Here is a 51,493-nt window from a genome sequence, read left to right as displayed (position 1 = left end):
TAATCCCTGAAGTATGAAGCAACACCAAGAACACCAGAATCGGCGCAACATACCGGAGCATAAACAACCAAACGCGGAACCAACCTGCCTTAAGCCCAGCCGCTTCTGCTGCCCCTTTCCAGAAATAACCGGCAAAGATGGTAACTAACAAACCGCCTAGTGGCAACATAATGTTAGAAGTTACAAAATCCACCCAATCGAACAACGCTTTGCCGCCAAACGATAGCTCAGGGACCATTCCCAGTGACATCGCCGAAGGAATGCTGAGGAGGAAACATACTAATGACAAAATCCAAACTGAACGTTTCCGGCTCCAATTCCAGCGCTCCATCGCGAAAGATACAGGCACTTCAAGCAGAGATACGGCAGAAGTTAAAGCGGCAATCGCCAGCAAGATAAAGAACAAACCACCAAAGAATGCACCAAATGGCATTGCTGAGAAAGCTGCTGGCAAAGCAATGAAAATTAGCGAAGGACCTTGATCAGGAGCAATGCCAAATGAGAATGTCGTCGGAAAAATAATCAGCCCTGCGATAAACGCATATAACAAATCTCCTGCCCCGACTGCGAGTGCAGCAGTTCCTAGCGATTGTTTTTTATCCACATAAGAGCCGTAAGTCAGGAGAATCCCCATCCCAAGCGAAAGTGAAAAGAAGGCGTGTCCCAATGCGACTAGCGCAGATTCCGCCGTCAGCACCGAAAAGTCTGGTTTTAGGAAAAAGGCTACTCCTTCGTTTGCACCTGGTAAGGTAACAGCACGAACCATTAATACAATTAGGAGAACGACAAGACCAGGAATCAATACCTTATTAAATTTCTCGATCCCGCCTGATACTCCAAGAATAACAACACCCGCCGTTATAAGGATTGCTATCCCCTGCCAAACAATCGGCATAGGTCCAGAGATAAAGGAGCTGAATTCACCTGCATAATTACTGGAACTAAACAATTGTCCATTGAAGGCAATCATTGCGTAGTTCAACGTCCATCCTGCAACAATGATATAAAAGGAAAGAATTAAAAATGGTGCAAGGACTTGCAGAAATCCGACCGCCATCCAGTTCTTCCCGCCTCCGGCTCGTACAAATGCAGTAGCCGCGCTTCCACGTCCGCTGCGACCGATGGCCAACTCTGCCAACAATACCGGTAAACCGATCAACACTAAACATACAATGAAGAGAAGGAAGAAAGCCGCTCCCCCATTTTCCCCAGTGATATACGGAAATTTCCACATGTTCCCTAGTCCTACTGAGCTCCCGATCGCTGCGAAAATAAAGCCGGCGGAAGAGAAACGCTCCTTCTTCTCTGAGAGAAGATTTTTTTCACCTTTAAATTGATTCATTCTTATGCCCCGTTTTCTTTTTTTCTTTTTTAGACCTCATTATAGCCTATGTTAGCTTGATCGTCATATGAAAATTTTCTGAATATTTTTATTGTTTTCAATAATTATCCAGTTTAGCCATGAAATCCATCTAAATAAAAAAAGAGCTACATGTTCTAGTCTTGGACTAGAACCGTAGCTCCTTCTTCAAACTCTTTTTCAAAAAAGAGATTATTCTTTTACAGCACCTACTACAATCCCAGTTACAAAGAAACGTTGCAGGAAAGGATAAACCAATAGAATTGGCAAAGCACTTATGAAGATCTGCGAGGCCCGGATGGTTCGTTGTGATAAATTAGCAACGGCTGCCGGATCAAGCTTAGACATATCTGCCTGAACGATAATTGTCTGCATAAACGTTGCTAACGGAAGCTTATCAGCATCTCTGATATAAATAATACCATCAAAATAAGCGTTCCAGTGTCCTACCATAAGGAATAGAGACACGGTTGCAATAACAGGTAAGGAGACCGGTAAATATATTTTCACAAAGGTCTGAAAGTGCCCTGCCCCATCAATAAAAGCTGCTTCCTCAAGGTCTTTAGGTACGGTACGGAAGAAATTCAGAAGCAAGATGATGTTAAATACAGCAACTAATCCAGGAAGAATAAGTGCCATCAATGAATTCATAAGACCAAGCTTCAGAATTAGAATGTAACCCGGTATTAGACCACCGCTGAACAGCATGGTGACAACAAAATACCAGAGATAGACGTTTCTTGCACGAAAGACTCTTGTTTCCTTAGACAGAGCATAAGCTGCAACCGTATTTACTACCAGCGCTAGTCCTGTTCCGAGTACTGTCCGTTCCACAGACACCCATAAGGAGTTAAGGAAATTGACATTATTAAACGTCTTTGCATAGGCTTCAAAGGTAAAACCAATCGGCCAGAATGTGACTAATCCAGCATTAGCAGGTGCGGATGCACTAAGAGATACCATGAGTAAGTGGTACAAAGGTAGCAGGCAGAGCACGGAAAGGATTGTCAAACACACATTATTGATTATACTGAATATTCGATATGGAATTGTTTTATGGTACATCAGTTGTCATCCTTTCTAGAAAATTCTGTACCCTGCAAATCTATAAGCAAGTCGGTAAGAGACTACGATTAAGATTAAGCTAATAAACGATTTAAATAGATTAACTGCGGTTGCGAAACTGAACTGTCCGCTTAGTAGACCTTCTCTATACACGAAGGTATCAATGATATCTCCCTGTTGATAGATCAATGGACTGTACAAGTTAAAGATTTGGTCAAAGTTTGCGTTGAGCACATTACCCAGTGCCAAGGTGGCGATTACGATAGCGATTGGGATTAACGCAGGAATTGTGATATACATCGTTTGTTTCCAACGCCCCGCCCCATCCACTTCAGCAGCTTCATAAAGTGATGGATTGATACCCGAAAGTGCCGCTAAAAAGATAATCGTATTGAAACCAAACTCTTTCCAAACATCACTAGCAATGATAGTGAACCTGAACCAGTTGCCGTCTCCTAGGAAGAAAATCGGCTTGATGCCGAATACAGATGTGAGGAATTGATTGACAATACCTGTCTGAGCAAGGATATCAATGAGAATCCCTGAAAGTGTAACCCAAGACAGAAAGTGCGGAAGATAAACGAGTGTTTGAATCGTTCTTTTAAGGCCCATTCTTCTTACCTCATTAAGCAATAAGGCGAAAATAAACGGAATTATCAAGTTCAAAACAATTTTGGAGCAAGCAAAAAATAACGTATTCCACGTAATGGACAAGAAATAATCATTCTCCCACATGTACCTGAAATGCTTAAGTCCGACCCACTCGGAATCAAAAAAACCTAGTGCAGGTTTATAGTCTTGAAATGCCATAAGAATTCCGGACATCGGAATATAAGAAAAAATAAAAACCATGATTGCCGCTGGCAACACCATAAAATGGAGAATCCATGGTTGATTAAAGCCTTTTTTTCTTTTTTTACTCGGCTGACTTTCTAGGCTCGCCTGTGGTATCGAGTTAACCTCCATATTAGCCTCCATAGCTCTCTCCTGTTCCCAAAAAAAATATTTTGTGTGTGATGGGGATCTCTGCTATAAATAGTATCAGGCGTTTCTCAGGTTTGACTATATAACATTGTTAGGCTTGATAGGGTTTTATTAGGACAACATCTGGAGGGGCATTTATGAATTTATGGAAGCGCTTTACAATACTTAGAGGAAACTTACAATCTCGATTTAGTCTGTTTGCCAAAATAAACAGCTTGATCATACTCCTATTCATTCCCATCATTATCATGTATACCTTTTCAAATAACGTCACCTTCGAGGTTGTAGGTAAAGAGTTGCAGACGTCCAATGCGAAACAACTCACTTTTTTATCCAATCAGATCGATTCTCGAATTAATCAGATGATGGACTTCACCCTTATTCTTTCAAGAGATCCCAACGTTAGGGCATTCAATGGACTAAATGTATGGGAAGATCGATATGATCAGATGCAGACCAGATATATTCTCCAGGAAAAGATGGTGCTTCAAGCTGGGGTTACAGATATTTGGCCGACCAGATACGCCGTTCATTCACAGCAGAATAAAGATGTCATCGCCAATTACGACAGACCCATCGGGTATGATGAAGATTATTTAAAAGCAAATATGAGCGGAAGATGGACGTATGGTGATCATGGTGTGGAATCTCAAGACGATTTAAAATCCTTTTACTGGTTCTTAACGGATTCCTTAGCTCAGCCAGGGACATTAACAGGAAGTAGCCTAGTCATTGAAGCCAGTTTCAGTTATACGAACATTCAGAACATGCTCGATTCGTACAAAGCAGGCGGGCAAGGCGATCCGTTCTTCTATCACAAAGGGGAGAAACCGATCCTCAACCGTAGCGCGGACAAGCAGCTATCCGACGAACTAGTTAATTACCTGGATAATCACTCTCCGGAGAATACATCTCAAGATGTAGTGAAGCTAAATGGGAAGAACTATTTGGTCAGTTCTGTGAAATCAGCCTCTTTGGATTGGCATTTAGTAGATGTTGTCCCCCTGTATCAAATTCTCAAACCGATTTCTCTTAGTCGAGATTTATTCTATATCACAATGATTCTGCTGTTTGTTGTGGGAGTATCCTCTTCCATTCTGCTATATAGAAACGTTCAATATCCGATTAAAAAACTAGTCAGTGGTTTACAGCGCGTACAGCAAGGAGATTACTCCGTACGGCTTCATAGCAATGAGCAAAATGAGTTTTCGTTTCTGTTCCGTCGTTTTAATGATATGTCCCATCAAATTCAAGACCTGATAGAAAATGTATTTAATGAAAAGATCCGTGCTCGAGAAGCTACCCTGAAACAGCTTCAAGCACAAATTAATCCACATTTTCTCTATAATTGTCTTGGTTATATTATCAATATGGCCCAGATGAAAGATGAAGACGCTGTCGTCTCCATGGCTTATAATTTAAGTGCTTACTATCGTTATACCACCCGGATGGAACGGGAAACGGCTTCTTTGGAGGAAGAAATCAAGCTCTTGGTCAATTATTTAGATATCCAGAAACTACGCAATGGCAGAATTGATTATCATATTGATATTCCTGAGGATATGCTTAGCCAGTCTGTACCTCGTCTAATGCTCCAACCTATGGTGGAGAATTCTGTGATTCATGGCGTAGCGAAGTCCTATTCATCAGGTGAGATCAAGATTAGTGGTGAAAAGTCAAACGGTTTCTGTAGAATTTATATCGATGACGATGGTCCTGGCTTGAATCCCGATCAGCTAGAAGCATTAAACCGTAAAATGCAGGAGCCTTTGCAGGAGGAAATGGGTTGTGGTCTTTGGAATACAAATCAGCGGATCATTCACCTGTTCGGCAATCATTCGAGTCTTACCTTCAAGCCATCCCCTCTCGGTGGATTCCGAACAGAAATTATCTGGGAAATCCCAACTGAGGATGATAGTTATAAATTAAAGGAACATCAAGGAGACTAACAACATGCAGATGATCATAGTAGACGACGAAGCACACTGGGTAGATAATCTTTCCATGACTAAACCCTGGCATACGCTAGGAATTGAACATGTGCATAAAGCTTATTCCGCACGTGAAGCGCTACAAATTATTGATACGCATCCCATTGATATAGTAATCTCAGATATTCAAATGCCAGAAATGACGGGAATCGAATTGATAGAGCGGATAAGAAAACATAACAAAAAAATTAAATGTATTATTTTATCCGGCCATTCAGAATTCGATTATGCCAAAAAAGCACTTCAGAACAAGACCGTGGATTACTTGCTTAAACCGCCGACTGATGATGAATTGCTTGGAGCCGTCAAAAATGCGATCAATCAATTGAATGCTGAATGGGAGCTCATAAGTTCTCTTAAACGAACCCAGTTTACACTCCGGGAGAACCTCCCTGTTTTACGGGGGCGATTGCTACTGGATGCCTTACAAGGTCATCGTTTTCAAGCCGGTGAATGGGAACGGAAGCTCGTGAGTTACGATCTGCCCTTCCAATCCGGAGAATCCGCATTGATGCTGGTACGAATGGAAGAAGAATTCAGAGAATTTGATAATACCGATCAAACCTTGATTGAATATGCGATTATTAATATGGCTGAAGAGATTATGGGAGAATTTATGGAAGTCTGGGGCGTTAAAGAGGAACATGGATATCTCGTGTTTCTGCTCCAGCTTAAAGAACAAGGAACTGACCTTGGAAAAGAATCCATATTAGAGAAGCTTTCTCTACAACTTCAATATAAGGTTAAGCAATTTCTGAAAGGCTCACTATCCATTGTAATCACAGAGTGGTTCAAGTTTCCTGAACAGCTGTCGAATCGTTTTCATCAGGCTTCCTCCTCTTTCCGCCAAATTGTCGGAGATGAGCGAGAATTCATTATGCGGGTCAGTGACTTGGAGCTTCCCTCAGCACTAGGGCCTTTAGACGCTCTTTATACCCCACCCTCTTTGATTCATTTACTGGAGAGTGGACATTGGGATGCGGCCGAAGAGAAATTGCTTGCCGTCTGTGCCGAACTGGATGAGAAATGGTCTGAATCGTGGGAGCATTGCATGGAGGCTGGCTTTTTAATTACTGCTTCTTTCACGAATCTTGCACATCGTAATGGTCATACGCTAGCAAACTTAATGGGGACCGATATAGAAGCGTTGCAAAGTGGGGATGCTTTTACCAGCATTAGTAAACTAAGAAAATGGTCGCTAAGTGTTCTAGCCAATCTAAAAGAAGGCACATCCAACGAAATCAAAGACATACGTTCCGAGTATGTAAAGAAAATTCAAGATTATACGGATAAGAACCTGCATGATGATGTATCATTACGTGTTCTGGCTGACCATGTAAATCTCCATCCGACCCATTTATCAAAAATTTATAAGATTGAAACAGGTGAAGGCATTAGCGATTATATATCGCGCTTGCGGATGGATCGTGCCTGTCATAAGCTGAAGACCACCAATAAAAAAGTCTATGAAATCAGCATGGAGATTGGATATATGGACCCTGCTTATTTTATCAAAGTATTCAAACGGCAGTTTGGGGTAACGCCGCAGGAATATAGAGATACTAACAAATAACATGATAGAGTCCTATCGAAACTAAAAATCTCATATAGATGACATCCCCGACAAGTTGTTAAAGTTACACTTGTAAAGATCATACACAGTAGGGGGAATTGAAGAATGATCAAGTTCAAGAAAATGTGGTCGCTTCTCACGGTCACAGCACTTATCACTCTCACAGCATGTGGCAGTAGCGGCACATCGAATGAGAATGCCAAAAATGGTAACGCTACCAAAAATACCCAATCCGAGGCAGATGCTGCTTTCGCAAAAGGCAAATACGATCCACCGATCGAGTTCAGTGCCGTATTGATGCCTAAGAAGTATGTTCAAGGTGATACCAAAGAAAACAACGTTCACGATCGCTGGATGCTTGAAACATTGGGTATGAAGCATAAAGATACTTGGTATCCTGCAAATGACGATCAATACAGACAAAAGCTTCAACTTGCCATTGCTTCCGGCGAAAAGCTTCCTGATTTCGTTTTTGCACCAACTAACGCAGTATTAACCAATCAGCTTATTGACTCCGGTCAGTTCATCGCTATCGATGAGTTGTTTGATAAGTATGCAAACAAAATTCTGAAAGATCACGTTACAGCACATCCAGAACTTTGGTACCCCTTCACTAAAGACGGTAAGAAATATAATCTGCCGATCCTTGAATATACCGACAATGATGATACGCTCTTGTGGTTACGTGAAGATTGGATGGAAAAGCTGAAGCTGGAAGCGCCTAAGACTATCGCCGATCTTGAGAACATCATGGACAAATTTAAGAACGAAAATCCTGATGGCTTAGCGCCTAAAGATGTGTACCCGCTTGCAATTTCTTTGAAAAACAATACAAATACCTGGATGGGCCAATTAGACTGGTTATTCGGGGCATACGGTACAATTGAAGAACAATGGAACAAAGATAATGATGGCAATCTTGAATATGGTTCCATTAACCCAGGTGCTAAGCAAGCACTCGCAAAGCTTAGCGAATGGATGGATAAAGGATATATTCACACGGACTCCGCCCTTTGGGATGAAGGTAAATCCGCTGAGAGCTTCACGAAAGGTGCAGCTGGTATTCTGCCAGGAGCCAACTGGGTTCCAGACTGGCCCGCTCCCGATCTTATGAAGAATGTACCTGGAGCGAAGCTTAAAGGTTATCCGGTTCCAGCAGGACCAGATGGTTTGATTGGAACCAAATGGCAGAATTCCGGTGTAAATGCTAGTATCATGATTAACAAGGATGCTAAGCATCCAGAAGCAATTTTCTTGTACTATAACTACTTGCTTGATAACTTAGCTAACCCAGCTGCAGGCAGTCAATATGAACATGGCTTTGCTAAAGGTTATGATTGGGACATGATTGATGGACAACCTACAAGTGATAAAGCGAAGATTAAAGACTTCTCCAATGAATTCCCATTCTTAACAGGTCCGGCCCGTATTCCTGATCTGTTTATGAAGACTTTGGTTAAACTTGCTGACGGCGAGACACCTGTAACACCTTATGAAAAGCAAATGGCAGAGTTCCGTAAACCAGAAAACTGGGCAGCAGGAAAAGTGGTTATGTCACAACTAGACGTTCGTAAACAAAACTACTTTACTGGTGCTGCTACACCAACGATGGTTTCCAAATGGAACCTGCTTCGTCAGTCTGAAATGGAAACTTTCAATAAAATTATTTATGGTAAACTGCCAGTAGACTCCTTTGACCAATTCGTTGCTAATTGGAAATCCAATGGCGGTGATCAAATCACCAAAGAAGTTAACGAATGGTTCAAGTCTGTATCCGCGAAATAAGCTTTAACAAACATAGAAACAAGCCGGAGCGTTATTCATTCGCTCCGGCTTGTTTTTTTATATAAACCGTATTAACTTTCAATCTCTAATCTAAAATTCTATTCCTTCAGTATAATCTTATAATCCTTTGCCAGATATTTATGAATTCGCTCAAAATCAGCAGGAGTTAGATCTGCTAATCGCTTACTCTCCTTACCAAGGATAATCCCGATGGACTGCGCCGCCAGAGCTGTCGTTGGCATGATACGGGCGCTACCGTAAGCCTTAATATTAGCTCCTACATTTTTCCCTACTACTAGAACATTGTCATACGATTTCAATTCAAATGAGCGTAAAGGCAATCCGTAACGGTCCGGTTTACCAAAGCCAATTCCGGTAGGAATCGTTTTAGTTCCTTGAAGATCGATGGAATAACCGCCAATACTGACATTATCCCAGAACATCGTGCCATTCATTAGATCAGAATATTCAAGCACATAATTAGTCTCATGACGGTTGTAATCGCGAATATAAAGATACTCAGGAAATCCATTAAGCTCTGCTTTGGAGAATCCAGGTATATTGCTGCGCAAAAAAGCTAATATACTAGGGGCTGCGGTTCTAGCTTTTGTAATCGCAGATTGAACAGACTTCGGATCAGCAGGATTCACGTTATAAATAAGAAGGCCGTTTATAATAACCTGTCCATTCTTCTGGTATGTAGCATTAAGTCCACGAAGCTTAAGATCACTGTTATCCGCTTTGAACTTATTGGTAATATTACTGAACCCTGTGGCGAAATTCCAATCGACGTAGGTGTTAGGGCCATACTTGTTACGAACATTCGTTAATGGATAATCTTCCAGAATGGCTTGATGCAGCCGGTTCCAGTCTACATTTTTGAAATTCAACATATAGGTAGCCGCCATATAATCCGCTTGTTTACCCTTATAAATGCTTTCCATACCTGGAATTCGTTTAACCTGCAGGTGGCTGCTAAGCGCATTAAAATCTGTATTTTCAACCCAGTATTTAGACTGTATAGTAGTTTGGGTGCCATCCTTAGTATGATATGTAAGAGTCTTTAGTGCCTTATCTTTATTTGATGGAACAGTAGCAACGGCATCAATGACAATTCCACTTTTTAAAGGAATCCCTTTAATTACTTTGTTGAAATAGTTCTCGAAATCCTTCTTTTTACGTATAGATCCAGCCTTATAAGCTGTGAACAGATTTTTAATTTCCCCTTGCACGAGACTTCGCTTCTTATTGTCGTTCACATCATCCAGAAAAAACATCTGCCCTTGAATCAATTCACCGCCTGGCTTATTTCGAGGATCTAAGATCATCACTTTTAAGCCCAAGTTCTTGGCCTCTCTGGCCAGTAAAACACCTTGAATCTCGCTGCCAATGACAACAACATCATAACTCGCTGTTGGAGTTGGGACGCTTGTCTGAGCTACCGCTACTTGCGGATCTAAGCATCCAAAAGCCATAATTAATGCCGTAATCAAAAGACCAAATACAAAATAACCTTTTTTTCTCACTTTTAGCATCTTATAATAATTCTCCCTATTTTTTATTAAAGCATCCTATTATTTATCGGCTTCTTCATTGGATTTATTGAGCTTACTCGGTGTTTTAAAAAAGTAGATAATCGAAAGCATATGCATAATCCCTCTGATACAATAGAATTAAAATGAGGTCATTAACAAAGGTAGGGTTGCAGGTGAAACTTGTGCCTAACTATATTTCGCTTGGCAGAATCATCTTGGCAATGTTGTTATTATTCCTCAAGCCGCTAAGTTTGATTTTCCTAGTAACTTATGTCCTTTGCGGAGTCACCGATCTGATCGATGGACCTATTGCTAGAATGACGAACACAACAAGTAGCCTTGGAGCAAAACTGGATTCCGCAGCCGATACGATACTGATAGCGGTCTCTTTATTTACATTGTATCCGTTCCTCGGACTTACGCATGTAATCATCTTCTGGATCTTCTTGATTGGGGTCATCCGTATAGCATCGTTAGGAATTGCACTCCGCAGATTCAAGACATACGCAAGCATTCACACCTACGGCAATAAACTGACCGGACTCCTCTTATTTATTACTCCTCTATGGCTTCTCCACATCGATCACACCATTTGGAATGTCTTTGTATGTATCATTGCTACCATATCCGCCGTGGAGGAATTCATCATCCAATTTACTTCAAAAGAGTTACAGTTGGACCGAAAAGGATTGTTCATTAAAAATTAATCCATTAGAAGCGGCTTTCCCCCTTCGATTCCGACAAACTCAAATAGTCGAATTTCACTGAACAGCCTTCACCTTGGGGAGATTGTGCGACAACACCTGCTACGCATTCAGCACCTTCCTTCATTCCAAAATATCGGATCAGCATCCAATTCGCTCCGTCCTCTGAATAGGAGAAGGTAACACAATGATTTTGTTTGGTAATACGCAAATACGGATTGTCTACAGCAACTTGTACGGAGTTACAATCATCTGACATTCCTTCTCTGGTTACCACAGACACGATTATGGGATACTGTCCGTCAAACTCAAAGCAAATCTTGGCCCAGTTATAATGGTCCATCATAAACATGAGGCAGCCTGAATCATATTTATGCCGCATATTGACACTAATTCTGGTCGTCATTTCAAAGGAAGTACCCACAGGGGTAGATAAAAATGGCGCTGAGCTTGCGAAATGTTTACCTGCCGGGTCTTGGAAAAAGTCTGATTTGGGAGGTGCTATTAATGTCAGTTCATCTAAATCTGTAAATTCCCAGGTTTCGGGACGATTCATCCAGCTCAGTTGTTCTCTTGTCTCGTTTACAAATAAGTTATTAGTCATTCTAATTCTCCTATCATGAATGATTTTTTGATTACAAATTTTCCTTTCTCTGTAATAATGGCAGGTAGCTTTTATTTTTACAATCAATGATGCAACAATAGTTAAATATTCACATAAATCCCTAAAGAAAACACCAAAAAGGGATAACTCCAAGGAGTTACCCCTTGACCGCAATCAACCCTGATCAGGAATGATAAATGACACCGTAGTTCCCAAACCAGGGATACTTTGAATGTTCAAGCCCTGTCCATATAATTGTGTCAGTCTTCTATCTGTATTAAGCAGCCCTATTCCTTGATTCTTATAGCCTTTTGGATTTAACAGCTTGCTGACTTGAGCTTCGTCCATTCCCAACCCTGTGTCTACAATGTTAAAATGGACAGCATCTGTACGTGTCTCAATGTGAATGCGCAGTATTCCACCTTTAGCCCGACTTAAAACGCCATGTCGAACAGCATTCTCAACTAGTGGTTGAATCGTAAGCGGAGGCATCAACATTTCAAGATTCGCATCTACTTTCCATTCCACATGGAGTCTTTCCTCAAAACGCTGCTGCTGGATATATATATAATTCTCCACCAGTTCAAGCTCCTGTGACAGCGTAACGAGCTTGCCTGCATTTAAGAAGTCAAAACTTATGCGCAGATAAGTTGTGAACGCATCTGACAGCTCTCTCATTTTGGCAGTATCAAAGTCACTTAAGGACATGATCGAATTCAGTGTATTGAAGAGAAAGTGTGGATGGATCTGCGCTTGTAAATAAGCACCTTCCATCCTCAACCTGTCATTGACCGCTCGCTTCATAGATGAAAGGGACAAGGCACGATACTTCAACTCCATTGCATCTACAGGCTTGGTAACATAGTCGTTTGCTCCAGCCAAGAAGCCTGCATAGACATCTTCCCGCTCACTGCGTGCAGTCAGTAGAATAATAGGCAATTCATACATCGTAAACCGTTCGCGGACTAATCTTGTCATTTCATAACCAGACATACCCGGCATCATCACATCAGCGATGATCAGATCGAATCGATCATGGTTTAACTTATCCAGCGCTTCACGTGCAGAAGTCGTAGTCACCATCTGATAGGTTCCATCTGACAAAATATTTTGCAAAACTTTTAAATTGACCGAATCATCGTCAACCGCCAGAACACGAATAATATCAGCGTCTGTATCCGAGAGTGGCTCTACTTCCTTCGTGGAGTATGTGGCGGCCACCAAAGTAGATGCCTCAGCAGTGATCCATTCACTGAAAGGTGACAGTAGGTCCGTATCTTTTTCTATATGAATATCAGAAATGGAAGGCTGTAAACGCTCATTGACTTCAGGTAATTTGAAGCTGAACTTACTTCCTTTGCCCGGCTGGGATTGCAATAATAATTCACTACCGTGCAGCTCAACCAACTCTTTACAAATACTAAGACCCAGACCGATACCACCTTCACCGTAAGCTCCTTGTTCATAACGCATAAATACACGCTTTCTCAGTGCCTCATCCATACCAATTCCTGTATCCGTAACATGGATCCATACCTGACCATCCACTTGTTCTGCTGACAGTACAACACTTCCCTGTTCGGTGAACTTAAGCGCATTATGAACTAAATTAATCAGAATCTGTACCAATCGCTCCTCATCAGCATATACACGCGGCAAATCCTCATTAATGTCCATGCGAAGCTCCACCTTAGTCCCACCGGTCAGGAAGCGTAACATATCCAACACGCCCTCAGCTAAGGACCTCACTTGCACCTTCTTGATGTTCATCACAATCCGTTTATCCTGCAATCGCACTACATCTAGCAAATCATTCAGCATGAGCGACATCCGCCGACTGACCATGATTAGCAGTTCCATGTCGCGTTGACTCTCTTCATCCAGTACATGTTTCTTTCTTGTTAGCACACTTTGAGCAATATTCATAATCCCATGCAAGGGAGTCCGTAGTTCATGAGATGTATTGGCCAGAAAACGATCCTTTAATTTGTTGGATTCAGCCAATTGAGCATTGAGTAACACATTTTGATGGGATTGATGAAAATATCTCCTAAACCAATAGGTTGAAAAAGCGGCAAGTGCTGCAATTAAATCTACTGGATAAAACATAAATTGTGAGGTTCCAGCGTAATAGACAGACGCCCACAATATATTATTAATAACAGCTAGCACTGAACATAATAAAAATAGAGCTCCCTCAGCTTGAATATATACCATTTTCACAAAATAATAAGCCGTCCAAAATACTGGAATGTAATAAAGGATCATATAGACCCCTTTTTCGATCAAATACAGCACTGTCTCTTCTGGACCAAAGATTATAAATAGAGTAAAACCGAGCAGTGAGAGGATATAACTATAAAAAGCCTTACCTTTCTGCAGATTCCCAAAGAGCTCTCTTCCCATCAGGAACAGGAACAAGCAAAACCATATGTATGAAAGAACCTTTAGCTTCAATGTCCAGGCAAAATCAACTTGAAGAAACCGGAACAATAGTCCATTATGTTCAACCCCAATAGATACAGCTGCTGCGACCATCAACGAAAAGAAAATAATCAACTCTGTTTTTCGTACATCCATCAAATAAATAATCAGTAAATAGAGCCCGTGAATCAAGAGCAATACCCCTACAATTAGCTGCAAGCCAATGGAATTCCAGTAGACTGAATCTATCTCATGTTGAATGCCAAACTCTACAGACCTAACAATGCCTCCTTTTAACGGAGACCCGTAATTTGACGTTCGAACAAATAGATCCATTTGGTTCTGATCTGTCGGTAAATAACTGATCATGAATGACTTCGCGGCAGAAACATGACCTTTTTTCTCTTCAGATAACTTACCGAATCGTGAGAGGACTGTTCCATTAATCTCCACTTCAGAAGCAGTATAGACCGATTGAAACCAAAAGCTAAGCGGCTCAGACAAGGGTTGATTCAGCAGAATACGCAAATGATAAGTTCCGTATCCATATGCCTTCTCTTGATCTGCTGGATTGAATTTAGAAGTCCAGTTACCCGGCACCTGAAGCCTCTGCCCTTTCGTAGCGTTGTCAATATTGGTAGCAGTCACCCATTGTTCAGGATAGAATTCCCATTCACCATCCAGCGGAAAGGAGCTTAGTGATTCAATATCCACTCCACGTAAATCTAACACACCTTGCTTCACAGCAGGTGGATTGGACAACGAAAAATGATTATGCCAGCCCCATCGCACCACAATCAACAGACCGATAAATACTACTATGTATAAGAAATGACTTAACTTAATCTTATTCTCCGAAGTTCTCATGCACGCCTCATTCTTCGATAAATTTAATAGTGCTATATTCCCATCTTCCACTATTGAACATTATAGTCTGATTATACTATATTACGAGGTCTGTGGACGTAAGTAATCCTGTATTTAAAGGACAAAAAAAGGAAACTCCAAATTGATCGGGGTTTCCTTTTCTTATAATTATAGCGACTCACTACGTTTATTCATTAGCATCTCAACCATTTCTTGATAACCCCTATTTTGTGCATGCTGTAAGGGGCTAATTCCATTAGAATCCGCAAGTTGAATGTCCGCACCATGCTGAATTAACAATTCCACTATAGTCTGATGTGCCTTCCCGCCATCGCCCAGTATGATCGCTTCAAGTAATGCAGTCCAACCCAGATTATTTACATGATCAATATTGACGTCAGAACTTGTAAGAAGCTCTTCCACAATGTCCACATGACCGCGGTCAGCAGCAGGGATAAGGGCGGTTCCCCCAAACCTGTTCAGAATGGATGTATCAGCGCCTGCAGCAACAGATATCTTTACAAAATCAAGCATACCTTCAGCCCCAGCATAGAGAAGTGGATTATCCGAGCGGTTGTCACGAATATTAATGTCGGCACCTTTTTCAAGCAATAATTTGAATATATCCAATTGATTCGTGTGTACAGCGATCATAGCGGACGTCCTACCATCATTGTCTGTAGCATCAATATCTGCACCATCTGCTAATAGTTTTGTTATATGATCCTTATCTCCTTGAAGTGCAGCAGTTAACAGTGCTTGGTTCAATTTGTCCATTTCATTGCTCACCTCCTGAGTTAATTGCTGCTCTTGATTGTTTAACACCTTTAAACCATCTGTCTGACATCCTGAAATAAAGAGGAAGAGTGTTAACACGAGAAAGCGCATGACATTCAACACCTTTCATGTAGACTCGCCTTATTTCGAAGTGAATGTGGCTTGAGAAGTTGCCCATGCGCCTATTGGTGTTACAGTATACACTGTCCCTGCAGCCAATTCACCGCTATTCGTAATATCGAATACACCTACCGCACCTTTACGACTGGAGAATTTATACGTTGCAGCCAATGTGTCTCCGTTTGGAGCAGTTAGTTGTACACTACGACCTGAAAATAATTCATCCCCAGGATCTTGAGCCAAAGTTACATTAATGGAGGTTTCGCTGACAGCTTCCGCACTGGAGATTTGCAGTGGCGCTATTTCTTTCGCTTCGAATGATGGATTTGCTATATTGGCCCAGTCGGATGTTACGGTATATTTTACTCCCGGTTTCAAGACTTGTCCTTCAGGCAGCCGGAATTTCGGCTCAATCTTACCGTCTGTGGATTGGGTAAAGGGGACATACTTGGCAACGATGGATGCCCCACCTTCTGGCGTAATCGTTACTTGTCTACCTTGCATGGAAGGTATAATTTGATACGTAATGCCACTTGCTCTGTTGTTCTCATCCAACACAAATGCGTTAGCACCACGACCACCACTGTATGCAGAGATGACATATCCATAGTCAATGACCCCATTTGTTTTCAGTGCTTCAATCTCAAAGGTATCGTTCGTTACCTGAGTGGTCGTTGTCATATCCACCTTGGCTGCATTTCCTGCAAATGATCCTGCATTCTTACCTTTGTACGTTAAGTTATAGGTTGTTCCAGCTTTTTGCACCGATGTAGGAACAATGTACGTTGCAACAGAACCCGATTTCAGCCGCGGCATATTCGTCAAGGTTAGACCGTCATTGAATACAAAATCTTCTTTTGCTTTAGCAAACACCTCATTCTCAGCTGTCAAAGGAGCATCCAAGGTCACGATTAATGTAATTTCATTGATCGATTTCACACTTGTAATTTGAGCTTTATCGGAAGGCATTGCTTTACGTGCTGTATTCAGTAAGGCCGCTACTTCTCCGCGTGTTGCGGGTTCAGCAGTAGAATTCAATTGATTAACCCAATAGTTAACCGATAAGAGGTCACGCTTTAGCGCCTTCGATACTACTTGCACAAGCTCTTCATCCGTTACCGGTTCATTAGGGTTAAATTTACCATCTACTGTTTCCATTATCCCTAAACCAACAAGTACTGACGCATATTTGTAATACCATACGTTCGAATTCACATCAGTGAATGGAGCAATGTTCTCCTCGGCGCCTTGTAATTTAAAGGTCAAACCTACCATTTTCGCTAATTCTGCACGATTGATTGGATGGTGTACACCCATCGAATGATCTGCATAACCCTGTAACACACCTAGTCCCGCAAGCACTTCAACGGCTTCTTGAATTTCTTTATCAGATAACTTAGATGCTGCTGCGGATATCCCGATATTGCTTGATGCAGGTGCTGCTTGTACATTTAACACCGCAAAGGGTAAAGAGGTTGCGCCTAGTGTTGCTGCGACCATGATTGCTGCTGCTTTTTTAGCTACGATTTTCACTATATTTCCCCCTAAGATCATTAAGTTATTTGTTGTTCATGTCTATAACTAAATGATAATGGAAAGAAATAAACTCCCCAGAAACGATTTATTAATAAAGTATTAACCAGAGCTTAAAATTATCGAAAATCGTAAAGAAAAACGCCATTACACCGTAAACCGGTATCCCGCACCCCACACCGTTTCAATATATTGTGGATTTGAGGGGTCCGCTTCCAGCTTCTCCCGTATTTTGCGAATATGAACCGTAACCGTTGCGATATCCCCGCTGGAGTCCATCCCCCAGATCCGTTCGAATAGATCATCTTTGCTGAATACCCGATTCGGATGACTCGCTAAAAAGACCAGTACATCGAACTCCCGCGCGGTAAACAAAACCTCTTGATTCCGCGCGAACACCCTGCGGGAATTTTTATCGATATGAACTCCACGGATTTGGATCTCATGCTTCTCCATTGGTTCTAGCTTACTAAGCATACGTTCATATCTCGTTAAGTGCGCTTTCGCTCTTGCTACTAATTCACTTGGACTAAAGGGCTTCGTAATATAATCATCCGCTCCGAGATTAAATGCCCGAAGCTTATCGATTTCTTCTTTTTTCGCAGATACGATAAAGATCGGTACCTCCTTCGCCTCCCTAATACGGCGGCATAATTCAAATCCATCGATGCCGGGCAACTGCAAATCTACGATAATAAGATTGTAATCCCCTTCAAGAGCCTGCCCAAGCCCATCTGAACCTGTATGACATATATCCACGGAAAAACCGTTCAGCTCAAAATAATCTTTTTCCAATTGCGCTATCGTTACCTCATCTTCTATAATCAGAATCCGTGTCATGCGAATGAAATCCTCCTTCGTCGGTCGTTCGCTTTAAAGTAAAGAACAAGCTTGATCCCACACCTGGTTCACTTTCCATCCATATCGACCCGCCATGCTCTTCAATAATCTGACGAGCGATCGCAAGACCGAGTCCGCTACCACCTGTCGATAGATTCCGAGAAGGCTCTGCACGATAAAACCGTTCAAAGATATGTGGAAGAGCTTCAGCTGCGATACCCATTCCATTATCCTTCACTTCAACAGTCACCCATTCACTATCCACTTGCAGAGAAAAAAAGATTAAAGGATTCGGCTTGTCCATATACTTTAGCGCATTTCCAATTACGTTCAGTAATACCCGTTTTAATTTATCCAAATCTGCAAGAACCTCAATACGCTCTGAGTTATGAGCGCCCAGCTGAAATGAAACTCCTTTATTTTCGTTATTGTAGCGCATCTCTTCGATACAGTCCTCAAGGAATGCAATAATATCCACAGCTTCGAACGCAAATGGAACCTGATTCAAATCCAGCTTGGAATATAGGAACAATTCATCAACCAATTTATCCATTCCTATGGTTTTGTTATAAATAATGTCGACGTACATGTCCATCTTCTCAGGTGTATTGGCGACGCCATCTCTTATACCCTCAATAAACCCTTTTATATTCGTGATCGGAGTACGTAAATCATGTGAAATATTTGAGATCAATTCCTTCCGGTTCTCCTCATATTGCAGACGAAGGTTCACTGACTCTTGCAACCTCTGCCTCATCGTCTCGAAAGCTTTATTTAATTGTCCGATTTCGTCTTTGGATTGCAGGTTAAGCTCAAACTGAAGGTCACCCTCTTGAATTCGTACTGCGGAATCCCTTAACTTGTTCAGTGGCTTAATAACACTTCGTGTAATCCAGCGATATAATAGCACATTCGCAACCACAAGTACGCCAATTAATATCAATGAAAAGATCGGTAACAGCCTCCGTGTGAGTTCCGCAAAAGGACTATGCTCTTTGATGACGAAAACACTGCCTTTCGCCCCATCCGAATATTTAAAGTCAAATTTGGCATATCCATAAAATCTTTCTTTAATATTAAACGTGTTACGAATCTGATAGTTATTGAGATCGTAAGGAGGTAAAGCCTCCTTTAATTCCGGTTGATTGAAGGTGCGTGATTCAAACACAGGGTCATTCACTCGCCTTACAAATAGTCCCGCTTTCTCTGTCTTTAGCTTAAAATCATATTCCAGTAACAAATCCTTGTTCTGCAATTCATCCGGGTCATGCTTGGCTAAATACTTTAATTCTAAAAAAATCGATTCCTCTTGCTCCGACAACGGATTTAATTGATAGTGCACTTTATAAAAATCCTGAAGACTATGAACATCTCCAGTTGATGCAATTGTAAATAAAGCCGCCGTCATTACGATGATAAGTAAACTAACGACTAGCATTCCCGTATAAGATAACAGTAATTTTATCCGAATCGACACGACTGTTCCCCTCTCACTAGCATTGGAGCCGCTAAATAATCATCTCCATATTTTAGTGAAATACTATCACATGGGGAGAACGTTTGCTAACAGAAAAAAACTTCTACCAACACTCGGCAGAAGTTTTTATAGAACTTAATTTACGTGAGATCATCAAATGCTATATCGATTGATCTGATGATTTTCCTATGTCGGGTTCAAGTTTAATTTATATTGGTACGTTTTCCAGCAATGAGAATACTTTATCGAAGCCTGCTTTGGAACGAGAAAATAATTCAGATGAACTTTGCCCGGAAGACGGCGCCAGAACTTCTTGGGCGATCACCCCGGTATACCCGATCTTTTTCAGGCTTCCCAAGAATCCTGTAAGATCAATAGATCCTTCTCCTGGATACAATCGATCAAAATCTTGCAATTCCTCTATAGGCAGAGGCTTAGCATCATTGATATGGACATACGCAATTTGATGCGGTTGTAATTTCAGCAGATCCTCACTCGTTAATCCATTCGTATGCCAATGATAGGCGTCCAGTAACAATCCAATATTTCTCACTTGAATCGTCTCCATCCAGCTCAACGTATCTTGCATCGTCCAGATCAGTGGATTTGCCCATTGTGTACGTAAGTGATGAGGGCCTACGAACTCTAATGCTAATGTAATTCCATAAGCGCCTAATATTTCAGCGCATATTCTTAATCGTCTTGTGGCTGCAATCATAAAAGCTGCGACCGGAAGATCTGTCGAAGGTAAAATATATGTACAACATGTCGTACAATTTAATGCAGCAGCGGCCTCAGCCATTTGGGTAAGCGATTTCAACCCTTCCCCGAAGCTTTCCTCTGTCGTGCGCCAATCTACCACTAAACCAAATGATCCTAGCATGATGCCATGGCTTTCCAGCAATTGAACAGCCCCATCCTTACCATACTGCTGCACTAACTCCAATGGATTCGCGTCTATCGACTGAAAGCCGAATTGGCTCGCAAGTCTGATATATTCTTCATTAGAACTGAGTTCACCCAAGCCTGCTGTTGTTAACCCTCTTATCATCGTCGTTATCCTCCTTATGACCAATCTAACAGTTCGTCATTTCTAGTCTAGCGCATCGTGCACTCGAATAAAACCATCTCTAGTCCCCTTTAACAAATTCTACGATCCAATTGCAATAATGTTTTTATCAAAAATTAAGATGGGGTGGGAGGATTATGGGGAGACGACATGCCCTTCCTTTCATTTCCGTTCAAAGATCCTTATACTTGCTTGGAGAAGCATTTCAAGGGAGATTGAACAGTATGGACATAAAAAAATTACAATACTTTATCGCAGTAGCAGAGGAACTGCATTTTAACCGTGCAGCAGAGAAGCTAAATATGACGCAGCCTCCCTTAAGCCAGCAAATTCAAGCTCTGGAGAATGAGATTGGTGTGAAACTATTAGAACGGAACAAGAGACAAGTTCGTCTCACGCCAGCGGGGGCGGTATTTCTAGAGGAAGCTAAATCCATTCTAGCTCAACTGGAACGCTCTATTAAAACAACACAATTAGTCGATCAAGGAATTATCGGACATTTGAACATTGGATTTATAGATTCTGCAGCTGGTGGAGTGCTGGTTGATATGTTAAAAATGTTTCGGGAACGTTATCCACAAGTACAACTCACATTACATGAGATGACATCTGCTCAGCAGTGGCAGGCTTTACATGAAGGAACGATTCACATTGGATTTGTACGTTATACAGAGCTCGGCAAACATATCGACCATCGTCCCTTAGTCAATGAATCGCTTATTGCCGTTTTGCCAGAGCAGCATCACCTAGCTCATTTACCGGTGTTATCCATTCGCTCTTTAGCTTTAGAGACGTTTATATCGTTCCCACGTCATTTAGGAGCTCCTTTTCATGACCTCATTATGAGCTTCTGCGCCCAACACGACATGTATCCGAATGTTGTACAGGAGGCCATTCAGATGTACACCATTGTAAACTTGGTAGCTGCTAATCTTGGAGTTGCAATTGTTCCCTCTTCCGTTGCTATTTTTCAGCGTGAAGGTGTCGTGTTTCGTGCCTTTGAAGAAAGCACACCATCGATTCCCCTTTATGCCGCTTGGAGAACCGATTCCGATCGTGCCTCCTTATCCGCGTTACTAGAGATCATAGGACATATGAGTTCAGAGGCTATTAATCTTGAATAATATAATATTCAGCCCGTTTTTCTAGGATCACGTTCAACGAGTCCTTCTAGCACCCTATCGATGTGCAACATCACTTCCCTATCCAGACGAACTCCCGCAGCTTTGGCATTTTCTATTACTTGCTCAGGCTTGGATGCCCCAATAATTGCAGATGAGACTTGTGGATTTTGTAACACCCATGCTATAGCCAACTGCGGAAGCGTCAACCCAACTTCGCTGGCGATGGAAGAGAGATTCGAGATCGCCTCAAGCACCTCAGTCCGAAGCCACTGACCCGCCAATTTGTTCATAAAAGGCGAGCCCGCAGCTGTTGAAGCACGAGAACCCTCTGGCAATGGTTGCCCTGGCATATATTTGCCTGAAAGAATCCCTTGAGCAAGCGGTGACCAGACCACCTGTCCAATCCCTTCCCGCTCACAAGCTTGAACTACCTCCGTCTCCATCACGCGCCATAACATCGAATATTGAGGTTGACTAGCCACCAATGGTACCTTTAATTCTCTCGCCAAAATAGCACCTTCTGCTATCTGATCCGCCGTCCACTCACTTATCCCGATATAAAGAACTTTACCTTGACGTACCAGATCCGAAAAAGCCAAGAAGGTCTCTTCAAGGGATACTGTTGCATCAAAGCGATGCGCATAATAGATATCAATATATTCGGTCTGTAATCTGTTCAGTGAAGCATGGCACGCCTCCATAATATGCTTGCGAGACAGACCTCTTGCGTTACGTCCCGTCCCTGTGGGATGGCACACCTTGGTACACAATTCGATATCAGCTCTGTGCACTCCTTTTAATGCTTTGCCCAGCACCATCTCAGCTTTCGTATCGGAATATACATCTGCAGTATCAAATGTTGTGATCCCTACATCCAATGCAGCGTGAACACAAGCATGGGCAGTATCATTGTCCACTTGAGCACCATGTGTAATCCAATTACCATAGGCGATCTCACTTAGATGTAAGCCACTCGTTCCTAATTTGCGATAGTTCATTTTATACCCTCCTTTAGATAACAATCTGATTGTAACAAAGAGAGATTAATACGAGAAATACTCTTTAATATGTAATTTAATTCAAAAAAGATATTACTGAGATACTTAAAGATAATAAAAAACGCCCTTTAGGCGTTTTTTTCGGTAAATATTCTGTTTCGAAACTCTAACTTCGCCTCTCGAAAAGTTACTGATAAAGAACAAGCTTTCCAGCAACCCTCACGAACATCTCATCAATGACAGGTACGTGTGGGTCAATAACTAGCTATAGTCAGTAGAAAAGAAGACAGGCTTGCTGTTGCGCTTGGCGACTTCAAAAGCTTCAAAGTGAAACTTACAATCACGGAGCAAAAACCTCTGGATTATCGTTTCGCCAGGCGCCTATGCAGCCAATTAAACAGGCTGTGTAACTTCTCATCACCCTATCGATCTCACTGTCCTCATATTCAATTGCGATATTTATGCCCGGCTTGCGCCATGCCAAAATTCGACCCAAAAAACCAGGCCACTCACATTCTTCATCCAGTTCAGGTTGACCATATGCTTTTATCGACTCATCTGGTGTTGAGTTCATCGTGATTCCCTTGGGAAGGTATCCGGGGAATTGAGCTTTAATTCTATCATCCGACCCGGGCGCAAGAAAATGTATTGCCCCAATGATCCATTCATCTTGATTTGTATATTTGAGTCCAGTCATATCATTTATTTTTGGTGCGCGATAAATATCGATACGTATCGATGATTTCACAGACCAGATGATATCGTCGTTGAAATAGCTGTTCGGCTTTGCCATTCGTTTGACGCCGAATGATTGCAGCAAAGCTTGAACACTCTTGGGATTGTACGGATGTCCAAGCATTTCAATGAGCTGTTCGGATGGTTCTTTCATGTTTATATTCATTCCTTTCACTTGACTCAAGGTATACAACGTAATGAGATCGTTGTGCGTGAAGCAATTTTTTTCTGAAATAACTGTCCCCTATCTCTCTTGGCCAGGGGAAATCCCATAAAATCGGCACTTCTCCAACTTTATTAAAACCTAATTTACTAGCCAACTGGTTAGATGCATTATTGCCAGAATCACAATCCCAATAAGGAATTAACTTACGTTGCCTACTTTGTTTAATAAATTCCTGACATAGAGTAAGAGCCAACCCTTGTTTTCTATAATCTGAAAGTGTAATTATGTCGGGTTCAATATACCCTCCACCCAATTAGAAGGTTTTACATGCGCTTACAATACCAGATTCATTCAAACAACAGTAACCAAATGCTCGATCAAGATATACCTCGCTGAATCCCAAAGCAAGGAATAAGAATCATCTATTTCCTTTATATATCTTTCATACAACTTCTCATTCATTCTCGTTAATAGGAATTCTCCAGATTGAACACGCTGCTCTTCAGGAACCATTCTAGTGTCACTATAAATATAATGGGATCTTCTTAGCTCAACTGTATTGTCATTCAATGGGTTTTTATAATAGAGAGCCAAGTGTTTGAAGAGAAATATAAATCATGAAAATTAGCATGATTAGCTGGATTGGCTAAAAAATCAAGCAAGGAGCGATTGAACGCTTGATCTTCTTCTTCTCCAAAAAGATAATACTTTCACCCGCGACTAGCAACTAATCCAGCAGTTGGATTGTCAAAATTATTAACAAATATCTTTCCCATTTGATTAAGATCAATGACTGATTGAACAAATACAAAGATAAATTCATCATCTTTATGAGCAATAAGATGACTTATTTTGTAGTACTCATTTGTTTTTAGTTCTATCATGATTTATCATTCCTCTCTCTCATTGGCTGTCTAACGTTGTATTTATGAAGGATGTATAGCTATATGATGCAATTAGTACAATAACACCATTTAGTCTAACTAGTCCTGATCTACTAAAGTCTTATTATACTATTAAATGGAATAATATCACGAATCATCCAAAATAAAAACTTCTACCGAATGGCAGAAGTCACAAGAATTGATTCACGCGAACATCCCATCAATGACAGGTAAGTGCGGGTAAATACATAGCTGTATTCAATAGATTTAGGACTAAAACTACCTATTCCTGAAACAAGAGTCCTTTACGATGTCCTCAATCGCTCGATAAGAGCTTGCCTTGTTACCGCACCACAACTAACAGTACAATAATTCCGAGCCAAAACAGCCAGCTTACTGGGTGAGCGAAATTTAATCCCCAGCCGACTCCAAGCCTTTTCTTGACGATTAGGTTTGGATCTTTGCGATTGAAATAAATCATACCTAATCGCCATTTATCATCATCATGGACAGGTCTGACATTGGAGCTATCGGCAAATCGCTCCAAGCGGCTTTCGCCCTGGCCTGCCCAGAACGTTAAGACGAAGGCGTATAAGATGATAAGGGCTATTATGATTAGGATAATAGGAATAGAGAAATTCATGTTAAGCAGAGATATCATGTTTAGTTGTACGACGGAAAACAGGATAACTATTAAGAAGCTTGCTGTAATCATAAAATATGACCAAGTACGGCGGTAAGTTACGTCTTGTCTGATGGAACGATTAGGATCAGTGGGTTGAACCTGCTGCTTCACTCTGCGAATACTCCAATTCTCAAATATGAACAAAAGTGTTATCAACACTTGCATTATCGTAGGCATAAATACAGTACTATAAGATTTAGCTGCATAGCCGTCTATGTTCCAACTGCTGTTGTAATGGATCGGAATCTGATCAGGGATCAGATCGTAGTTGCGTAGCACAGTTACAATAGTAACAACAATAATTAAAGCATGAATGAGGAACCAAATACTAGACAAGCCAATGTTTCTTTTTCGAAATCCAGTGTCCACTGCCATGATCGATGGTTCCGGAGCAATAGGCAGCATAGGTAGTAAACTTTTCATTTTGAAATGAAAGCTAATGTTTATGACTAGGGAGATTACGACCATGGCAAGTGAATAAGTGACAATGATCCAACTTTGTTGCTTGGAATGTTCATCACCGTATAGTAGACAGATGATACAAACAATGAATAGGATGGTATGCAAGGTAGCACTAATCCTAGCATATGACTTCCGCATCTGGTGCAGAGGCTCACTTTGGAATTGTACAGGGCTGACGTTGACCCCAAAACTAATCGTCTCTCTTGTTAAATAAGGCATGCTTACCATGAGTACAATGGCAGGTACAAATACAAAGATCATTATTATAACAGGCATTATCGTCATATCATTCGCCTCCTCTTATCCATAAGTGTGTATTTGAAAACTCTATAGCATATCCTATTAACTTAGGATAAGTAATCGACTTGAACATAAATTTAATTATAATCGATTTTAGTGACTATAGGGGTGAAATTAACAATTTATCCAGTTTTTTTACTACGCAGAGCTACTCATCTGACAACTGAATTATGGCAAGTACATCTGTTTGAAATTCTATGTAGGTAAAGGATAGGATTTCGGACACTTACTTTAAATATTCTGCAATTTGGATGACTTGTGTGGGTAATAAATAAACATTATCCAACTCTTGTCGAGTGATTCCTATGAACGCTAAAGTGACACTCGGTGCTGAATGTGATTAATCTTACGATTTAATGATGAGAGGAAACTGAACAGCATATGCCTTATATTGATCGAAATGGTATGAACATTTATTATGAATATCTTCACTCTAACTCTCTTAACCAACAAATAGACGCTATCCTGATTATCCACGGAGCGGGTATGAATTTACGTTCCTGGGATTTGATTGTTCCTTATTTGCAGCAACACTATCATATTCTTCGCTATGATTTGCGCGGACATGAATTGAGCGATAAAGGGCCAGTCAGAGTAGCTTGGAGACTGCTATTCACTCTTTTTCTTCTAGAGCGGCTCAATATTCCTTCTTTTTTCACTGTTGGTTATGGAGAGGAAGCATATGTGCCATGCTGCTCGGAATTTTAAAACAGGAAATAGTCTTAGAATGCAGCCTGCACTCTATTCCATTATTTTTTTTCAAAATGCACAGCAGCTAAATTCACAGAGCATCGAAGATCGTTAGTTCAAAATAACTCAATAGAGCTACTAGCCGATTATGTCATTCCAAACATCACTCTTTATACATCAGACAGTCCTGAGATTTCACAATTATATGAAGGCTTCTATAAGGTTTCACTTGAAACCTATTTTGAGCTTTGGGAAGCTCTTGTAGACATTCATGATGAAATTTTTGTCCAGCTTAAAGGAAATACCAAACCTGTAGTCATCGTTTCAGGTGATCTTGACCCCATTTATCCGACCTATTTATCCGGTTTACAGACTACTTATATTCCGAATTCGCAATGTATGACATTAATTCATCAAATATGACGTTTTATGACCAGCCTGAAGAAACCTACAAGCAAATCCATCACTTTTTTAACTCCTATTTTACACGAAACCAGCATGGGCCTTTTTGTTTTACGTGTCGCACTTCATATTACAATCCGTCACTTCATAAAGGAAGTTAGTTTGATTAATTCATTTGAATTAATTATACTCAACTGTATGGAGGAATGGACATTGAATACAAACCTAAGCAACGATATGAATAAAGGAAATGAAGACTCCACCCAAACTCGTTTATTAGAAGCAGGGCTGCGGATCTTTGGATTAAATGGCTATGAAGGCGTACGTACGCGGACCCTTGCAGATGAAGCTGGTGTGAACCAATCGGCGATTCCGTATTATTTCGGTGGAAAAAAAGGATTGTACTTAGCGGTTGCCCGTCGCTTGACAGCAGCCGTTCAAGATGATTTTTTGAAGCAGGCTTTAATTGAGACAGAAGAGATTGAGAAACGGTCAAAAGAAGAAGCCGCAGAAGCTCTTAAAAAAGTCATGATGCAATTTTCCAAGACGATGATTGGTAATCATGAAGCCAATGCAAGAAGTGTATTTATCGCAAGAGAGCAGATGCAGCCTACAGAGGCTTATGACATTTTGTATGAACAATTCTTCCAGCCACTACATCAGATGATTGCCGTCTTGGTGAGTAAATTAATGGATCTAGACGCAAAAGATCCAAAAACAATATTAATCGCACATGCAATTGTTGGACAATCGGTTGCGTTCTCTGTGGCGAAGGAAACCTATTTGAGACGCCAAGGGATTCAAGACTTGGATGAAGTACACATTGCTTTGATCGCCAAGGAGCTTGGCGAAATGTCGATTCGTACATGCAGCGGCTATTCTCATTAAAAAGAGGGTACGTAACGAAGACATATACATTCTTCTATACGTACCCTTTTGCTATTTTACCAAGTTGCCCTCATCAGCTGAGTAGAATTTTTATTTAGTTCAATCCCCCCAGCTTCACCCACGATCACCGTTCCGCCAAGATTAATGACCTTCTTACCAATCGCACAATTCGGCTCAAATGCAAACACCATTCCTGTCTTGAGTTCGGTCTCTAACCCTATGGATGGGATCGGCAGCACTTTCCCGTACTCTCTCGCCTCAGGCAACCGTGCAATCTCATCGCCAACCCCAATAAGACCAAATGGACTAATGGAATGAATAAGCGGATGAACGTGCCAACCTCCTGCTTCACGCATCGGCTCATTCATCGCTTTAACCACGTCTCCGAAAGTAGCCCCATGCCGCAGCTCTTTTACTCCGTTCTCATACGATTGTCTCGCTGCCGCTGCCGCCCGCTCAAAATCCGGATGCACAGCTCCTACAGCGATTGAAGGCTGATGCTGCGTCTCTAGCATTCCGAATGATGAAAATACCTCGGCCAAAATAATATCTCCTTCTTGGATCACCCGCGGCTCCTCTGGTCGATATGTCCATGCGGGCAATCCCCATCCTACGAACTCTGGTCCTGATCCCATTAATATCGTTGTCGTATACCCGACATGGGTCGCACAAGCATTCATCGCTGCCGCATAGATCTCATTTTCTCTCACGCCTGGCTTCGTTGCCTCAAGCATCGCCTGGCACATTTTTTCCCCAACGTTCGCTGACCATTTTAATACCGCGATCTCCTCCTGACTTTTCACAGAAGACAGTGCGAAAAATTTGTGTCCCACAGGCTTAAAGGTCCCATTCGGTAATCCTTTTAGGATCGTTTGCCAAGTATTATAGGGCATGGCTCCATCAAAGTAATAGGGAGGATAAGGCTCTAAGCCAATCACACCAAATGCTTTATTTGTAAGTCCTCTCTCTTCCATAATCTTGACAATGTGTGCACCCATTTTTCCGACATACATATTTTCCGGGCGTATCCAGCCTTGCGTATTCGTATATCCAGCTTGAATATGATCTTCCACAGCAGTGGCTAAAAAGACAACAGAGATCGGCTCTTCATTCTTAGGGAAAATGACAATAGAACCTGGACGCTCATTCGTAAAGTAAGTGTCCGGGTTAAATACAGCAGGGAACGCACCTTCTCGATCTCCATACACAATCAATACATCCACATGCTCTTCTTCCATTAGCTGATTTGCAATGTTCCATCTACGATCTCTTTCCGCAAGTGAGTAGGTAGGGATTCTAGTATCTTGAATGTTCATACCTCTTTCTCCTCCTAACGTTTATTTCTTTCCAGAGTTCATTGCTGATCGTTGCCTTTTGTCATCATCCAACCGTATACATGCGAATGGCCCCCCTCCAATAGATGTCATGAATGAACCTGTTACATTGCAAGTATAATTCATTCATTTGATTAATTCAATTGAATTAAATTAATTGATTTATGTGCAAAAATAGCTCCAATAACTTGGAGAATTAATCTTTAAATCATTAGCTCGATAGATTGCGTGTCCAGTTGACTCGCCGTATTCTGAAAGGTCAGTATTGTATTTGACAACATTTTATCAATGATAGAATGCACCGTTTCATTCGATTCAACATCAAAGTAGCCAACATACTGCGTATTTTCTACTTCCGCTGATAAACGGATTTTCAGCGCTGGAAAGCCCTCTATTCCAAGCGACCGACAAAAACGAACAACCGCCGCACTACTTGCCTCCGCTTTTGTCGCTAACTCATGTATGGTCATATGCAGCACTTCTTTAGCATTTGCAAGAATGTACTCCACTACTTTTTTCTCTGATTCTGGCAATTCATTTAAGTCTAGCTCAATTTGCGAAATCATACTTCCCCGCAATTAAACCCGCTCCAACAAATGCAGGAATCATTGGTATGAAAATATTTCCGATTTTTCGCAAAAAGTTCTTGAACGGTTTATCATTCTTCTTTTTAAGCTGCGCCTTCATTTGTGCGCTTTGTGCTTGTAATTGCTCAGCACTTCTACGATTCCACACGTTCCATTATTGACGAATTTTTCTTTCAATATTAAACTATAAATAAGAAATTAAATTCCAAAAAACCGTTTTTTTCATTTATTAAATTTATCCCAACATTACGTCGCAGGAGGAAAATGAAAGATGACGACGACACCAAACATCATCGTAATGAACCATCCAACTAGAGAGCAGCTTGAAAAGATTTACGATATTTTAGATGAATGCTTTTCCGTAGGCCGAGCTTTTTTCCAAGAAAGATTAGACCTAGACACCACATATGATCCAGATACAACATGGTTTGCGATGGTTGACGATAAGATTGCATCTAATGTACAAATTTTTCCGTTTCATATTAGAGTCGGTCAAGCGATCTTGAAAACGGGTGCAATGGGGAGTGTCGGTACAGATCAAAATTACCGCGGGCTGGGGCTTGCACACAAAATTCTTCATGCGCAGACCAACTATATGAAAGAAACCGATTATGATATAAGCTTGCTTTTGGCTAGCAAGCATGCGTTTTATGAAAAGGCTGGCTGGAGACTTATTCCGGAGACTGCTTTCGCGATTGAAAAACCAGCAAGTTTGGAGCAGCAGCAAAACAGTGATGAAATCATTCCTTTTGAAGCCTGTTATCTCGATGATATCCGTTTCATCTATGAACAATTCAATAAGAATCGTACCTACACCGTGATCCGAAGTAGAACGTATTGGAATGATTTATTGACCTGGCCGGAATGGAAGAAAGTTGACTGCTTGCTCCTTCGCAGAAATGGAAAAATCGTCGCTTATGGCATCATTGAAAAGAAAGAAACTGAACAAGTATTTATTAATGAATTATTGTATTTGAACGAAGCCGAAAACGGCGTTGAAGCTTTGTTTCATGCCTTATGTCAGCTGCGCCAAAATGCAAAGCAAATATTAGCGATGCTCCCAGAGGACCATAAGCTATATTCCTATTACCAACAGCATCAAGCAAATTCAATTCAAATCAATATGGCGATGTGGAAAATGATCAATCTCAGTTCAACTTTCCATAAGCTTCAGCCTGAATTAGAAGATCGCCTAAACCGTAGCAACATAATTGCAGACCAGGAGCTGCATATTGCACTTCGCAGCAATGAGGACTGTATCTACTTGGATTATAAGCAAAAGCGGCTTTCTGTTTCCGATGCTAGTAATCATACTAATCCCTATACTTCAATAGAAGTAGATGAACGCGAGCTAATGACTTATATCATATTCGGCTATAATGAAGCAGGCGCAGCAAAGGACAGTACTGAGCACGCTAACATCCTTCAAGCTCTATTTCCGAAACAACAAGCCGTGTTTTATTTGACCGATAAATTTTAAGCCTTTTTTTGATTCCTACCATTTTAAAATAAGGGTGTGTCGCAAGTCCAACTGCTCGGACTTATGACACACCCTTATTTTTCCATAGCGACAAAAACTAGTCGTTGTTCATTTTTGATCTTCCTAACAGGACAGCACCGTAGGCTGCATCCTTAATCGGCAAAATCAGCTTTGTTTGCGTGTAGCTCTGTGCGAGCTTTCGCTCCAAGGCTTCTTTCACAAAGCGAGACTTTTGCAGCACACTTCCTGCAATCGCAATCGGACTTTCATATAGCTTAAGCCGTTCAATAACAGGCACAACAAGCTTATATAGATTGGCTGCACATTTCTCCGCTAATGCTATTGCATGTGCATCGCCCTTCTCGCATGCGGTCGTCATAATCGGTGCGAGCTGCGCAATATCTTTTTTCGTCGTATTTTTATCATAAACAAAGCCAATAATCTCTTTCACAGTGCTTAATCCAAGCTGCTCATATACCATCGCTGGGATGACCGTATCGGTTATTCTTCCGTCCTCCACTTGAACTAATACGGATAATAGATCACGCCCAATGCTATAACCGCTTCCCTCGTCATCAATCAGATGACCAAAGCCTCCTGTGCGATGCTGCTCTCCTTTTTCATTGACCCCGAAGCAAATCGATCCTGTACCGGCAATGAGAATGATGCCTTGCATTGCATTTTGTGCCCCGTATAATGCGGTTTCTTGATCGCCTGTAATCGTTAATGGCCCGATATAACCGTTATTTCTCACATGCTGCTCCAAAAAATTGATGACCAGCGGATTACTTATTCCTGCCGCACCTATACATATATGAGCAACTTCTTGTAAATTACCGCAGTAGAGCTTTGTTTGACTAAAAATTTCCTCAAAGGAGGCGGCAATAGCATCAGCATCACCACCGTTATAATTAATAGGCCCTACAGTAAAGGTGCATAAAGAGTCTTCCTGGTCATGCGTAATGGTGACAGCTGTTTTCGTGCCACCCCCATCAATTCCAACGATAAATACCATACCTATGTCCCCTTGTTGTACTTTTTTCAAAGATATGAATTTATATGTTTCACGCGATATATTATCCTTATATTTCTCGCAGAAACGCTTGCCGTCCTTGAAAGGACGCCGAAGACGTTTATGCTTGTCTACATCTGTATCGTAATATTGGCGGTGGGTACAACCTCACCATTTAGGATTGGAAGGAGTGATTTGAATGCATCAAGTGTATACTCAAATGCCGCAATTCCGCAGAACTCGCCTTCGATTAACGGTAAATCATACGGGCGACCTAATGTAATGGCCGTTACTTTGCAGCCTGCTGCCAGCAGCTTCTGAACAAGCGCAAGCTGACCTTTGTTTTCACGCGCATTGAACAAGCCGATTACAATATGTTTGTAGCCTTGTACCTTTGCCAGCTCAGCGTTGATTTGCTCCTCGCTCGGGTCAATGTCGATAATCTCATAAGCTGTATTAAAATATTCCCCCATATATTGCGGAAAGCTAAGAGCTTGATTCAAGCTGCTGGACGCAAGATCGGTGCGGTATGAATAGGAACCCATAAATAACACTTGCTCGTGACCGGTATGAATGGGCTGGAGCTCACCTTTAATGAGGCAGATCGTTTCCGTACGCATTAGCTCATTTGCTCGGCGATGTACATCGCAGCCAACTAGTTCATAATCTAGCTCCTCAATCGTCGCATATTGTGCTTTATAAGCTAAAATTTTTGTAACAGCTGCATCAATTAGCGCTTCATCCAAATCACCGGTGGCTACAGCTTCTTCGATCAAATGAACTGCTTCCTTCACTGTCTCAGGAGTATGACTAATGAATACCAAATCAATACCTGCTTTAACAGCTCCTAACGCTCCTTTTGCCGTACCATAGTATCGTTTGATCGCGTCCATTTCTAAACAATCCGATACAACTAACCCTTTATATCCTAATTTTCCTTTTAATATCTCTGTAATAATGGTATGAGACATTGTTCCCGGCACGCCGGATTTTTCGATTTTCGGAAATAAAATATGTGCACTCATAATCGCTTGAGCGCCTTGCTCAATTGCGGCCTTAAACGGCAGCAGCTCAAGCTGCTCTAATTCCTCAAGTGTTTTTTCAATGGTAGGCAAGCCAATATGTGAATCGACATTTGTATCACCATGACCTGGAAAATGCTTAAGTGAGGACATGACGCCTCCATCGAGCAATCCCTTCATCATTTGAATTCCATACTGGGATACTGTTACAACAGAATCACCATATGAACGAACATTTATGACTGGATTCAATGCATTATTGTTAACGTCCATAACTGGAGCTAGATTAAAATTAATACCTAATGCTTTCAATTCTCTGGCAGTCATTCTGCCTGCTGCATACGCATTTTCAGGTCGTCCTGAAGAAGCAATTGCCATGGCTCCAGCAACATTGATCGCGTCTTTAGGCATACGAGTGACTCGACCGCCTTCTTGGTCGATCGTAATAAAACCCGGGATACCAGTATGTGTCGTGTACCATTGCTGCAGCTCAGTAACAAGCTCGCCTAATTGATATTTATTGTCGATATTATGTGAGAATAAAATAATATTGCCGACTTTATAATGCTCAATAACTTCCTTCAGCTCAGGAGTGATCTCGGTTGAAGGGAAGCCTGTTACGAACATTTGTCCAATCTTTTCGCGCAAGCTCATATGTTCTATTGTTCTCATCAATTATTCACCTTCCTCTAGCGATATAAATGATACTGCTGTGTTATTTCTGCAAATTGCTTGCTTTCCGCTGCAAACTGTTCAAGCAGCTGCTTGGCTTGCATATTTTCCGTACGATACATGTTGTCTCCCCCCAGCAAATCGATAAATGGACGAGAGCCCTCCTTCACAGGAGGCAGGAATGAAAATTGCTCGTACAAATCTCTTATCGTAAATAATAAGGTTACCCCAACTTCTAAAGGCCTCAGCACTTGGAGATCTGTAATGTAAATTTGTACCCCGCCGCATAGCTCGCCACAATGTTTAGATGACGTTGGCTTGAAATGAACTGGACGAAAAAGCACACCCGGGATACCTTTTGCATTCATCTCATCTGCCAATTGCTGCGCTTGAATGAACGGAGCACCAATCATTTCAAACGGGAACGTTGTGCCTCGTCCTTCCGAGCAGTTCGTGCCTTCAAATAAACATGTTCCTGTATATAATAACGCTGTTTCATATCGTGGCATTCCAAGTGAAGGATGAACCCAAGTTAATCCTGTATCCGGGAAGGACATGCTCCGTTCCCAGCCTTCCAAACGAACGACATGCAGCGATGCATTCCAATTCATTTGATCATTTGCCATCGTTGCTACCTCACCTGCTGTTAAGCCGTATCGCACGGCTAGCTCGTAATTTCCAACAAATGATTTGAAGCCGGGCTTCAAGACATTCCCTTCTACCGTTACCCCGTTAAGCGGATTAACACGATCAAGAACAACAAATTCTACACCTGCATTTGCACAATCTTCAAGTGCATACAGCATCGTATAAATAAATGTGTAATAGCGTACACCAACATCTTGAATATCGTATACAATGATGTCTACTTCATTCAGCATTTCTTTTGTTAAACGCTTGGAGTCTTTACGGTACAAGCTATAGACTGGAACATTCGTAAAAGGATCCATGTAAGTGTCTACTACTGCCCCTGCATCCAAATCTCCGCGAACGCCATGCTCAGGTGAAAACATCGCAGCAAGATTAAAATTTTCATGTAATATAGTAATCGTTGATGCAAAATCCTTCGTAAGACCTGTCGGCGCTGTAATCAATCCTACGCGCTTACCTTCGAACAAATAACGATAATTCGTTATAGAATCAATCCCATTTAACACCATATGAAGCTGCCTCCTAGCTGCTTTTTCGCATAAATGGATAGAACAAGGGAATGTTTCCTGCTATACATAGAAACACTCCCTCTTAGCTAGTTGAATAGTTACCAAAGACTAGACTGCCTAACCTTCACCGTTTCAGCAGGCACCATAAATGCTTCTGCATATGTCTTTCTTGCTTCACAGCCGCGAACAACTGCTAGTGCTTTATAGTAATCCATGTATTTGAAAGATTTGCTATTCGTCACAAACCAATGCTTGCTTAAAGCATCTATCCATAGATCAAATGCCGCTTGATCGAAATCCACATATACGTAAGGGACATAATCAACCGCATCCTCCCAGTTTTCGGAGTAATATAATCTTGCTGCAAAGTGCGCGGGGAGCGCTCGTTCAAAGGATGATAGACTTGCGAAGAAACGGGCATCATTTACGATATGATGCGTTAGCGCATGGTCCTTATGCATACTGTTTTTCCAGTGTGTAATAATAATGTTAGGCTTCACGCGACGAATTACATCACAAACCTCCATACGAATTTCTTGATTGTCAGGCAACTCTCCGTCACAATAATCATCGAATACAATGGCTTCACCGCCTAGCATATCCGCAAAAACCTGTGCCTCTTTCACTTTTTGCTGACGATATTCCTTCATATCCTGTCCTGCCGGGACCCCTCGTTCACCCGCAGTTAACGCTAGTGTCACAATGCGATCTCCCTTTAAACTATGACTAGCGAGCACACCACCAGAAGCTAGCTCCACATCACCAACATGCGCTCCAATTGCTAATACTGTGAATTTTTCGCTCATCTTTAAAGTTCCCTCCGCAATATAGAAAATTGTTTTTCAATAGTAAAGCCCGCTTTTTGATAGATTCGAAGAGCCGGATTATTATTTCCAGTGAATAGAGAGATATATTGACAGCCCACATTTTGAAAAGCTTCAACCATTCTGAAAAATAATACACTACCAAGGCCATGACCCTCATGCTCTGGGTGCACTCCGATACCGCAAAAAAATGCTCTTCCATCAGTGTGCGAAATAATTGGACCTGCAAAGCCCACAACCTCGTTGCCGTACACAGCTACTACAAGTGGTGCGCCAACCTTCACATAAGTAACAATATCCTTCTTCCACTGCGGATTTTGCAGGGCAGCAAGCGTTGCTTCAAGCCCTGTATGTAAATCAGGGACATAGGACGTAATGTAATAGTCCTTGCTATTTGCATTGGTTTCCTTATCTAAAATATCTTCGGGAACTATAAAGCTTCCGAGTTTTAAATACATGCCGCATTGCGTCGCTCGATCTTCGTAGCCTCTAGCCATTAAAGCTTCATATAATGGCTGGTCCTTACTTATGCCCGGGGCATTATTATGCTCATGCTGAGGTGCACTTGGTATACTCCACTTCAGCTTAACAGGGTTGAAAAACAATACATCCGCTTGTCTTTTCCCAAGTTCTTGGAATCTTTTTTCTAAACGCAATAGAAAAGCATCGTAAAGCTCCAGAGAAGCCACATGGGTATCTATAATAACACTCGTAATATAACCGGCCACATCTCCAAGAGGGAGATCGTCACCGCAGCAGCCAGCTGCAAAACCAACAATCCCTTTTTCGTCACAGCCTACCCATATACAGTCAGCGTCAAAATAAGGATGGTCGATGAATGTATCTTGAAACTCTCGCTCTGTAAATGGCTTATAATCATATTTTGTAGCCTCACGATTCCAAAGCTCTACAACTGCAGAGTGATCTTCATTTGAAAAGGTTCTAATTTGCATCATTTAAGCCTCCTGTGAACGTCCAATATAGGGCCAGGAAATTTTGCCCATTACTACTGGCTGTGAAGCTCCAGTTACTAGCGGGATATTGTTTGGTAAGCGCTCCATCGTGTAATACGCTAGCAGAGCAAAAGCAATTGCTTCCTTAGCATCACTATTACCACCGATATCCTCCTGCGTCAGCACCTGCACGTTATGCGTTGCAAATAAGTGCTGTAAATCACGCAAAAGTGTCTTGTTATAGCTTCCACCGCCGCCAATTAACAATTGCTCAGCCTGATGCTGCGGTGCAATATACCGTTCATAGCTATCGACGATGCTCCAGGCAGTTAAGTACGTAGCTGTTGCAACAACATCTTCTGCTTTCCAGTGATTAACCTTCATCATTTCAATAATTTGTGCCACGTATTGTTGGCCAAACCGTTCTCTGCCTGTCGATTTTGGTAACGGTATCGTATAATATTTATCCTGCTGCATCCATTTCAATAGCTCATCAATCACTTGACCGCCCGCACCAATTTCGCCATCAACATCCATGGTCATTGGTGCAAATAATTGCGATACAAGGCCATCGATAATCATATTTCCAGGACCCGTATCAAAAGCAAATACCTCATCCGGTGAGGCATTTACAGGCAAAACAGTCACATTGCCTATTCCGCCAATATTTTGCATCAGAAGTGTTTTCTCTGGATTGTTAAACAATAAGTATTCGGTAAATGGTACTAACGGAGCTCCTTGTCCACCCATTGCCATGTCAGCAACTCGAAAGTCTGATACGCAAGGAATTCCTGTGCGATTGGCGATAACTGCACCATCCCCAATCTGAACAGTACAATGCAGATTATAGCCGCCCATAACATTCTCTTCCGGAGCATGATAGATTGTTTGACCATGCGATCCTACCGCGAATATTTGCGAAGGCGAAAGGCCGCATTTCCCTATAACGGATAATGTGGCTTGGGCGTATAATTCGCCAAGCCACATATTCATTGCGCCAACCTTATCAATCGTAGCGCTAGCGGGATCAAAAAGCTCAAATATGGAGTTTCTAACTTGCACCTCAAAAGGTGTGTTTTCAAAAGCCAGTAATTCAATCTCTACTCCATGCTCTTTTTCGGCTGATGGGAAAAGCTTAATTACTGCTGCATCAATACCATCTACTGATGTACCTGACATCAAGCCAACTAAGTATGTTGCATCAACTTTTGATTGTTTGTCCATTAACCTTTCACCGCTCCAACTGTTACCCCTTCAAGGAAGTATTTTTGTAAACTGAAGAACAAAATAAACATTGGAACTGCTGAAATGGTTGCCCCCGCCATCATCGGTGCAAAGTAAGTTGTATTCGCAAAGCGAAAGTTTTTCAAGCCGACCTGAATGGTTTGCATATCCATCGTATTCGTTACTAGGAACGGCCAGAAAAAGTCATTCCATGCCGCCATGAACGTTAGGATTGCTAGTACTGCCATAATTGTTTTAGATAGAGGCATAATGATATACCAGAAGATTTTAGGCTGGGAACAACCTTCGATTTTAGCAGATTCAATAATTTCACCTGGAATGGAGGACATGAACTGCTTAACCAAGAAGATATTGTATACCGTTACTATGCTCGGCATAATCAACGCTGTGTACGTATTTTGTAATTCAAAAATATTTACGATCAAAATATATAGTGGAACCTGAGTAACTTGAACAGGAATCATCATAGATCCCAGCAAAATAGCGAACAAAATGTTTTTCCCTTTAAATTTCATTTTTGCAAAAGCATATCCAGCAAGTGTAGCAAAAAATACGTTAGATACCGTGATACACGCTGCCACTATAAAGGAGTTCAATAACCAGTCCCATGTATGTGGGCTGAAGTTAAAGAAGAATTTATAAGATTCAAATGAAATCTTCGTTGGTAGGATAGAATAGCTCATTGCACCAGCTTCTACCGGATCACCGAACGAGGAGATGACCATAAAGTATATCGGGAATATGGTAGCTGCGGCAAATAGGATAAGGAACGTAATGTTTGCACCATTACGTATAAACAGATACCCTTTGCTTCTTAAGCTATTGTTGTACAAACCCATAGTATTCTGCTCCTTTTCCTAGTATTCTACATCTTTACCTATAAACTTGAATTGAAGGAATGAGATAAATCCGATAATCGCTGCTAGAACTAATGATTGTGCCGCTGCCTCACCAAACTCAAAATATGTGAACGCATTGTTAAAGATTAACAAACCTACCATTGTTGTTGCATGGTCCGGTCCACCGCCTGTCATAAGATAAGCGTTTTGGAATACTTGGAAGGAACCGATAACACCAGTAACAAGTAGGAATAGCGTTGTTGGCTTAAGGAAAGGGACAACGATAAACCAAAGCTTTTGCAGGAAAGACGCGCCATCAATTTCAGCTGCTTCATAATAGCTGTTATCAATAGCGAGTAATGCGGCTATATAAATAATAATTGCTGTACCATGACTTGATAACCATGACATTAACACAAGTGAGAACATTGCAGTTGCACTGGAACCAAGCCAGTTTTGATTTTCAATACCTAAAAAACTCACGAGCTTATTGGCAATACCTGATTTTAACGGATCGAAGATCCACAGCCACACAACAGAAAGCGCTACACCAGATGCTACGGCTGGCAAGTAATATAGTGCTTTAAAGATCGTTTGTGTTTTTTTCTTGAAAGGAATAATCAAAATTGAAATTAAAAATGATAGAAGAATATTAAACGGAACAGTTAATAGCGTATATACTAACGTGTTTTTCAGCGCTTTCCAGAAAAGTTCATCTGAAAACGAGTTAACGAAGTTATCCATGCCGACAAAAGTGGATCCTAATGGACCATATTTTTGTAAGCTGATAATAAAAGCATTGATGACTGGATATGCGGTAAATAAAGAAAACGCAATAAGTGCTACTGCGATAAACGCGTATCCCCAACCTGAGTCACTTTCGAGTTTCAATTTTTTTCTTTTAGTCAACGTTTGATTCATTGGGTCGCACCTCTCTTCTAAAAACAGTACAAGCTCTAGCTAATTTAGAAGGAAAGCTGTACGTTCTAGCTACGCACAGCTTTCACATGTCAGCCTACGACAGACTAGTCAACTACAATACCATCTTTACCGAAAGATTTAATTGCAGCAGCTTTAACTGCATCATACATTTCTTGTGGAGCAATCTCATTTGCAAGTAAGGCTTGTAGTTTAGGAATAATAACTTCTGTTTCAATTTTTAATGCTTCAGCAGCCAGATCAGTAGGAATATCTGTACGAGCCGGAAGCGCTTTTGCCATCATAGCTTTACCTGCAGCAACGTTATCTTCGTTACGAGGGAATTTTTCAAGTACTTCTGCATTACGTGCAGATTCAGTAATTGGTGATAAGAACAGCTCATTACTGTAGTTAGCAGCAATTGAACCAGAAGACAAGAAATTCGTTGCTAGGGCAATATTTTTGATGTGCTCTTCAGATGGAGCTTTTTTACCACGAAGTGCGATATAACCATCAACGATTGAAGTAGGGACATAATCGGCACCGTTGAATGTTGGGACTGGAAGTGAAATATAATCAACTTCAATAGAATCTGCAACAGCTGAACCATCGTTCGCTTTAATCTTCTCATTGTTTAGACGAGCAGAGTTTTCAAATGCAGATAAACCTTTACCTGTGATCATCGTTTGACCCGTTAGGAACATGTTCCACCGTTTACCAGCATCGATAGAGCTTAGCTCTTTAGGCATAGAACCATCGTTGATCATTTCGCGAATAGATGTAAGTAGCCCCAAGAAGTTTTTGCTTGTATACGTATATTTAAGATCTTTATCGAAGTAATCTGGTAAACCTGCAGTTTTAGCAAGAATAGCTAGATAGTCTTTAGATGCTACACCAGATGTTGCGAACACGAAACCATAACGAGTAGTTTCACCTTTATCATTTTTCACTACGCCTTTAGAAATTGCATTACGGAACTCTTCATAAGTCCAACCGTTTTGTTGAATGCTTTTCCAATCAATTCCGGCTTCTTCAAGGAATTGTTTGTTACCACCGATAGTGTGGATTTCCATATACGCTGGTAGGCCGTATTGAGCGTCACCTAGTTGGAAATATTTCAATGGAACTTCGTCATAATCTGCCTTGGCTTCATCAGAAAGGGCACCGTTAAGGTCGATTAGTACATTAAGTGCTGCATATTTCGAAATTCCTGAAGCACCGATAAAAGCAATATCTGGAGGAGAACCTGCATTTACTTGAGTATCAAGTTTTTGCGTCATATCTTCCCAGCTCGCTGGCTCGATTTTCAAAGTCAAGTTAGGATGTAGTGTATTAAATTCTTTTTCCATATCAGCAAAACGTGTTTGATAGTTCGCTGATATCGGAGGTAAAAGTGCTGTAATCGTATCCTTTTTAGGCTCAGAACCACCGTTACTAGTTCCTGTGTTACCGGAATCTGTAGAAGCTGGAGCGTTATTTCCGTTTCCTCCGCAAGCCGATAATAGTGATACCATCATGATTCCTGACAAAAACAGAGTTAATCCACGTGATCTTTTTTTCATCGATAACAGCCTCCTCAATTATTAATAGCATCCATCCTGTTATTCCACTTTTCACACCTAAACCAATGATGCGATTGCCTGTTTCAAGCGTCCTCCGTTTGCGTTAAGTACTTGTTCTGCTTCTTTTGCATCTAACCCCGATTTAATCATCATAATTGCCAGCTTACAGTTCATAGATGCTTTTTCAAGTGTTTCTGCGGCGGTTGATGTATCTACACCAGTCGTGTTCATGATAATACGAATCGAGCGATCTACGAGCTTAAAATTACTAGCCTTCAGATCAACCATCAAGTTGTTGTACGTTTTTCCTAACTTGACCATTGTGCATGTTGTCAGCATATTAAGCACCAACTTCTGAGCAGTTCCTGCCTTTAATCGAGTCGAACCGCTAATGACCTCAGGTCCTACAACAGGTGTTATACAAACATCTACAATGGGTTCGAACTTTGAGCCTCTGTTGTTACAAACACCGATAGTGGCTGCTCCAAGTTCCTTTGCTTTCGCTAAAGCTGCAATAACATAGTTTGCACTACCGCTTGCCGAAATCCCAATAAGTACATCTTTGTTTGTTACACCAATGCTTTCGATTAATGCGATCCCTTCATCCATATCGTCTTCACAGCCTTCAACCGCAGTACGCAAAGCAATATCACCACCAGCAATATAGCCCTGCACCAAGGAAGGATCTGTACCAAAGGTAGGAGGACATTCGGAAGCATCCAGAACACCCAATCTTCCTGATGAGCCAGCTCCTATGTAAAACATTCTTCCACCATTAGACAACCTATGATGTAGAATATCTACCGCCTTTGCAATCTGCGGAATCTCCTCAGCTATAGCTCTGGGGACCAGTGCATCTTGTTGATTCATTAACTGGATCATTTCTTCCGTAGTACATTCATCAATCATTAATGTGTCTGGATTCACAGCCTCTGTTGTCAATCCCGCAAGGTAGTCATTCATAGCCATCCTCCTTCTTCCCAGCCTTAATCTGTCATCAAATTAACAAAACGCGTTAGATTAACTTACAATTATTATGTTCTTATACTAATACAACACCATCGCTTCGTCAATAGATTTTGAAATATAATTTCATAAAGAAATTAAATTCTGATGTTTTATTTCATTCCTTACATACTATGTTATACCACATTTATAAAGCGCTTACAAGATGCAATTTAAATTTTTACCAATCGCTTTGATCGCTATGGCTCTAAGGTTAAAGCGATTTAAAAAAAATGTATTATTTGCTGATTATCGCTCCAAACGAAACATAAAGTTACATCATCCGTGTTCAACCGGATGATGTTTCGTCTTCGATTCCATTCATTTCCTTCCTCATAATTGTGTGCCAAGCTATTAATTATTGAATTAAACTACTTATTATATTCATTAGATCAACGTATTCACCATGTAGATAATCTGACATGGATTGATAAGTAGTACATTTTAGCACACGAATAAGTGAATGAAATACAAAAAAAGAAAGCATTGATCTATGATCAATGCTTTCCTCCACATTCATTCTATCAAAACCTAATTTCTAATTTTTTTCTTTAATATATTATGCGTTTTTGTTAAGTAGGTTTTTACTTCTTCATATTCTGCACTTGCGACACCAGCAAATAATATGTCGATGATCGTAAGCATCGCAATACGCGAGCCCATAGCCCCACTGCGGATTGTTATTTCAGGTGTGGATATGCTCAGTACAATATCCGCCCGCTCCGCAAGCTCACTTTTATTGTACTTCGTAATCGCAATACATTTCGCTCTATTCTTTTGGGCAATTTCCAGTGCATCAATAATATCACTAGTTGCTCCAGAGTTAGAAATGAAAATGGCAACATCATCTTTTTCAAGTAAAGTTGCTGCCGTGAGCTGACTATGACCATCTGTATAGGCATGACACATCTTATTAATTCGCGAGAACTTCTGTTCCCCGTCCATACAAACGAGTCCCGAAGCACCTATTCCAAAGAAAACAATTCGCTTACTATGACATAGTAATTCTACAGCTCTTGTAATTTCTTTTCGATCAATAACACTAAGCGTATCCTCAATGGACTTGCAATTATTCAATGAAATATTTGATATAATTGTCGAGAGATCATCACCTGGCTGAATATCTGTATATTGAGCCTTAGAATCCTCATCACGAGAACCCAAAGATGCCGATATACTCACAATAAAATTGCGGTATCCGCTGTAACCCATCGTCTTACAGAAACGAAGGACAGATGCATCGCTTGTCTTACTCGATTGAGCCAATTCCTTAATCGACAAATGAGGGATCTCTTCCGTATTTTCTAAAATGTAATCTCCGACCAATCGTTCAACTGGTGTAAAACTCTCTCGCATCTCACGAATTTTAATTAATACGTTGTCATTTAGACTCATAATCTACCTACTCTAGATTTAATTAACACCTTTAATAATATCATAAACAATATAAACAACCTATTTCAATAACAAAATACGTTTTGGCACATCAAAAGCTAATATTAATTAATCTATTAAAATCATCCTACTCTTAGGTCATCTGGTGACTTTACGTTGATTATAGCGTAATAAAGTTGTAAGGTATAGTCGATAATTATATACTTTCTGATATGTTGAAACAAGGGACCACAAAGGTCCCCGAAGATTCTTTCTATTGTTCTCAGCATACGTATAACGCATGTATTTTTAAATTTTACTGCCGTCTAAATATGACTCGATTTGTCAACTACATTCTTTGATGTAGCATACTGAAGCTGAAAAATGGAACGATCCAACTCAAGATTTCACTGATTCCAAGAGAAGTAAGTACACTAGCACCAAGGAAGCAATAATGAACAGAGAACTGAACACAGAGCGCGTAATGACTATTAGCACAATTATGATTCCGACCAGCATAATCACGGCTGTACGTACAAAGTCATCCTGTGAAATATTCTGCAAATCAGCATTGGTTGCAGTTGTTCCTGTTAAGGCTGCTTGCACTCCTTGCAAGTCGCTGCCATCTAATTGCATTCCAAAAGCTGTCTGCAAGTTCTTCTTCGAGCTCAAGCGAATACAGCAACTCACCTTCTTCCATCATTTTAGCGAACATCTTCAAAGGGCCATATACAGTGCAGATTAATGCCATGGAAGGCAGGGGGGCGTAACAATTTCTCCTCCTTACCTGATTTGGCTATATCTAGAATGAATTTTAATAAATCACCGAATATTGCTTTGCTATATTCGTCTAAGTAATACCCATCTTCATGTAAGCCTTTCTTTTGCGATTTTTTTTGCGCAAGAAATAAAGAGTCCTCTATAATGTAATAATGTACATAAAGACGGATTTGGAGGGAAACAAATGGCAAGTCATAAATGGGTATTAATCATAGACGATGAAGATGATTTAGCGCGTCTGATGAAGACAGTGTTACATAAAGAAGGCATTCCAGACGTTGTAACTGCCGGGACCGTTGCAGAGGGTTGGGACAAGTTCCAGGAGTATAATCCTGAGCTTATCTTGCTAGATATTATGCTTCCAGATGGAGAAGGATATGACTTATGCAGAAAAATACGGGAAACATCCAATGCACCAATCTTATTTATGTCTGCAAAGGATGAGGAAATTAATAAGCTGTTAGGACTGGCGATAGGTGGCGATGATTATATTACTAAACCGTTCAGTCCGAAAGAAGTCGCTTATCGGGTAAAGGCCCAACTAAGAAGGGCTGGCTTTACAGAGGAAAAGAAGGCTCCGAAAAGTTTGCAAGTGGGCCCCTTTGAGCTAAGTGCTAATGAGACAGAATTAAAAAAGAATGGTGAAGCCCTTGTGCTTACTGCCAAAGAAGTCGGATTAATGAGCTGTTTTATGCATCATCCCAATCAGATCATAAGCAAAGAAACCTTGTTTGGACAGGTGTGGGGTGAAGATTTTTTTGGTTCCGATAATACAGTAATGGTACATATTCGGCGCTTACGCGAAAAAATTGAGGCAGACCCTTCAAAGCCCGCCTATTTATTAACGGTTAAAGGGTTAGGTTATAAATTACATACCAAGGGGTGAGACAAGTTGAAATGGAAATTGACACTCCGTTTTTTAAGATCGGTTATGACTATTGTTGTGATCGTTGGTATTGTAAATGCGATTTTATTCCTCTCCATATTTTTCATACAGCTACAGAATAATAATTTTGGCACTGAAGAAGCTTCAGCAGAAACCTTTAGCCGGACCTTTTCACAATATGTAGAACTACAATCCGGCAAACCTGTTGTGAACGAAGAAGGGCTCAAAAAACTACAAGAAATGAGCGCCTGGGTACAATTCTTGAATAACCAAGGGGAGCAAGTAGCAGCCTTTAATACCCCTAAAGAATTGCAAACAGAGTATTCTCCTATTGAAATTGTACAAATGTACAAATATAAAGAATTAGATGCAAGCACAACTGTTTTTGTCAGCACAGCTCAAAATTTCAGCTACTTTTTAGGGATTCAAAATCCAAAAATAGGCCGTTATGTAATGACCTATGACTACGCTAAAATTTTCAAAGATGTTAATGTTTTTCTTTCCATTTTTTTAATCGTTGATGTGCTTATTGTAATCATCATTGGATTTCTATTTGGGAAAAAGTTAACTGCACCACTTCATACCTTAATAGAGGGTATTCAACAGCTTAGGGAACGACGTTTTAAGAAAATGCCAACTCCTAAAGGTGTTTATGAAGATGTTTTTCGTAATATGAATGAACTATCTGAAAAACTTGACCGACATGAAGAGGAACGTAAGCGTCTTGACCAAATGCGTGAGGAATGGATTAGCAATGTTTCACATGACATGAAGACACCACTTGCTTCTATTCAAGGCTATGCAGAATTTATAAACGACAGTGCCACAGATTTAACAGCCCAAGAATTACAGGAATACACAGCAATTATCAAGAGTAAATCGATGTATATGAAAGATTTGTTAGATGATCTCAATTTAACGATGCGTTTGCGTAATCACCAGCTATCCCTGCAATTTGAAGAGGTGAATCTCGTTCAGTTCCTACGAGAAATGACGATTGAACTTTTAAATGACCCGACCTTTGGTGAACGGCAGATAGAGTTTGAGGCAGATGTGGTTAAAGCCGTACATAAAGTAGATAAAAAATTACTAAAACGAGCGATCCTTAACTTTATCTACAACGCGCTGGTACATAACGATGACAATGTCGTGGTGAAGATTCGAGTGAAAACCATTAGTCCGCATATCCAAATTACAATTTCTGATAATGGCCAGGGTATTCCGGCTAAAGATCTGGAACAGGTTTTCGAACGCTACTATCGGGGTACAAACACAACGAGTAAGCATGGAACTGGGTTAGGAATGGCCATCGCAAGAGACATTATTTGGGCTCATGAGGGGAACCTCGATTTGACGAGCGCTGAAAATACCGGTACCACCATTACTATACTTTTATAATACAAATGCCTTACTTACTCATTAGGCAGAGAAAAGGGCTGTTCTCCACTTCCTTTATTGGAGACAGCCCTTCTTCAATCTATTAGTTTTTTAGTGCCTTTAGCGGAATATCCTCTAATTTCACTTCATCGTATGAGGAGACTTGATCACCTTTTTTTACATACATTTTCAAGTAGGCGCCTTTACGAAGATTTTTTTGTGCATTAAATTCCAGTGGAATTGTATTACCTTTGGCATTTGTAGCCTCTAGTGTATAAGAATAAGAGGTCATGACTGAACCATCGCTCAGTTTATATTCATGGGGTTCCCCATCCTCTGTGATTTGTAAGTAGTAATTTTCGGCATTGAAGCGATTGAAATCAATCTTGGCTATAGCAAAGACCCCTACAACTCCAATAACAAACAAAATACCCATAGTAATTAGAAATTTTTTCATCTCAATCATCCTTCTGTTTTATTATTTAGTGTGATCATACGATTGTAAGAAGCTACGGTTAAGAAATAATACAACCCGTAAATTACGGTATAAGCAATCATCCAGAACAACACAGGTTTTGCTAAATCCATCATCAGTAGACTAGAGAATGCTTTTAAAGCCACTACACTATGCAATAACCCTATTACAAGCGGTACAAAAAAAATAACGAATACCTGTGACGCAATGGATTTCCGCATTTCTTTTGAACTGACACCCATTTTATGCAGCATATTGTACTGTGATTTATCCTCTTCTGCCTCTGTTAAAACTTTAAAATAAATGATACTGCCTGTAGCAGCCAGAAATACTAGACCAAGGAAACTTCCGATAAACAGTAGAGAACCCACACCTTCCAAACTTGTTTGGTAATCTTGTGGACCACTTGAAAATAGCGCTTCTTCAGGTAATTGATTTGCAATTTTTTGAGATAAATCTACAGAGGCATCCTCTACCCCAAGAACACGATAGTGCAGCACTTTCCCATCATTTTGCAACACTTTATACTGGTCATCCGAGACTACCACGGTTATACCTGCTGTACCTGCATTCAATACGGTTTGCGTTTTAAAGCTTTGGAACGTGAGTGGATGGCCGTTGCCTGTTGTTATAGTTTTTCCTGTATATATTGGTGAGAACCTTTTGTCATATCCGATATCTAAAATAACCGCGTAGCCGTCCTTTACATCTAATTTTTCTTTATGTTGTACTCTTGCTAATTGGTTGTATGTTTTTTCATCGATAACTGTATAGCTTCTTTTATCAGAGCTATCGAATGTTGATGGCGAGTTTAATTCTTTCGTATGAAACGTAATGGATAGCGCTTCGAACTTTTCATCGTATTTTGTATCTGATACTACAGCACTCACTTGCTTGTCCATTTCTACATCTGTTGATTGATACATAAAGGTATTCGGATTAATCGTTTTCGCCGAGTCATTCGTATTGTAATAAAGGCCATAGACCGCTCCACCGGCAGTTACTGTCGTAGCACTTAACACGGCAATCACTGTTAATGTACGTGCGTTCCCACGAATACGATAGAGCAGCTGCGAAATAGTAATGACATGAAGGCCTTTCCACAGCCACCTTTCATTTTTCTTAATCATCGCTAACACAAAGCCAGTCACGCTGTGGAACAATAGAAATGTACCCAAAATAACCGTTGTTAAAATAATTAATACAGTCATGGGGAATCCAATTGTTTCCCATACCTTAGAAGTGAAAAGGTCCTGCATTGCAAGCCAATAGCCCATGATAATGAGTAACACTCCAAGAACAGCTACTATCATAGATGGTTTAGGCGCCACTTCTCCCTTTTTGGAAGCATGAAATAAATCAATCAGCTTAAATTGATAGATCAAGCGATAGCCTTGAAACGATGTCACTAAGAAAATAACCAGAAATACAATACCAGTGTTCATCGCTGCCGCTACTGAAAATGTAAAGGGTGCTACAACGTCATAACCCATTAAATGAATTAAAATCGTCATAAATCCTTTTGAACATAGGAAACCAAGTACAATTCCTACTATTAAAGAGAACAGTCCTAATAATAGATTTTCAAAAAAGAGCATAAAGCCTATTTGACGATTACGCACGCCTAGTAACGCATACAATGCCACTTCTTTTTTACGTTTTTTCATAAAAAATGAGTTGGAATAAGCAATAAATATGAATACGAAAAAGATGAGAATGACTGCCGCCCCACTCATTAGTGAACCAAGTTTTTGGGATGAAGCCGTCTGTTCTGCTATCGTATTGCTATATTTTAAGGTCACAAATGTAAAGTAAATGATGATACTAAACACCATCGATGCAATGTATAAGAAATATTGTGAGAAGTTTCGTGCTATATTTTTTTTAGCTAGACTAAATAACGTCATCAACCTCACCCCCATTGGCCGCATGAACATCTAAGATCTCTTGGAAGAAGGCTTTGCGTGTCTGATCACGACGATAGATTTCTGTTGAAAATGAACCATCCTTGATGAAAATAATCCGGCGGCAGAAGCTTGCGGCAAAGGCATCATGGGTCACCATCATAATGGTCGAATTGTTATTTTCATTTAAAGTACTTAAGCTTTCCAATAAATCTGTTGCTGATTTGGAGTCAAGCGCACCTGTTGGTTCATCCGCCAAAATCAGTGCAGGCTCTGTCACAAGCGCTCTAGCCGCAGCGGTTCTTTGTTTTTGCCCCCCAGAGATTTGGTAAGGATATTTTGCCAGTAAATCTTCAATCCCAAATACTTTAGAAATCTGAGTCACGAGGTGATTGATTTTCTTCGCTGGAATTTTAGCAATCGCCAGAGGAAGCAATATGTTCTCCTTTACAGTCAAGGAATCGAGTAAATTGTAATCTTGGAAGATGAAGCCGAGATGATCACGTCTGAAGTCAGACAAGGCTGCTTCCTTCATATCATGAATACTCTTGTTCTTCATATAAATCTTACCTTCAGTTGGAGAATCAATGGTTGCTAACAAATTTAGCAAGGTTGATTTCCCAGCGCCGGAAGGCCCCATAATTCCTACAAACTCACCTTCATGAATGTCAAAAGACACGTTTTCTAATGCTGTGTAAACAGCACTTAACTTCCCATACACTTTTTTTATGTTTTCTACTTTTAATAATGGTTCCATTCATTTCACCTCATAATTTGCTGATAGTTATACTATAGGCTGCGAACCTTACAGCAAATTCATGCCAACCTTACAATAAGCTTAAATCCACAAAAAGAGGTACCCCATAGCCATTAAAGACTACGAGGTACCTCTTTGCTATTGAATAAACTTTGAGTGGGCGCTTCAACATTATTATTTCCTGGTTGTATATAAATCAGAAGCTTCATCAAAGTAGAAGCGACGTTTTTCTTTGCCAAATACGACTAACATCACATGGATGAACAACACGATCGTTAAAATGACAATGGTCAATCCAGCTCCTAGCGTTAAGAATATAGATGCCTTATAAAATGGAGAATCCATGGATAGTTCCACGTTATTCAAAATATTCGCAATAACCGTTGTGAAGTATATCGCGTAAATCGCACCAAAACGTTTAAATAATCGCTTGTTTGTTTCCACACGACTTTCTTTACTGTCATAGCGATAGCGCATAATTTTCGTACCGATTGTCGATCCGTTCCAAATCCATGGAATCATAAAAAGTGTTACAAAAAGCGTAATTGTCGTTGCAATAAATTCACTAACCATATTCACGTTGGTCATGCTTAACACAACTTTAACTACCATATTGCTGATAAATATATCAATCATAACAGCCAGCAACACAGACATCCCTCTTACTTCATCAAGAGCTAATAATCTTTCAGCTTTCTCATTAATTTTCTTTTTGGATGGGAATAATGCCAACACGGCGGGTGCAATAAAGAAACCCAGTACCCCGCCAGAAGTATTCAACAATAAATCATCCACATCAAAAATGCGATAAGGGCAATTATAAATCCCGTAAATACCGGTTACCTGTGTTATCTCATAAAATAATGTTAATAAGAACGTGATGCCTAGAGCTTTCTTCCAGTGTTTCTTGTCTTGAAAAAAGTATCGCAAATAAACACCAAAAGGTAATAATAGCAAAAAATTAAAAAAGGCTTGATAGAATGAGGGTTGGCTAAATAACAGTCTATAAGTTGCAGGCTGTGATAAAACGATACCACTATTTCCCAAGGTGCTCACTATAAATTGAAATGGCATAAGTGAATAATGTTGTGTGCCTGGTTTTTGTAGCGAACAAGTATTGCGGATCTCTGGCAACGGCAACAAGACTAAAAATAACGCTGCAAGAAAGTAAAAGATAAACGAAAATGAAATTAACGTGGTAGAAAGCGGCAGATAATTGTATTTTCTATAGGTATAAATGAGCCATGGGATAAATAAGGCAAATGCTAAAACCACAAAAAAGATC

Annotated in this window: 44 protein-coding genes; 10 read left to right on the top strand and 34 right to left on the bottom strand. The window is 40.7% G+C overall.

Annotation, left to right across the window (positions count from 1 at the left end):
• The 3 genes from ACWNM1_RS19870 to ACWNM1_RS19860 all read right to left on the bottom strand — a co-directional run.
• The coding region (locus ACWNM1_RS19870; protein ID WP_449602338.1) for a sodium-dependent transporter at positions 1–1,342 on the bottom strand (1,342 nt) is incomplete at its 3' end.
• A 210-nt stretch (positions 1,343–1,552) separates the two neighbouring features.
• Entirely contained in the window at positions 1,553–2,425 is an 873-nt protein-coding gene (locus ACWNM1_RS19865) for a carbohydrate ABC transporter permease (RefSeq protein ID WP_042129067.1), read from the bottom strand.
• A gap of 15 nt (positions 2,426–2,440) precedes the next feature.
• Positions 2,441–3,391 carry an ABC transporter permease gene (locus ACWNM1_RS19860; protein WP_375105427.1) on the bottom strand — a complete coding sequence of 317 codons (951 nt, stop codon included), beginning with the start codon at positions 3,389–3,391 and terminating at the stop codon, positions 2,441–2,443.
• 155 nt (positions 3,392–3,546) lie between these two features.
• Here ACWNM1_RS19860 and ACWNM1_RS19855 point away from each other — a divergent pair, with 155 nt between their 5' ends.
• The 3 genes from ACWNM1_RS19855 (at position 3,547) to ACWNM1_RS19845 (ending at position 8,758) form a co-directional block, all read left to right on the top strand.
• Positions 3,547–5,358 (top strand): sensor histidine kinase, encoded by a 1,812-nt coding sequence (locus ACWNM1_RS19855; RefSeq protein WP_449602337.1) that lies wholly within the window; start codon positions 3,547–3,549, stop codon positions 5,356–5,358.
• A 4-nt stretch (positions 5,359–5,362) separates the two neighbouring features.
• A complete protein-coding gene (locus ACWNM1_RS19850; RefSeq protein WP_449602336.1) occupies positions 5,363–6,973 on the top strand; it encodes a response regulator transcription factor in 1,611 nt (536 codons plus the stop codon).
• 105 nt (positions 6,974–7,078) lie between these two features.
• Entirely contained in the window at positions 7,079–8,758 is a 1,680-nt protein-coding gene (locus ACWNM1_RS19845; RefSeq protein ID WP_449602335.1) for an ABC transporter substrate-binding protein, read from the top strand.
• Between the two features lie 98 nt (positions 8,759–8,856).
• Here the strand turns inward: ACWNM1_RS19845 and ACWNM1_RS19840 are convergent, their stop codons facing one another.
• On the bottom strand, positions 8,857–10,293 hold the full coding sequence (locus ACWNM1_RS19840) for an FAD-dependent oxidoreductase (protein ID WP_449602334.1): 1,437 nt from the start codon (positions 10,291–10,293) through the stop codon (positions 8,857–8,859).
• Positions 10,294–10,475: 182 nt separating this feature from the next.
• Here ACWNM1_RS19840 and ACWNM1_RS19835 point away from each other — a divergent pair, with 182 nt between their 5' ends.
• Positions 10,476–11,000 carry a CDP-alcohol phosphatidyltransferase family protein gene (locus tag ACWNM1_RS19835; RefSeq protein ID WP_449602333.1) on the top strand — a complete coding sequence of 175 codons (525 nt, stop codon included), beginning with the start codon at positions 10,476–10,478 and terminating at the stop codon, positions 10,998–11,000.
• Positions 11,001–11,004: 4 nt separating this feature from the next.
• On the opposite strand, the gene ACWNM1_RS19830 is transcribed toward ACWNM1_RS19835, so the two are convergent.
• From ACWNM1_RS19830 to ACWNM1_RS19800, 7 genes are all read right to left on the bottom strand, one after another.
• On the bottom strand, positions 11,005–11,601 hold the full coding sequence (locus ACWNM1_RS19830) for a DUF1349 domain-containing protein (RefSeq protein ID WP_449602332.1): 597 nt from the start codon (positions 11,599–11,601) through the stop codon (positions 11,005–11,007).
• Between the two features lie 174 nt (positions 11,602–11,775).
• A complete protein-coding gene (locus ACWNM1_RS19825; protein WP_449602331.1) occupies positions 11,776–14,892 on the bottom strand; it encodes an ATP-binding protein in 3,117 nt (1,038 codons plus the stop codon).
• 168 nt (positions 14,893–15,060) lie between these two features.
• The gene (locus ACWNM1_RS19820; protein ID WP_449602330.1) at positions 15,061–15,669 is read right to left on the bottom strand and encodes an ankyrin repeat domain-containing protein; all 609 of its coding nucleotides are present in this window, start codon (positions 15,667–15,669) and stop codon (positions 15,061–15,063) included.
• 141 nt (positions 15,670–15,810) lie between these two features.
• On the bottom strand, positions 15,811–17,322 hold the full coding sequence (locus tag ACWNM1_RS19815; protein WP_449602329.1) for an S-layer homology domain-containing protein: 1,512 nt from the start codon (positions 17,320–17,322) through the stop codon (positions 15,811–15,813).
• Positions 17,323–17,469: 147 nt separating this feature from the next.
• Positions 17,470–18,162, bottom strand: a complete 693-nt coding sequence (locus tag ACWNM1_RS19810) for a response regulator transcription factor (protein ID WP_449602328.1) — start codon at positions 18,160–18,162, stop codon at positions 17,470–17,472.
• The gene (locus ACWNM1_RS19805; RefSeq protein ID WP_449602327.1) at positions 18,134–19,639 is read right to left on the bottom strand and encodes an ATP-binding protein; all 1,506 of its coding nucleotides are present in this window, start codon (positions 19,637–19,639) and stop codon (positions 18,134–18,136) included. The genes ACWNM1_RS19810 and ACWNM1_RS19805 overlap by 29 nt, the downstream gene beginning before the upstream one ends.
• A gap of 208 nt (positions 19,640–19,847) precedes the next feature.
• Positions 19,848–20,690: a sugar phosphate isomerase/epimerase family protein gene (locus ACWNM1_RS19800; protein WP_449602326.1), complete on the bottom strand. Its 843-nt coding sequence runs from the start codon at positions 20,688–20,690 to the stop codon at positions 19,848–19,850.
• Positions 20,691–20,932: 242 nt separating this feature from the next.
• Between ACWNM1_RS19800 and ACWNM1_RS19795 the strand changes: the two genes are divergently transcribed.
• On the top strand, positions 20,933–21,832 hold the full coding sequence (locus ACWNM1_RS19795) for a LysR family transcriptional regulator (protein ID WP_449602325.1): 900 nt from the start codon (positions 20,933–20,935) through the stop codon (positions 21,830–21,832).
• 8 nt (positions 21,833–21,840) lie between these two features.
• Here ACWNM1_RS19795 and ACWNM1_RS19790 read toward each other — a convergent pair whose 3' ends face one another.
• The 5 genes from ACWNM1_RS19790 to ACWNM1_RS19770 form a co-directional block, all read right to left on the bottom strand.
• Positions 21,841–22,830, bottom strand: a complete 990-nt coding sequence (locus ACWNM1_RS19790) for an aldo/keto reductase family protein (protein WP_449602324.1) — start codon at positions 22,828–22,830, stop codon at positions 21,841–21,843.
• Positions 22,831–23,170: 340 nt separating this feature from the next.
• Positions 23,171–23,719: a hypothetical protein gene (locus ACWNM1_RS19785; protein ID WP_449602323.1), complete on the bottom strand. Its 549-nt coding sequence runs from the start codon at positions 23,717–23,719 to the stop codon at positions 23,171–23,173.
• On the bottom strand, positions 23,691–24,044 hold the full coding sequence (locus tag ACWNM1_RS19780; protein ID WP_449602322.1) for a GNAT family N-acetyltransferase: 354 nt from the start codon (positions 24,042–24,044) through the stop codon (positions 23,691–23,693). Before ACWNM1_RS19780 ends, ACWNM1_RS19785 begins: the two co-directional genes overlap by 29 nt.
• A gap of 397 nt (positions 24,045–24,441) precedes the next feature.
• Positions 24,442–24,615 (bottom strand): hypothetical protein, encoded by a 174-nt coding sequence (locus ACWNM1_RS19775; protein ID WP_449602321.1) that lies wholly within the window; start codon positions 24,613–24,615, stop codon positions 24,442–24,444.
• Between the two features lie 343 nt (positions 24,616–24,958).
• Positions 24,959–26,047 carry a DUF1648 domain-containing protein gene (locus tag ACWNM1_RS19770; protein ID WP_449602320.1) on the bottom strand — a complete coding sequence of 363 codons (1,089 nt, stop codon included), beginning with the start codon at positions 26,045–26,047 and terminating at the stop codon, positions 24,959–24,961.
• 396 nt (positions 26,048–26,443) lie between these two features.
• Between ACWNM1_RS19770 and ACWNM1_RS19765 the strand changes: the two genes are divergently transcribed.
• Together ACWNM1_RS19765 and ACWNM1_RS19760 are read left to right on the top strand one after the other, a co-directional pair.
• Complete coding sequence (locus ACWNM1_RS19765; RefSeq protein ID WP_449602319.1) at positions 26,444–26,770, top strand: alpha/beta fold hydrolase; 327 nt, start codon at positions 26,444–26,446, stop codon at positions 26,768–26,770.
• Positions 26,771–27,367: 597 nt separating this feature from the next.
• Positions 27,368–28,042 carry a CerR family C-terminal domain-containing protein gene (locus ACWNM1_RS19760; RefSeq protein ID WP_449602318.1) on the top strand — a complete coding sequence of 225 codons (675 nt, stop codon included), beginning with the start codon at positions 27,368–27,370 and terminating at the stop codon, positions 28,040–28,042.
• A gap of 56 nt (positions 28,043–28,098) precedes the next feature.
• On the opposite strand, the gene ACWNM1_RS19755 is transcribed toward ACWNM1_RS19760, so the two are convergent.
• Positions 28,099–29,358, bottom strand: a complete 1,260-nt coding sequence (locus ACWNM1_RS19755) for a M24 family metallopeptidase (protein WP_449602317.1) — start codon at positions 29,356–29,358, stop codon at positions 28,099–28,101.
• A gap of 221 nt (positions 29,359–29,579) precedes the next feature.
• The gene (locus ACWNM1_RS19750; protein WP_449602316.1) at positions 29,580–29,954 is read right to left on the bottom strand and encodes a MurR/RpiR family transcriptional regulator; all 375 of its coding nucleotides are present in this window, start codon (positions 29,952–29,954) and stop codon (positions 29,580–29,582) included.
• 280 nt (positions 29,955–30,234) lie between these two features.
• On the opposite strand from ACWNM1_RS19750, the gene ACWNM1_RS19745 reads away from it, so the two are divergent.
• Positions 30,235–31,443, top strand: a complete 1,209-nt coding sequence (locus ACWNM1_RS19745) for a GNAT family N-acetyltransferase (RefSeq protein WP_449602315.1) — start codon at positions 30,235–30,237, stop codon at positions 31,441–31,443.
• A 97-nt stretch (positions 31,444–31,540) separates the two neighbouring features.
• Here ACWNM1_RS19745 and ACWNM1_RS19740 read toward each other — a convergent pair whose 3' ends face one another.
• From ACWNM1_RS19740 to ACWNM1_RS19685, 12 genes are all read right to left on the bottom strand, one after another.
• Entirely contained in the window at positions 31,541–32,458 is a 918-nt protein-coding gene (locus tag ACWNM1_RS19740; RefSeq protein WP_449602314.1) for an N-acetylglucosamine kinase, read from the bottom strand.
• A 128-nt stretch (positions 32,459–32,586) separates the two neighbouring features.
• A complete protein-coding gene (locus ACWNM1_RS19735) occupies positions 32,587–34,149 on the bottom strand; it encodes a glycoside hydrolase family 3 protein (protein ID WP_449602313.1) in 1,563 nt (520 codons plus the stop codon).
• Between the two features lie 17 nt (positions 34,150–34,166).
• Positions 34,167–35,309 (bottom strand): exo-beta-N-acetylmuramidase NamZ family protein, encoded by a 1,143-nt coding sequence (locus ACWNM1_RS19730; protein ID WP_076141025.1) that lies wholly within the window; start codon positions 35,307–35,309, stop codon positions 34,167–34,169.
• A 98-nt stretch (positions 35,310–35,407) separates the two neighbouring features.
• Complete coding sequence (locus ACWNM1_RS19725; protein WP_076106428.1) at positions 35,408–36,115, bottom strand: PIG-L deacetylase family protein; 708 nt, start codon at positions 36,113–36,115, stop codon at positions 35,408–35,410.
• Between the two features lie 2 nt (positions 36,116–36,117).
• Positions 36,118–37,089, bottom strand: a complete 972-nt coding sequence (locus ACWNM1_RS19720; protein ID WP_449602312.1) for a GNAT family N-acetyltransferase — start codon at positions 37,087–37,089, stop codon at positions 36,118–36,120.
• On the bottom strand, positions 37,090–38,310 hold the full coding sequence (locus ACWNM1_RS19715) for an anhydro-N-acetylmuramic acid kinase (protein ID WP_449602311.1): 1,221 nt from the start codon (positions 38,308–38,310) through the stop codon (positions 37,090–37,092).
• Positions 38,310–39,170: a carbohydrate ABC transporter permease gene (locus ACWNM1_RS19710; protein ID WP_449602310.1), complete on the bottom strand. Its 861-nt coding sequence runs from the start codon at positions 39,168–39,170 to the stop codon at positions 38,310–38,312. The genes ACWNM1_RS19715 and ACWNM1_RS19710 overlap by 1 nt, the downstream gene beginning before the upstream one ends.
• A gap of 18 nt (positions 39,171–39,188) precedes the next feature.
• Positions 39,189–40,091 (bottom strand): carbohydrate ABC transporter permease, encoded by a 903-nt coding sequence (locus ACWNM1_RS19705; RefSeq protein WP_060622964.1) that lies wholly within the window; start codon positions 40,089–40,091, stop codon positions 39,189–39,191.
• Between the two features lie 104 nt (positions 40,092–40,195).
• Positions 40,196–41,650, bottom strand: a complete 1,455-nt coding sequence (locus tag ACWNM1_RS19700) for an ABC transporter substrate-binding protein (protein ID WP_036688723.1) — start codon at positions 41,648–41,650, stop codon at positions 40,196–40,198.
• Positions 41,651–41,707: 57 nt separating this feature from the next.
• Complete coding sequence (gene murQ, locus ACWNM1_RS19695; protein ID WP_036688725.1) at positions 41,708–42,613, bottom strand: N-acetylmuramic acid 6-phosphate etherase; 906 nt, start codon at positions 42,611–42,613, stop codon at positions 41,708–41,710.
• A 573-nt stretch (positions 42,614–43,186) separates the two neighbouring features.
• Complete coding sequence (locus ACWNM1_RS19690) at positions 43,187–44,050, bottom strand: MurR/RpiR family transcriptional regulator (RefSeq protein WP_449602309.1); 864 nt, start codon at positions 44,048–44,050, stop codon at positions 43,187–43,189.
• Positions 44,051–44,428: 378 nt separating this feature from the next.
• Positions 44,429–44,701: an MMPL family transporter gene (locus ACWNM1_RS19685; protein WP_449602308.1), complete on the bottom strand. Its 273-nt coding sequence runs from the start codon at positions 44,699–44,701 to the stop codon at positions 44,429–44,431.
• 292 nt (positions 44,702–44,993) lie between these two features.
• Here ACWNM1_RS19685 and ACWNM1_RS19680 point away from each other — a divergent pair, with 292 nt between their 5' ends.
• Both ACWNM1_RS19680 and ACWNM1_RS19675 read left to right on the top strand, forming a co-directional pair.
• Positions 44,994–45,695, top strand: a complete 702-nt coding sequence (locus tag ACWNM1_RS19680) for a response regulator transcription factor (RefSeq protein WP_449602307.1) — start codon at positions 44,994–44,996, stop codon at positions 45,693–45,695.
• A 6-nt stretch (positions 45,696–45,701) separates the two neighbouring features.
• Positions 45,702–47,093 (top strand): sensor histidine kinase, encoded by a 1,392-nt coding sequence (locus ACWNM1_RS19675; protein ID WP_449602306.1) that lies wholly within the window; start codon positions 45,702–45,704, stop codon positions 47,091–47,093.
• Between the two features lie 82 nt (positions 47,094–47,175).
• Here ACWNM1_RS19675 and ACWNM1_RS19670 read toward each other — a convergent pair whose 3' ends face one another.
• The 4 genes from ACWNM1_RS19670 to ACWNM1_RS19655 all read right to left on the bottom strand — a co-directional run.
• Positions 47,176–47,529, bottom strand: coding sequence for a YxeA family protein (locus ACWNM1_RS19670; protein WP_042194171.1), 354 nt, complete (start codon positions 47,527–47,529; stop codon positions 47,176–47,178).
• 5 nt (positions 47,530–47,534) lie between these two features.
• Complete coding sequence (locus ACWNM1_RS19665; RefSeq protein ID WP_449602305.1) at positions 47,535–49,454, bottom strand: FtsX-like permease family protein; 1,920 nt, start codon at positions 49,452–49,454, stop codon at positions 47,535–47,537.
• Positions 49,441–50,208 (bottom strand): ABC transporter ATP-binding protein, encoded by a 768-nt coding sequence (locus tag ACWNM1_RS19660; protein ID WP_449602304.1) that lies wholly within the window; start codon positions 50,206–50,208, stop codon positions 49,441–49,443. Before ACWNM1_RS19660 ends, ACWNM1_RS19665 begins: the two co-directional genes overlap by 14 nt.
• A 174-nt stretch (positions 50,209–50,382) precedes the next feature.
• On the bottom strand, positions 50,383–51,493 hold a 1,111-nt coding region (locus ACWNM1_RS19655; RefSeq protein WP_449602303.1), incomplete at its 5' end, for a VanZ family protein.

The sequence above is a fragment of the Paenibacillus sp. Marseille-Q9583 genome, assembly GCF_976954365.1.
Note: the sequence above shows the minus strand (reverse complement) of the source record. Positions and strands in the feature narration are given on the sequence as shown.

Bases quoted from the DNA above. Each gene is read 5' to 3' on its own strand.
- ACWNM1_RS19865 (WP_042129067.1), bottom strand. From the start codon at position 2,425: ATGTACCATAAAACAATTCCATATCGAATATTCAGTATAATCAATAAT.
- ACWNM1_RS19860 (WP_375105427.1), bottom strand. From the start codon at position 3,391: ATGGAGGTTAACTCGATACCACAGGCGAGCCTAGAAAGTCAGCCGAGT.
- ACWNM1_RS19855 (WP_449602337.1), top strand. From the start codon at position 3,547: ATGAATTTATGGAAGCGCTTTACAATACTTAGAGGAAACTTACAATCT.
- ACWNM1_RS19850 (WP_449602336.1), top strand. From the start codon at position 5,363: ATGCAGATGATCATAGTAGACGACGAAGCACACTGGGTAGATAATCTT.
- ACWNM1_RS19845 (WP_449602335.1), top strand. From the start codon at position 7,079: ATGATCAAGTTCAAGAAAATGTGGTCGCTTCTCACGGTCACAGCACTT.
- ACWNM1_RS19840 (WP_449602334.1), bottom strand. From the start codon at position 10,293: ATGCTAAAAGTGAGAAAAAAAGGTTATTTTGTATTTGGTCTTTTGATT.
- ACWNM1_RS19830 (WP_449602332.1), bottom strand. From the start codon at position 11,601: ATGACTAATAACTTATTTGTAAACGAGACAAGAGAACAACTGAGCTGG.
- ACWNM1_RS19825 (WP_449602331.1), bottom strand. From the start codon at position 14,892: ATGAGAACTTCGGAGAATAAGATTAAGTTAAGTCATTTCTTATACATA.
- ACWNM1_RS19820 (WP_449602330.1), bottom strand. From the start codon at position 15,669: ATGGACAAATTGAACCAAGCACTGTTAACTGCTGCACTTCAAGGAGAT.
- ACWNM1_RS19810 (WP_449602328.1), bottom strand. From the start codon at position 18,162: ATGACACGGATTCTGATTATAGAAGATGAGGTAACGATAGCGCAATTG.
- ACWNM1_RS19800 (WP_449602326.1), bottom strand. From the start codon at position 20,690: ATGATAAGAGGGTTAACAACAGCAGGCTTGGGTGAACTCAGTTCTAAT.
- ACWNM1_RS19795 (WP_449602325.1), top strand. From the start codon at position 20,933: ATGGACATAAAAAAATTACAATACTTTATCGCAGTAGCAGAGGAACTG.
- ACWNM1_RS19790 (WP_449602324.1), bottom strand. From the start codon at position 22,830: ATGAACTATCGCAAATTAGGAACGAGTGGCTTACATCTAAGTGAGATC.
- ACWNM1_RS19785 (WP_449602323.1), bottom strand. From the start codon at position 23,719: ATGAAAGAACCATCCGAACAGCTCATTGAAATGCTTGGACATCCGTAC.
- ACWNM1_RS19775 (WP_449602321.1), bottom strand. From the start codon at position 24,615: ATGATAGAACTAAAAACAAATGAGTACTACAAAATAAGTCATCTTATT.
- ACWNM1_RS19770 (WP_449602320.1), bottom strand. From the start codon at position 26,047: ATGACGATAATGCCTGTTATAATAATGATCTTTGTATTTGTACCTGCC.
- ACWNM1_RS19765 (WP_449602319.1), top strand. From the start codon at position 26,444: ATGCCTTATATTGATCGAAATGGTATGAACATTTATTATGAATATCTT.
- ACWNM1_RS19755 (WP_449602317.1), bottom strand. From the start codon at position 29,358: ATGAACATTCAAGATACTAGAATCCCTACCTACTCACTTGCGGAAAGA.
- ACWNM1_RS19745 (WP_449602315.1), top strand. From the start codon at position 30,235: ATGACGACGACACCAAACATCATCGTAATGAACCATCCAACTAGAGAG.
- ACWNM1_RS19740 (WP_449602314.1), bottom strand. From the start codon at position 32,458: ATGGTATTTATCGTTGGAATTGATGGGGGTGGCACGAAAACAGCTGTC.
- ACWNM1_RS19735 (WP_449602313.1), bottom strand. From the start codon at position 34,149: ATGAGAACAATAGAACATATGAGCTTGCGCGAAAAGATTGGACAAATG.
- ACWNM1_RS19730 (WP_076141025.1), bottom strand. From the start codon at position 35,309: ATGGTGTTAAATGGGATTGATTCTATAACGAATTATCGTTATTTGTTC.
- ACWNM1_RS19725 (WP_076106428.1), bottom strand. From the start codon at position 36,115: ATGAGCGAAAAATTCACAGTATTAGCAATTGGAGCGCATGTTGGTGAT.
- ACWNM1_RS19720 (WP_449602312.1), bottom strand. From the start codon at position 37,089: ATGATGCAAATTAGAACCTTTTCAAATGAAGATCACTCTGCAGTTGTA.
- ACWNM1_RS19715 (WP_449602311.1), bottom strand. From the start codon at position 38,310: ATGGACAAACAATCAAAAGTTGATGCAACATACTTAGTTGGCTTGATG.
- ACWNM1_RS19710 (WP_449602310.1), bottom strand. From the start codon at position 39,170: ATGGGTTTGTACAACAATAGCTTAAGAAGCAAAGGGTATCTGTTTATA.
- ACWNM1_RS19705 (WP_060622964.1), bottom strand. From the start codon at position 40,091: ATGAATCAAACGTTGACTAAAAGAAAAAAATTGAAACTCGAAAGTGAC.
- ACWNM1_RS19700 (WP_036688723.1), bottom strand. From the start codon at position 41,650: ATGAAAAAAAGATCACGTGGATTAACTCTGTTTTTGTCAGGAATCATG.
- murQ (WP_036688725.1), bottom strand. From the start codon at position 42,613: ATGAATGACTACCTTGCGGGATTGACAACAGAGGCTGTGAATCCAGAC.
- ACWNM1_RS19690 (WP_449602309.1), bottom strand. From the start codon at position 44,050: ATGAGTCTAAATGACAACGTATTAATTAAAATTCGTGAGATGCGAGAG.
- ACWNM1_RS19680 (WP_449602307.1), top strand. From the start codon at position 44,994: ATGGCAAGTCATAAATGGGTATTAATCATAGACGATGAAGATGATTTA.
- ACWNM1_RS19670 (WP_042194171.1), bottom strand. From the start codon at position 47,529: ATGAAAAAATTTCTAATTACTATGGGTATTTTGTTTGTTATTGGAGTT.
- ACWNM1_RS19665 (WP_449602305.1), bottom strand. From the start codon at position 49,454: ATGACGTTATTTAGTCTAGCTAAAAAAAATATAGCACGAAACTTCTCA.
- ACWNM1_RS19660 (WP_449602304.1), bottom strand. From the start codon at position 50,208: ATGGAACCATTATTAAAAGTAGAAAACATAAAAAAAGTGTATGGGAAG.